The sequence below is a fragment of the Tenacibaculum sp. M1.3A genome (assembly GCF_057732375.1).
In genome coordinates this window covers 173,014-230,684 of sequence record NZ_JBYJEF010000001.1, presented here as the reverse complement: position 1 = coordinate 230,684, position 57,671 = coordinate 173,014, and the positions used below count along the sequence as shown (strand labels likewise).

54 protein-coding genes, 2 tRNA genes, 1 other RNA gene and 1 pseudogene (2 of these 58 only partly in view) are annotated in these 57,671 nt (G+C 29.8%); 33 read left to right on the top strand and 25 right to left on the bottom strand.

Annotated elements, in window-relative coordinates:
- Nucleotides 1-1,266, bottom strand: partial view of a DEAD/DEAH box helicase gene (locus tag AC28QF_RS01080; RefSeq protein ID WP_488200207.1) — the 5' portion only. The gene continues 291 nt to the left of window position 1, outside the view; the window shows 1,266 of its 1,557 coding nt (coding positions 1-1,266); it begins with the start codon at nt 1,264-1,266; the stop codon falls past the left edge of the window.
- A gap of 70 nt (nt 1,267-1,336) precedes the next feature.
- Complete coding sequence (ytxJ, locus tag AC28QF_RS01075; RefSeq protein ID WP_488200208.1) at nt 1,337-1,729, bottom strand: bacillithiol system redox-active protein YtxJ; 393 nt, start codon at nt 1,727-1,729, stop codon at nt 1,337-1,339.
- Between the two features lie 153 nt (nt 1,730-1,882).
- Here ytxJ and clpB point away from each other — a divergent pair, with 153 nt between their 5' ends.
- The 9 genes from clpB to AC28QF_RS01030 all read left to right on the top strand — a co-directional run bounded on the left by clpB (nt 1,883) and on the right by AC28QF_RS01030 (nt 10,150).
- Entirely contained in the window at nt 1,883-4,486 is a 2,604-nt protein-coding gene (gene clpB, locus AC28QF_RS01070) for an ATP-dependent chaperone ClpB (RefSeq protein WP_488200209.1), read from the top strand.
- 89 nt (nt 4,487-4,575) lie between these two features.
- Nucleotides 4,576-5,088: a SixA phosphatase family protein gene (locus AC28QF_RS01065; RefSeq protein ID WP_488200210.1), complete on the top strand. Its 513-nt coding sequence runs from the start codon at nt 4,576-4,578 to the stop codon at nt 5,086-5,088.
- A 58-nt stretch (nt 5,089-5,146) separates the two neighbouring features.
- A complete protein-coding gene (gene smpB, locus AC28QF_RS01060) occupies nt 5,147-5,605 on the top strand; it encodes an SsrA-binding protein SmpB (protein ID WP_488200211.1) in 459 nt (152 codons plus the stop codon).
- A 116-nt stretch (nt 5,606-5,721) separates the two neighbouring features.
- Nucleotides 5,722-6,501 (top strand): UbiA family prenyltransferase, encoded by a 780-nt coding sequence (locus AC28QF_RS01055; protein WP_488200212.1) that lies wholly within the window; start codon nt 5,722-5,724, stop codon nt 6,499-6,501.
- The gene (locus AC28QF_RS01050) at nt 6,491-7,072 is read left to right on the top strand and encodes a Maf-like protein (protein ID WP_488200213.1); all 582 of its coding nucleotides are present in this window, start codon (nt 6,491-6,493) and stop codon (nt 7,070-7,072) included. The genes AC28QF_RS01055 and AC28QF_RS01050 overlap by 11 nt, the downstream gene beginning before the upstream one ends.
- A gap of 54 nt (nt 7,073-7,126) precedes the next feature.
- The gene (locus AC28QF_RS01045) at nt 7,127-8,077 is read left to right on the top strand and encodes a transketolase family protein (RefSeq protein ID WP_488200214.1); all 951 of its coding nucleotides are present in this window, start codon (nt 7,127-7,129) and stop codon (nt 8,075-8,077) included.
- Nucleotides 8,078-8,194: 117 nt separating this feature from the next.
- A complete protein-coding gene (locus AC28QF_RS01040) occupies nt 8,195-8,809 on the top strand; it encodes a porin family protein (RefSeq protein ID WP_488200215.1) in 615 nt (204 codons plus the stop codon).
- A 103-nt stretch (nt 8,810-8,912) separates the two neighbouring features.
- The gene (locus AC28QF_RS01035; protein ID WP_488200216.1) at nt 8,913-9,308 is read left to right on the top strand and encodes a transposase; all 396 of its coding nucleotides are present in this window, start codon (nt 8,913-8,915) and stop codon (nt 9,306-9,308) included.
- Complete coding sequence (locus AC28QF_RS01030) at nt 9,308-10,150, top strand: IS3 family transposase (RefSeq protein ID WP_488202407.1); 843 nt, start codon at nt 9,308-9,310, stop codon at nt 10,148-10,150. The genes AC28QF_RS01035 and AC28QF_RS01030 overlap by 1 nt, the downstream gene beginning before the upstream one ends.
- Nucleotides 10,151-10,259: 109 nt before the next feature.
- Here the strand turns inward: AC28QF_RS01030 and AC28QF_RS01025 are convergent, their stop codons facing one another.
- Entirely contained in the window at nt 10,260-11,135 is an 876-nt protein-coding gene (locus tag AC28QF_RS01025; RefSeq protein WP_488200217.1) for an FKBP-type peptidyl-prolyl cis-trans isomerase, read from the bottom strand.
- A gap of 79 nt (nt 11,136-11,214) precedes the next feature.
- Here AC28QF_RS01025 and AC28QF_RS01020 point away from each other — a divergent pair, with 79 nt between their 5' ends.
- Nucleotides 11,215-11,604 (top strand): RNA-binding S4 domain-containing protein, encoded by a 390-nt coding sequence (locus AC28QF_RS01020; protein ID WP_488200218.1) that lies wholly within the window; start codon nt 11,215-11,217, stop codon nt 11,602-11,604.
- A gap of 26 nt (nt 11,605-11,630) precedes the next feature.
- Nucleotides 11,631-12,134: a phosphoribosyltransferase domain-containing protein gene (locus tag AC28QF_RS01015; RefSeq protein WP_488200219.1), complete on the top strand. Its 504-nt coding sequence runs from the start codon at nt 11,631-11,633 to the stop codon at nt 12,132-12,134.
- Here the strand turns inward: AC28QF_RS01015 and AC28QF_RS01010 are convergent.
- A complete protein-coding gene (locus AC28QF_RS01010) occupies nt 12,126-12,644 on the bottom strand; it encodes a shikimate kinase (RefSeq protein WP_488200220.1) in 519 nt (172 codons plus the stop codon). The genes AC28QF_RS01015 and AC28QF_RS01010 overlap by 9 nt on opposite strands.
- 107 nt (nt 12,645-12,751) lie before the next feature.
- On the opposite strand from AC28QF_RS01010, the gene AC28QF_RS01005 reads away from it, so the two are divergent.
- From AC28QF_RS01005 to purL, 4 genes are all read left to right on the top strand, one after another.
- Nucleotides 12,752-12,824 (top strand) — tRNA-Lys (locus AC28QF_RS01005).
- 38 nt (nt 12,825-12,862) lie between these two features.
- Nucleotides 12,863-12,946 (top strand) — tRNA-Leu (locus tag AC28QF_RS01000).
- Between the two features lie 117 nt (nt 12,947-13,063).
- Complete coding sequence (locus tag AC28QF_RS00995) at nt 13,064-13,855, top strand: carboxypeptidase-like regulatory domain-containing protein (protein ID WP_488200221.1); 792 nt, start codon at nt 13,064-13,066, stop codon at nt 13,853-13,855.
- A 100-nt stretch (nt 13,856-13,955) separates the two neighbouring features.
- Nucleotides 13,956-17,651: a phosphoribosylformylglycinamidine synthase gene (gene purL / locus AC28QF_RS00990; protein ID WP_488200222.1), complete on the top strand. Its 3,696-nt coding sequence runs from the start codon at nt 13,956-13,958 to the stop codon at nt 17,649-17,651.
- Between the two features lie 532 nt (nt 17,652-18,183).
- Here purL and AC28QF_RS00985 read toward each other — a convergent pair.
- The 4 genes from AC28QF_RS00985 to AC28QF_RS00970 all read right to left on the bottom strand — a co-directional run bounded on the left by AC28QF_RS00985 (nt 18,184) and on the right by AC28QF_RS00970 (nt 23,415).
- Entirely contained in the window at nt 18,184-18,942 is a 759-nt protein-coding gene (locus tag AC28QF_RS00985; RefSeq protein WP_488200223.1) for a GIN domain-containing protein, read from the bottom strand.
- A 2-nt stretch (nt 18,943-18,944) separates the two neighbouring features.
- Nucleotides 18,945-21,371, bottom strand: coding sequence for an ABC transporter permease (locus AC28QF_RS00980; RefSeq protein WP_488200224.1), 2,427 nt, complete (start codon nt 21,369-21,371; stop codon nt 18,945-18,947).
- 19 nt (nt 21,372-21,390) lie between these two features.
- On the bottom strand, nt 21,391-22,092 hold the full coding sequence (locus AC28QF_RS00975; protein ID WP_488200225.1) for an ABC transporter ATP-binding protein: 702 nt from the start codon (nt 22,090-22,092) through the stop codon (nt 21,391-21,393).
- A 78-nt stretch (nt 22,093-22,170) separates the two neighbouring features.
- Nucleotides 22,171-23,415, bottom strand: coding sequence for an efflux RND transporter periplasmic adaptor subunit (locus AC28QF_RS00970; RefSeq protein ID WP_488200226.1), 1,245 nt, complete (start codon nt 23,413-23,415; stop codon nt 22,171-22,173).
- A 164-nt stretch (nt 23,416-23,579) separates the two neighbouring features.
- Here AC28QF_RS00970 and AC28QF_RS00965 point away from each other — a divergent pair, with 164 nt between their 5' ends.
- From AC28QF_RS00965 to AC28QF_RS00955, 3 genes are all read left to right on the top strand, one after another.
- Nucleotides 23,580-24,953, top strand: coding sequence for a sigma-54-dependent transcriptional regulator (locus AC28QF_RS00965; protein ID WP_488200227.1), 1,374 nt, complete (start codon nt 23,580-23,582; stop codon nt 24,951-24,953).
- A 1-nt stretch (nt 24,954) separates the two neighbouring features.
- Complete coding sequence (locus tag AC28QF_RS00960) at nt 24,955-26,283, top strand: sensor histidine kinase (protein ID WP_488200228.1); 1,329 nt, start codon at nt 24,955-24,957, stop codon at nt 26,281-26,283.
- 592 nt (nt 26,284-26,875) lie between these two features.
- Complete coding sequence (locus AC28QF_RS00955) at nt 26,876-27,289, top strand: helix-turn-helix transcriptional regulator (RefSeq protein WP_488200229.1); 414 nt, start codon at nt 26,876-26,878, stop codon at nt 27,287-27,289.
- Nucleotides 27,290-27,344: 55 nt separating this feature from the next.
- Here the strand turns inward: AC28QF_RS00955 and fabG are convergent, their stop codons facing one another.
- The 9 genes from fabG to AC28QF_RS00910 all read right to left on the bottom strand — a co-directional run bounded on the left by fabG (nt 27,345) and on the right by AC28QF_RS00910 (nt 38,305).
- Nucleotides 27,345-28,091 (bottom strand): 3-oxoacyl-[acyl-carrier-protein] reductase, encoded by a 747-nt coding sequence (gene fabG, locus AC28QF_RS00950; protein WP_488200230.1) that lies wholly within the window; start codon nt 28,089-28,091, stop codon nt 27,345-27,347.
- A gap of 95 nt (nt 28,092-28,186) precedes the next feature.
- The gene (locus AC28QF_RS00945) at nt 28,187-31,156 is read right to left on the bottom strand and encodes a M16 family metallopeptidase (RefSeq protein WP_488200231.1); all 2,970 of its coding nucleotides are present in this window, start codon (nt 31,154-31,156) and stop codon (nt 28,187-28,189) included.
- Nucleotides 31,157-31,258: 102 nt separating this feature from the next.
- Complete coding sequence (gene sucD / locus AC28QF_RS00940) at nt 31,259-32,134, bottom strand: succinate--CoA ligase subunit alpha (RefSeq protein ID WP_218772562.1); 876 nt, start codon at nt 32,132-32,134, stop codon at nt 31,259-31,261.
- Nucleotides 32,135-32,199: 65 nt separating this feature from the next.
- Entirely contained in the window at nt 32,200-33,126 is a 927-nt protein-coding gene (locus AC28QF_RS00935; RefSeq protein ID WP_488200232.1) for a UDP-3-O-(3-hydroxymyristoyl)glucosamine N-acyltransferase, read from the bottom strand.
- Nucleotides 33,127-33,164: 38 nt separating this feature from the next.
- On the bottom strand, nt 33,165-33,731 hold the full coding sequence (gene efp, locus AC28QF_RS00930) for an elongation factor P (RefSeq protein WP_315944901.1): 567 nt from the start codon (nt 33,729-33,731) through the stop codon (nt 33,165-33,167).
- A gap of 64 nt (nt 33,732-33,795) precedes the next feature.
- On the bottom strand, nt 33,796-34,581 hold the full coding sequence (gene lpxA, locus AC28QF_RS00925; RefSeq protein WP_488200233.1) for an acyl-ACP--UDP-N-acetylglucosamine O-acyltransferase: 786 nt from the start codon (nt 34,579-34,581) through the stop codon (nt 33,796-33,798).
- Nucleotides 34,582-34,585: 4 nt separating this feature from the next.
- Complete coding sequence (locus AC28QF_RS00920) at nt 34,586-35,977, bottom strand: bifunctional UDP-3-O-[3-hydroxymyristoyl] N-acetylglucosamine deacetylase/3-hydroxyacyl-ACP dehydratase (RefSeq protein ID WP_488200234.1); 1,392 nt, start codon at nt 35,975-35,977, stop codon at nt 34,586-34,588.
- Nucleotides 35,970-37,010, bottom strand: coding sequence for a UDP-3-O-(3-hydroxymyristoyl)glucosamine N-acyltransferase (gene lpxD, locus AC28QF_RS00915; RefSeq protein ID WP_488200235.1), 1,041 nt, complete (start codon nt 37,008-37,010; stop codon nt 35,970-35,972). The genes AC28QF_RS00920 and lpxD overlap by 8 nt, the downstream gene beginning before the upstream one ends.
- Before the next feature lie 56 nt (nt 37,011-37,066).
- Nucleotides 37,067-38,305 carry an HD domain-containing protein gene (locus tag AC28QF_RS00910; RefSeq protein WP_488200236.1) on the bottom strand — a complete coding sequence of 413 codons (1,239 nt, stop codon included), beginning with the start codon at nt 38,303-38,305 and terminating at the stop codon, nt 37,067-37,069.
- A gap of 150 nt (nt 38,306-38,455) precedes the next feature.
- On the opposite strand from AC28QF_RS00910, the gene porX reads away from it, so the two are divergent.
- The 4 genes from porX to AC28QF_RS00890 are packed head-to-tail and all read left to right on the top strand — an operon-like array spanning nt 38,456 to nt 42,068.
- The gene (gene porX / locus AC28QF_RS00905) at nt 38,456-40,003 is read left to right on the top strand and encodes a T9SS response regulator signal transducer PorX (protein WP_488200406.1); all 1,548 of its coding nucleotides are present in this window, start codon (nt 38,456-38,458) and stop codon (nt 40,001-40,003) included.
- A 38-nt stretch (nt 40,004-40,041) separates the two neighbouring features.
- Nucleotides 40,042-40,455, top strand: a complete 414-nt coding sequence (gene tsaE, locus AC28QF_RS00900; RefSeq protein WP_488200237.1) for a tRNA (adenosine(37)-N6)-threonylcarbamoyltransferase complex ATPase subunit type 1 TsaE — start codon at nt 40,042-40,044, stop codon at nt 40,453-40,455.
- A gap of 5 nt (nt 40,456-40,460) precedes the next feature.
- The gene (locus AC28QF_RS00895; RefSeq protein ID WP_488200238.1) at nt 40,461-41,657 is read left to right on the top strand and encodes an alanine dehydrogenase; all 1,197 of its coding nucleotides are present in this window, start codon (nt 40,461-40,463) and stop codon (nt 41,655-41,657) included.
- Nucleotides 41,658-41,696: 39 nt separating this feature from the next.
- Nucleotides 41,697-42,068: a DUF4258 domain-containing protein gene (locus tag AC28QF_RS00890; protein ID WP_488200239.1), complete on the top strand. Its 372-nt coding sequence runs from the start codon at nt 41,697-41,699 to the stop codon at nt 42,066-42,068.
- On the opposite strand, the gene AC28QF_RS00885 is transcribed toward AC28QF_RS00890, so the two are convergent.
- A complete protein-coding gene (locus AC28QF_RS00885; protein ID WP_488202406.1) occupies nt 42,065-42,634 on the bottom strand; it encodes a YdeI/OmpD-associated family protein in 570 nt (189 codons plus the stop codon). The genes AC28QF_RS00890 and AC28QF_RS00885 overlap by 4 nt on opposite strands.
- Before the next feature lie 36 nt (nt 42,635-42,670).
- Complete coding sequence (locus tag AC28QF_RS00880; RefSeq protein ID WP_488200240.1) at nt 42,671-44,866, bottom strand: RecQ family ATP-dependent DNA helicase; 2,196 nt, start codon at nt 44,864-44,866, stop codon at nt 42,671-42,673.
- A 142-nt stretch (nt 44,867-45,008) separates the two neighbouring features.
- Between AC28QF_RS00880 and AC28QF_RS00875 the strand changes: the two genes are divergently transcribed.
- The 4 genes from AC28QF_RS00875 to lptB all read left to right on the top strand — a co-directional run bounded on the left by AC28QF_RS00875 (nt 45,009) and on the right by lptB (nt 47,153).
- On the top strand, nt 45,009-45,194 hold the full coding sequence (locus AC28QF_RS00875; RefSeq protein ID WP_488200241.1) for a hypothetical protein: 186 nt from the start codon (nt 45,009-45,011) through the stop codon (nt 45,192-45,194).
- Between the two features lies 1 nt (nt 45,195).
- The gene (gene tatC / locus AC28QF_RS00870; protein WP_488200242.1) at nt 45,196-46,020 is read left to right on the top strand and encodes a twin-arginine translocase subunit TatC; all 825 of its coding nucleotides are present in this window, start codon (nt 45,196-45,198) and stop codon (nt 46,018-46,020) included.
- Nucleotides 45,995-46,342, top strand: coding sequence for a carboxymuconolactone decarboxylase family protein (locus AC28QF_RS00865; protein WP_488200243.1), 348 nt, complete (start codon nt 45,995-45,997; stop codon nt 46,340-46,342). The genes tatC and AC28QF_RS00865 overlap by 26 nt, the downstream gene beginning before the upstream one ends.
- Before the next feature lie 76 nt (nt 46,343-46,418).
- A complete protein-coding gene (gene lptB / locus AC28QF_RS00860) occupies nt 46,419-47,153 on the top strand; it encodes an LPS export ABC transporter ATP-binding protein (RefSeq protein ID WP_483706189.1) in 735 nt (244 codons plus the stop codon).
- Between the two features lie 66 nt (nt 47,154-47,219).
- Here lptB and AC28QF_RS00855 read toward each other — a convergent pair whose 3' ends face one another.
- Nucleotides 47,220-47,945, bottom strand: coding sequence for a CDP-alcohol phosphatidyltransferase family protein (locus tag AC28QF_RS00855; RefSeq protein WP_488200244.1), 726 nt, complete (start codon nt 47,943-47,945; stop codon nt 47,220-47,222).
- Nucleotides 47,946-48,047: 102 nt separating this feature from the next.
- On the opposite strand from AC28QF_RS00855, the gene AC28QF_RS00850 reads away from it, so the two are divergent.
- Together AC28QF_RS00850 and AC28QF_RS00845 are read left to right on the top strand one after the other, a co-directional pair.
- On the top strand, nt 48,048-49,025 hold the full coding sequence (locus AC28QF_RS00850; protein ID WP_488200245.1) for a YheT family hydrolase: 978 nt from the start codon (nt 48,048-48,050) through the stop codon (nt 49,023-49,025).
- A gap of 83 nt (nt 49,026-49,108) precedes the next feature.
- A complete protein-coding gene (locus tag AC28QF_RS00845) occupies nt 49,109-50,293 on the top strand; it encodes a lipoprotein N-acyltransferase Lnb domain-containing protein (protein WP_488200246.1) in 1,185 nt (394 codons plus the stop codon).
- Here AC28QF_RS00845 and aroQ read toward each other — a convergent pair.
- The 4 genes and pseudogenes from aroQ to AC28QF_RS00825 all read right to left on the bottom strand — a co-directional run bounded on the left by aroQ (nt 50,270) and on the right by AC28QF_RS00825 (nt 52,537).
- Entirely contained in the window at nt 50,270-50,686 is a 417-nt protein-coding gene (aroQ, locus tag AC28QF_RS00840) for a type II 3-dehydroquinate dehydratase (protein ID WP_488200247.1), read from the bottom strand. The genes AC28QF_RS00845 and aroQ overlap by 24 nt on opposite strands.
- Before the next feature lie 99 nt (nt 50,687-50,785).
- Entirely contained in the window at nt 50,786-51,316 is a 531-nt protein-coding gene (locus AC28QF_RS00835) for a DUF3575 domain-containing protein (protein WP_488200248.1), read from the bottom strand.
- Nucleotides 51,317-51,621: 305 nt separating this feature from the next.
- Nucleotides 51,622-51,865: pseudogene (locus AC28QF_RS00830) on the bottom strand (type II 3-dehydroquinate dehydratase); the annotation flags it as partial.
- Between the two features lie 102 nt (nt 51,866-51,967).
- Complete coding sequence (locus tag AC28QF_RS00825; RefSeq protein ID WP_488200249.1) at nt 51,968-52,537, bottom strand: outer membrane beta-barrel protein; 570 nt, start codon at nt 52,535-52,537, stop codon at nt 51,968-51,970.
- Between the two features lie 195 nt (nt 52,538-52,732).
- On the opposite strand from AC28QF_RS00825, the gene AC28QF_RS00820 reads away from it, so the two are divergent.
- A complete protein-coding gene (locus AC28QF_RS00820) occupies nt 52,733-53,650 on the top strand; it encodes a tyrosine recombinase (protein WP_488200250.1) in 918 nt (305 codons plus the stop codon).
- 100 nt (nt 53,651-53,750) lie between these two features.
- On the opposite strand, the gene ffs is transcribed toward AC28QF_RS00820, so the two are convergent.
- Nucleotides 53,751-53,849: signal recognition particle sRNA small type (gene ffs / locus AC28QF_RS00815), an RNA gene on the bottom strand.
- A 172-nt stretch (nt 53,850-54,021) separates the two neighbouring features.
- Between ffs and AC28QF_RS00810 the strand changes: the two genes are divergently transcribed.
- The 4 genes from AC28QF_RS00810 to AC28QF_RS00795 all read left to right on the top strand — a co-directional run.
- A complete protein-coding gene (locus tag AC28QF_RS00810) occupies nt 54,022-54,543 on the top strand; it encodes a DUF4199 domain-containing protein (protein ID WP_275315528.1) in 522 nt (173 codons plus the stop codon).
- Nucleotides 54,544-54,623: 80 nt separating this feature from the next.
- Complete coding sequence (locus tag AC28QF_RS00805) at nt 54,624-55,580, top strand: glycosyltransferase family 2 protein (RefSeq protein ID WP_488200251.1); 957 nt, start codon at nt 54,624-54,626, stop codon at nt 55,578-55,580.
- Between the two features lie 32 nt (nt 55,581-55,612).
- Nucleotides 55,613-57,322 carry a phospho-sugar mutase gene (locus AC28QF_RS00800; RefSeq protein ID WP_488200252.1) on the top strand — a complete coding sequence of 570 codons (1,710 nt, stop codon included), beginning with the start codon at nt 55,613-55,615 and terminating at the stop codon, nt 57,320-57,322.
- Nucleotides 57,323-57,671, top strand: the 5' portion of a protein-coding gene (locus tag AC28QF_RS00795; RefSeq protein ID WP_488200253.1) for an ABC transporter ATP-binding protein. It continues 1,484 nt past the right edge of the window; the window shows 349 of its 1,833 coding nt (coding positions 1-349); its start codon is at nt 57,323-57,325; the stop codon falls past the right edge of the window.

Genomic DNA, 57,671 nt, shown 5'->3' with positions numbered 1-57,671 from the left:
AATCGTATCAATATATACTTTTTTTACATCAAAATATATGTCTTCTGATTTAGAAAACTCCTCTCTAACATCTGCTGGTAATTCATATCTAAACTCATTTTCTATATCTTCATCAGATAATAAATTATCTAAATAAAAATTAGGCGCTCTAAACATTTTGTGCCAATCTAAATCGGCTCCCCAAGGTCCAAAACGATGAAAGTTGTTACCTAAATCAATAACATTAAAATCATTTTTACCTTTTAATATACGAGATCCCCTACCAATCATCTGGTAATAAAGCGTTAATGATTTAGTAGCTCTGTTTAAAATAATAGATTTTACTGTAGGCTCATCAAAACCTGTAGTTAAAATACTTACAGACGTTATAATTGCATTTGGAGTTTTATGAAACCATTTTAATATAAAATCACGCTCTTTTTTAGTGTTCGTGTTATCTAAATGCGCAATAGGGTATCCTGCTTTTTTAAAAGTATCATATACGTGCAGCGATGTGTTAATTCCGTTATTAAAAATTAAGGTTTTCGTTCCTTTTGCACGCTCCTCATAAGCTTGTAAAAGCTTCGACAACATGTCTGTATTTGTATATAAATCTTCAGAAGATTTTACAGTATAATCTCCGTTTGCTCCTATCTCTAACGATGTTAAACCTACGTTGTAAGAAAACACATTAGCTCTTGCTAAATATTCTTGTTCTATTAAAGTACCAATACTTTCACCAGCAATTAAATCATCATAATTGTCTTTCATTGGTAGTTTAATATTCGAACTTAAAGGCGTTGCTGTAACACCTAATACGAATGACTTGTCGAAAAACTTAAATAATTTAGTAAATGAATTGTAGTGAGCTTCATCAATAATTACCAAACCAACATCCGAAATATCTAACATATCGTCATTCAAACGATTGTTTAATGTTTCAACCATTGCCACAAAGCAATCATACTTATCTTGATCTTCTAAATCTGCCTTACTATCAATAATTTTATTACCAACACCAAACTCTCCAAGCATTTTTGCAGTTTGCTTGCATAATTCAATACGGTGCGTCATTATTAACACCTTTTTATTGTAATGCTTTATAAACTGACGGGTAATTTCTGAAAAAATTACAGTCTTACCTCCTCCTGTTGGTAATTGATATAATAAATGATAATTTTCAGGGGCATTTTCAAAACTTTTAAAAATTTTGAACAATGCTTCTTTTTGATAATCGTATAAACTTTTTCCTTTAGTTTCTTGTATAGTTGTAACGTCGTTGCTCAATTTTGTGCTTTTTTGTAGAAAGCAAAAATACGACGTATTTAAAGAAGATTTGTTAAAAACAAGAACTATTTTAGAACTTTCTTAAATCGATTTGGGCAATTTCGTAGTGAGAAGCATGTGCAACTACCTCTTCGTTTTTAATAACTAACAGCTGAGGAGATTCATGTAAAACTTGAAACTCATACCCTATTTCGCTAGATATTTCTCGGTACGATAACAAATCTAAATAATAAATTTTAAAATCTTTCAAGCTCTCGTCAAAACTAGCTACAAACCTTTTAATTACCATACTACTTATACCACATCTTGTTGAATGTTTAAAAATAGCAACCGCTTCTTTTTTAGATTGAGCCTTAATTTCTTTAAGTTGTTCTGTTGATGTTAAAGGAATCCATTTTATAAAAGATTCCTGCTTTTGTTCTTTTTCTTCTTTATTTCCAAAAATTGAATTTAATATTCCCATAATTATTTTTTTACCGTAGTCGATATCTTATATTAAAACTTTCAAATTGTCAAAAAGTCAGCTAAAACAAAGCTTAAAGTGACTTTTTGTCTTTCTTTTCTCACTGAAATCAAATGGTATTACTTTTGATTTTACTAATGAAAAATAAATGATATGAATATAAACAATTATACAATAAAATCACAAGAAACCATACAACAAGCGCAACAATTAGCGCAAAGTAATGGTAATCAACAAATAGAAAATGAGCATATTTTTAAAGCCTTATTTACAGTTGATGAAAACGTGCTACCATTTATACTAAAGAAACTCAATATTAACATTAATGTTGTGTTACAAATTTTAGAGAAACAGTTAGAGAGTTTTTCTAAAGTTTCGGGAGGTGACTTAATGCTTTCTCGTGAAGCAAATAAAACACTAAATGAAGCAGCTATCATTGCACAAACAATGGATGATGAGTATGTTTCTATAGAACATTTAATCTTAGCTATTTTTAAATCTAAAAGTCAAATCTCTCAAGTTTTAAAAGATCAGGGAGTTACCGAAAAAAGTTTAAAAGCAGCTATTGAGGAATTAAGAAACGGAGAAAGAGTTACTTCTCAAAGCGCAGAAGAAACCTATAATTCCTTAAATAAATTTGCTAACAACTTAAATAAATTAGCACAAGACGGTAAACTAGATCCTGTAATTGGTCGTGACGAAGAGATTCGCCGTTTATTACAAATATTATCGCGTAGAACAAAAAACAATCCCATTTTAGTAGGTGAACCAGGTACTGGTAAAACAGCAATTGCCGAAGGTCTGGCACATAGAATTATTCGTGGTGATGTTCCTGAAAATTTAAAAAATAAAATTATTTACTCTTTAGATATGGGGGCTTTAATTGCCGGAGCAAAATTTAAAGGAGAGTTTGAAGAACGCTTAAAATCTGTCGTAAAGGAAGTAACAACATCCGAAGGAGATATTGTTTTATTTATTGATGAAATTCACACCTTAGTTGGTGCTGGTGGTGGACAAGGCGCTATGGATGCTGCTAATATTTTAAAACCTGCTTTGGCTCGTGGTGAATTACGAGCAATAGGTGCCACTACCCTAGATGAATATCAAAAATATTTTGAAAAAGACAAAGCATTAGAGCGTCGTTTTCAGAAAGTTATGGTTGATGAACCAGATACAGAAAGTGCTATTTCTATTTTACGAGGAATTAAAGACAAATACGAAACACACCATAAAGTACGTATTAAAGATGAAGCTATTATTGGTGCTGTAGAATTATCGCAACGTTATATTACTAATCGATTCTTGCCAGATAAAGCGATTGATTTAATGGATGAAGCTGCGGCGAAATTACGAATGGAAATAAACTCTAAACCAGAGAATTTAGATGTTTTAGATCGTAAAATAATGCAGTTAGAAATTGAAATAGAAGCTATTAAACGCGAAAATGATGAAGTTAAATTAAAATCATTAAATGCTGATGTTGCTAATTTTAAAGAAGAACGTAACGAAATTAATGCCAAATGGCAATCAGAAAAAGCAGTTGTAGATGCTGTTCAGCAATTAAAAACTGATATTGAGAATTACAAACTAGAAGCTGATAAAGCGGAACGTAATGGCGATTATGGTAAGGTTGCTGAATTGCGTTATGGTAAAATTAAAGAAGCACAAGTATTGCTTGAAACACAACAAGAAATATTAGAAAATCAAAGTGAAAATGCTTTAATAAAAGAAGAAGTTACTTATGATGATATTGCAGAAGTTGTAGCAAAGTGGACTGGTGTTCCAGTTACCAAGATGTTACAATCAGAGCGTGAAAAATTATTAAATTTAGAAGATGAGTTACACAAGCGTGTTGTTGGGCAAGAAGAAGCTATTGAAGCTGTTGCAGATGCCGTTCGTCGTTCTAGAGCAGGATTGCAAAACCCGAATAAGCCAATAGGAAGTTTCTTGTTTTTAGGAACTACAGGTGTTGGTAAAACTGAACTTGCAAAAGCATTGGCTACTTATTTGTTTGATGATGAAAACGCTATGACAAGGATAGACATGAGCGAATATCAAGAGCGTCATTCTGTTAGTCGATTAGTTGGTGCACCTCCTGGTTATGTTGGTTATGATGAAGGCGGACAATTAACAGAGGCTGTTCGTAGAAAGCCGTATTCTGTTGTTTTATTAGATGAAATTGAAAAAGCGCACCCTGATACGTTTAATACTTTGTTACAAGTTTTAGATGAAGGTAGATTAACTGATAATAAAGGTCGAGTTGCTGATTTTAAAAACACCATTATTATCATGACCTCTAATATGGGAAGTGAAATTATTCAAGAAAAATTCGATAATTTTAAAGGCGATATCCACACCACAATGGAATTGGCGAAAGCAGAAGTTTTAGGTTTATTAAAACAAACTGTGCGTCCTGAATTTATCAACAGAATTGATGATATAACCTTGTTTACACCATTATCTAAAGAAGATATTATACAAATTGTAGGGATACAATTAAACAATGTTAAAAAAATGATAGCGCAACAAAATATCACTTTTGATGCAACAGATGAAGCTATTGCTTATTTAGCTATTAAAGGATATCAACCCGAATTCGGTGCAAGACCTGTAAAGCGTGTAATTCAAAAAGAAGTATTAAATCAATTATCTAAAGAAATTTTAGCAGGAAATGTAACTACAGACAGCATTATTTTATTAGATGCTTTTGATAATAAACTAGTTTTCAGAAATCAATCTGATTTAATAGAAAATTAGAAGTTTATTTTTTATAGTTGATTGAAAGCGGTGTTTGAAAAAACACCGCTTTTTATTTTTAATTATATTCGCATCATAAATAACTTATCATGAAAAAATATCTTTTTATTTTTACTGCTGCTTTTGGTTTACTAATATCTTGTGCACTAGAGAAAACCAATACAACTTATTACTTAATTCGTCACGCAGAAAAAGACAGAACAGATAAGTCGAACAAGAATCCTAATTTAAATGAAAAAGGAAAAGAACGTGCTAAAAAATGGGCTGAATACTTTAAAGATATCAATTTAAATGCAGTGTATTCGACAAACTATAATAGAACCACGCAAACTGCAAAACCTACAGCAGATAGCAAGAAACTAGATATTATAAATTACGATCCTAGCAATATGTTTTCTGAAGATTTTGAAAAAGAAACGACAGGAAAAACAGTTTTAATTGTTGGTCATAGTAATACTACTCCGCAGTTTGCAAATAAGATTATAAAATCAGAAATTTACAAATCTATGGATGATAATGATAACGCAAGCTTGTTTATAATTTCATTTAAAAAATCATTTAAAAACAAAACAACATCAATCAATAAGATAACGGTTGATTAGTCTGTAAAAAACAAACTAATGCTTTATATTTGTTATTAAAATACATGAATAACAGCTGATGCAGAAAAAGATTAACATACAAAATAAAAAAGCTCGTTTTGAATACGAGATCATAGATAAATATACTGCCGGAATTCAACTTACAGGTACAGAGATAAAATCGATTCGACTTAGTAAAGCTCGAATAACTGAAAGTTTTTGTGAATTTAATGAGCAAGGTGAACTTTTTATTATCAACATGTATATTGAAGAATATTCTTTTGGTAATCACTTCAATCATAAAACAACGAGTGAGCGTCGTTTGTTATTAAACAAAAACGAGTTAAAAAAGTTAGAAAGAGAAGTTGAAGCTAAAGGAAACACAATTGTACCTTTAAAACTTTTTATAAATAATAATGGGTGGGCTAAATTAGATATTGCTTTGGCTAGAGGTAAAAAGACGCATGATAAACGTCAAACAATGAAAGATAAAGATAATAAAAGAGATTTAGCTAGAATTAAAAAAGATTTTAATTAATGACTATTTTTAGTACTCTATTAAATATTATACAATGGAAAAGATTATTATACTTTTCTTTTATTATTTTTTTAGCTAAATTTTGTTTTTTATTCGGTTTCGGGTTTGAAACTATTTTGTCATTTTTTGATTTATTCCTCTTTACAGCTTCTTGTACCCTTTTGTACGCCTCAACCTATTTATTATCTTTTTATTATAATAATACTAAAGCTAAAAGAAAAGATTTAAATAAAATAAAATTAACCTCATTATTGTTTGTTTCTACAGCTATAATATTAGGTATTTATTTTTCATTTAAAATCGATAACTTATATTTTTCTATTGTTTTTTTTATAATTTCTTTCTTGGTATTTATGTATTCTAAATACTCAAAAGAAAACTCCTTTACTCGTTATTTAGTAAAGTCTTTTGCCATTCCTATAACCATTATTTTTGTTTTATGGCTAGATGAACCTGTTAATCTTAATAACACACAATGGAGTTTATTTTTTAAACTTCAACTGATAATTGTTGTTTATATATTATTATCTTTTTTAAACACTTTAACAGAAGAAATTATAAAAGGTATAAAGAATATAAATAAGGATAACTTAAAAAAACTTAAAACATTACCTATCCTTTTAGGCAGAAAAAGAGCTAAACGAATTGCATTATCCATGATGTTTACTTCTGCTCTTTTAATAACTTATTTAGCTTTATATTTTATAAAAACAAAATTTTTATTCGTTGCTGTGCTTTTATTTAATTGGTTCCCTCGAGTATACTTAATTTATTCTTTAATAAAGACATCAACAAATAAAGACTATAAACTTTTATTAAAAAAAATGAGGTATTTGCACTTTTTTGGTTTACTAGGTATAGTTTCAATTGCTTATTATTTTAAATATGTTATCTAAAAAATTATTAAATTACAATATAATTTTAGCATCAAACTCACCTAGAAGGCAAGAGTTAATAAAAGACTTAAATGTTCCTTTTACAATAAAAATAAAGGAAGTTGAAGAAGTTTATCCTACTCATTTAAAAGAACATGAGATTACAGATTTTCTTTCTGATTTAAAATCTACACCTTTTAAAAGTGAGTTATCTGAAAAAGATCTTTTAATAACTTCTGATACTATTGTTTGGTCTAACGACAAAGCACTTGGTAAACCTAAAGATTACGCAGATGCTTTTAAAATGCTAAAAGAATTATCTAATAACACACATAAAGTTATTACTTCTATATGCATAACAAATAAAAAAATTAAAAAAGTAATAAACGATACTACAACTGTAACATTTAAACAATTAACAGATGAGGAAATCGCCTACTATATTAATACCTATAAACCTTTTGATAAGGCAGGAGCATACGGAATTCAAGAATGGATAGGTAAAATAGCAATTACTAAAATTGAAGGAAGTTATTTTAATGTTATGGGGTTTCCTGTTCATAAACTTTATAAAGAATTATCAAATTTGTAAGATTCCTTTTTTAAAAAGATTATTTTTGACACATACAACACACAATATATAGTAATGAAAAAATATACATATACCGAGAAAAAAGATACCCGATCTGGATTTGGTGATGGTTTAACTGAATTAGGAAAAACAAACCCTAATGTAGTTGCACTATGTGCAGATTTAACAGGATCTTTAAAAATGGGAGATTTTAAAGACAATCACCCAGAACGTTTCTTTCAAATAGGAATTGCTGAAGCTAATATGATTGGTATTGCTGCAGGTTTAACTATTGGAGGTAAAATTCCATTTACAGGAACTTTTGCAAACTTCTCTACAGGTCGTGTATACGATCAAATTCGTCAATCTGTAGCTTATTCAGATAAAAATGTAAAAATTTGTGCATCACATGCAGGATTAACATTGGGTGAAGACGGCGCTACACATCAAATATTAGAAGATATTGGTTTGATGAAAATGTTGCCAGGCATGACTGTAATAAACACTTGTGATTATAGCCAAACTAAAGCTGCAACACTTGCTATTGCTGATTACGAAGGGCCTGTATATTTACGTTTCGGAAGACCAAAAGTACCCGTTTTTATGACTGACGAGCCTTTTGAAATAGGAAAAGGTATAAAATTGACTGAAGGAAATGATGTAACAATCGTTGCTACAGGTCATTTAGTTTGGGAAGCTTTACAAGCAGCTGAGCAATTAGAAGAAAAAGGTATTTCTGCTGAAGTAATAAATATTCATACAATTAAACCTTTAGATGAAGATATTATATTAAAATCTATCGCAAAAACAGGTTGTATTGTAACTGCAGAAGAGCATAATAAATATGGAGGTTTAGGTGAAAGCGTAGCACGATGTTTAGCTACCAACACTCCTACTCCACAAGAATTTGTAGCTGTAAACGATAGTTTTGGTGAATCTGCAACACCAGAGCAATTAATGGAGAAGTATGGTTTAAATGATAAAGCCATAATTGAAGCTGTAAAAAAGGTTATTTCTAGAAAATAATTTTTTTTTACTTAATGATAAAAAAGCATCATTTTTATAAATGATGCTTTTTCTTTTGCCAAACTCAATAATTTTAAAATTAACAAGTTTTATATACTATACTAAAAATCAATAAACATGAAAAAAGTAATTCTAGTAGTATTCCTATTAATAGGAACACAATTAATTCAAGCTCAAATACAAGGAGGTATTAAAGGAGGTATAAACTATAATTCTGATTCTTTCTCAGATGTAAAAGATGATGTTTTTGAAGGAGCAGAAAGTAAAACAGGTTTTCACGCAGGTGTATGGTTACGTTTTAATCTTCCTCTAACCGGTTTGTACTTAAGACCCGAGTTAGTGTATACCCAATTAAGCAATAAGGTAATGTATAAACAAAACACAGGAAGTATTCAAAGTAGAGCTACTACTTATGAATTTCAAAAAATTGATTTACCTGTTTTAATTGGAATGAAGTTTTTAAAAGTAGCACATGTTTTTGCAGGACCTTCTTTTCAATATATTTTAGATTCTGATTTTGATATTGATGATTTAAAGCAAGTAGATTCTGATGGATTTTCAGTAGGTGTTCAGTTTGGTGCAGGTATTGAATTAGGTAAATTAGGTTTAGACGTTCGTTGGGAACGATCTCTATCTGATACTGAAGCTAATTTTGTTGACTCTAGTGTTGGAGATGTAAATTTTGATACTCGTGTGAATCAAATAATTATAGGTCTTTCTTACAGGTTTTAAGATCTGACATAATATATAAAAAACCCGAAGCTTTTAAGCTTCGGGTTTTTTATATATCTATGTCTCGTCCTGAAATAGTGTTACATCAAAAGACTATTAATTTATGGAAATACAAAATTCAGGTTACAAAAAGCGAACACAAAAAGATTACAGTTTAAGTTTAAAACTACAGATTGTTAAGGATATAGAATTAGGACGTTTATCTACTGCACAAGCGACAAAACACTATGGTATTCAATGTCGGAAAACGGTTGTTAATTGGATTGAAAAATATGGTAACTTTGACACTCAATATACAATTCATCAAGGCATGTCTAAAACTCCAGCACAACGTATTTTAGAATTAGAGCAACAGGTTAAATTACTTGAAAAGCAAAAGAATAGGGCTGAATATTTAGCTGATAGAGCAGATAAAAAAGCTGTTTTATTTGATATGATGATTGATTATGCAGAAAAAGAATTTAAGATTCCGATTAGAAAAAAGCAAGAACCCAAGTAATAAAAAACTTCTCCATAGATCACAAACAGAGCATAAAGGCTACTTGTGATATACTTGGGGTTCATAGACAGATTTATTACAGGGATATTAAATCAACAAAAGAGAGGTTAAAATTAAGCTTTAAGGTGATCAGTTTAGTCAAGTCAAAACGACTTCTAATGCCTAAACTTGGTACAAGAAAATTATATTATTTGTTAGAACAAGAGTTAAAAGAATTAAATGTTGGCAGAGATAAGTTATTTAAAATACTTAAAGCGAACCAATTATTAATTAAACCCAAAGAGAAATATCATATTACCACAAACTCTCATCACAGGTTTAGAAAACATAAAAATCAGATTAAAAAGTTAGCCTTTATAAGACCCGAACAGGTCTGGGTAAGTGATATTACTTATATTGGAAATAGAAAAAACCCAAGTTATTTAGCTTTAATAACAGATGCTTATTCCAAAAAAGTCGTAGGTTATAATGTAAGTGATAGTTTAAATGTAAGAGGTTCATTGGCTGCTTTGGAAATGTCACTAAAAAAGAGAAAATATAAGAATCAACCAATTATTCATCATTCAGATAGAGGCTTACAATATTATTCTAATGAATATCAAAAATTATTAGAAAAAAATCATATTCTACCCAGTATGACTGAACAATATGACCCTTATGAGAATGCAATTGCTGAAAGAATAAATGGAATCTTAAAACAGGAATTTGATATTGACAAGTATAACACAACTATTGAAATTAAAATAAAATTAGTTCAAAACGCTATAGAAATTTACAATAAGATAAGACCTCATTTATCTAATTATATGTTGACTCCGAATCAAATACACAAACAAAAATAAAATCAAAAGAAAACAATATAAAACTAAAAAAGGCAGTGATATAAAATCACTACCTTTAGATTATTAATTATGTAACGCTATTTCAGAACGTCACATATAATTAAAACTATTATCTAATATCTCTGTTTAAATAATCTGGAACAGTTGGTTTATTAGGATCGCTAAAATCATTTCTAGGATCACCATCACCGTTAGCATCTTCATCTTTTGTTAATTTACCATCACCATCATCATCTACATCTAAGTAATTTGGTCTTCCGTTACCATCCGTATCATCATTTCTAGGATCACCATCACCATCAACATCTTCATTTATCGAAGAAACATTATCTTGATCATCATCTGTACCTTCTACAAAATCCCACAATTCAATAGTAAACATTAAATTAGAGTTACCAGGTATACCTTGTGTTCCTCCATTTCTGTATCCTAAACCTGACGGTATAAATAAAATCCCCTTACCTCCGTTATCAAAATTTATTTCTTCACCTTCTAAAGTAACATTATTACCACCTTTAAAATGAACAAAACTATATGTCCACCCTCTTATCACTTGATTTAATGACAACCATGTGGTATTTGCATCAAAATTAGAACTTATACTGTTTGTGTTTAAAATTCTTTGACCACTATATTTTGCATATACTGAATCCATTACTGTTGGAAAACCTTTTTCTATATTTGGTTCTCCTACATTTTTTACATAATAATAAAGTGTATAATCAACATCGCTTTCTGTAACCTCTTTAGTTTCTAGTTTAGCATCATCAAATAAAGAAACTTGATTGTCATCTATAACCTTAACTAAATCTAAATCACTATCATAATAATTATTTTTTAAAAACTTAATCAATGAATCATTATCAATAACAGCTTGTGCTTCGTGGTTAAAATTATCTACAAAAGAGTTGTTATTATCGCTTCCACAAGAATATAAAACTGCAGCAACAGCTACAGTGTAAAATAAGTGCTTAAATTTTATCATTTAATTCTGAAATTTTAACCTGCAATTTACCATTTTTATACCTTTGTAAAAAACAAAAAGATAAAATTTAACTTTTTATATGAGAATAGATAAATATTTATGGTGCATCCGCTTTTTTAAAACACGTAGTATCGCTACAGATACTTGTAAAAAAGGACATATTAAAATTAATGGAACGAACTTAAAACCGTCTAAAGAGATATTCGGAAATGAAGAAATAACCATTCGTAAAAATCAAATTAATTACAAAATAAAGGTTTTAGATATACCGTCAAGTCGAGTTGGCGCAAAATTGGTTGATTTATATAGAAAAGATTTAACTCCAAAGGAAGAATTTGAAAAAACAGCCTTGTTAAAATATTCTAAAGATTATTATCGTAAAAAAGGAGCTGGAAGACCTACTAAAAAAGATCGTAGAGATATAGATGATTATAGTACAGATTCTGAAGAAAATGATATTAATTTGTAATATATTTAACCTTTAAAATAAATAGCATGACAGTATCTGATAATATTATACTAGATAATTTAGAAGTTGAACAAAAAATTCGTCGTATTGCTTTTCAAATTTATGAAAGCAATAGCAACGAAAAAGAAATTATAATTGCTGGAATCGTTGATAACGGCTATTTATTTGCTGAAAAAATATATAAAATTTTATCAGAAATTTCACCTTTAAAAATTCAGTTGTGTAAGGTTTTTATTGATAAGAAAAACCCTATTAAGACAATAACAACTTCTTTATCTAAAGACGTGTATAAAAACAAGTCTTTGGTTTTGGTTGACGATGTTTTAAACTCAGGTACCACATTAATATATGCGGTAAAACATTTTTTAGAGGTTCCTTTAAAGCGCTTTAAAACAGCTGTGCTGGTAAATAGAAATCATAAAAAATACCCTGTAAAAGCAGATTTCAAAGGCATTTCACTCTCTACCTCTATTAAAGAGCATGTTGTGGTTGAATTTAATAAAAACAAAACGCTTATTTATTTAACGTAATAAAGCATTTAATTCTGTAACAATCATATCCGTATTTTTATTATCTACAGTTACTTTGTAATTTGACTGATTATAAAAATAACTTCTTTCAAATAAGTGTTTCGCTACAAATTCTGCTAACTCATCGTTTTTTAGTCTAGTTACTAAAGGTCTTTTACTTTTCTCAGTTGTTAACCTTGTTGCAATTGTTGTGATACTTGCTTTTAAATAAACGGCAACAGTATTTATAGAGCCCTTTATAACATCCATATTACCTGCATAACAAGGTGTGCCACCACCTAATGCTAAAATAATATCATTTTTTAAGGATAAAATCTCTTTTAAATATAGGTGTTCTTGTTTTCTGAAATAGATTTCACCTTTTGTATCAAAAATTTCTGAAACAGACATTTTCTCCTTTTCTTCTATATAATTATCTAAATCAATAAAAGAAAAGTTCTTTTTTTCTGCCAATAATCTACCAATTGTAGATTTACCACTCGTCATATACCCTACTAATACTATTTTCATAAACTAATAATTAAGCTGTTACAAATATCCGTAAAAAATATCATAAAAAAATTTTTTAGATTTAAAGAACAGTTGTATATTTGCAACCGCTTTCGCAAGGAAGCAATGACCTGGTAGCTCAGTTGGTAGAGCATCTCCCTTTTAAGGAGAGGGTCCTGGGTTCGAGCCCCAGCCCGGTCACAAAAAAGTTAAGCATTTGCTTAACTTTTTTAGTTTACGCACGTATGGCGGAATTGGTAGACGCGCAGGCTTGAGGGGCTTGTGTTCGTAAGGACGTGCGGGTTCGACTCCCGCTATGTGCACACATAAAACTATAAATATTTTAAAATATTTATAGTTTTTCTTTTTAGCGAATGTTTGTGGTGCTCATTTCACAATTTATTAACTAGTTTAAGTTCAATTATTCTTATTTTTACCACATGCAAAAAAAATACTTATCTCTTATCGTACTTATACTTATAGCAAGTATTGGTTACTCACAAAGTCAAAAACTAAAAGGTCAGGTCATTGACGCCGAAACTCAAAAACCATTAAGTGCAGCACATATTTTAAATTTAAACGCTGTTTCTGGTACAATTACAAACGAAAAAGGAATTTTCGAATTAACATCAAAAGCAAACGATACAGTTTTAGTTTCTTTTATTGGATTTTCTTCTATAAAATTAAAAGTAACAAATGACCTTTTAAAAGGAAATGAAGTTGTTATTTCATTAAGAGAGAAACCTGAAGAAGTTAAAGAAGTTGTAATTAAATCGACAGAACTTATTGGTGTTTTAGAAGTGGATGTTAAACAAGTTCCTAAAGATCGTTTTACCAGAATTCATATAAATGGATTGCCGCAAACTTACGAAATAGGAAAGCCACAAAAAATATCATCTCCGATAGCTAAATTGTTAAATCCTGTTGATTTGGTTTATAATCTCTTCGGAAAAAAACCAACGCAGCTTAAAAAGCTTAAAAAGTTAAAAAAAGAAGACGATTTACGTAAAATGCTTGCCGGTAAGTTTGATAGAGAAGTAATGATGGAGTATCTAGAAATGGATAGACAGGAATTAAACAAATTACTTACAGATTGTGATTATTCAGAATACTTTATAAAAAAAGCGAGTGATCTTCAAATGATTGAAGCTGTGTTAAACTGCTACGAAAACTACAAAACACAAAAGAAAGGTAAAATAGAAATAAACAGAATACCTGAAAACAGAAATTAAATAAAAAAAGCAGCAAGAAATTGCTGCTTTTTTTATGCTTTTATTTCAATCAAAATAAGTAAATTTACAGCTTAACAACACACACAAATACGACAACACAATGATTCATTTCTTTGGAAACGTTAGCAGTAAAATATTTGCTGTTCAAACAACAAAAGAATTATCTACAGAAACTATTTCAAAACTTACCTGGTTATTTGGCAACCAATCTAAAATAAATACGACGTCTCTCGACGTCTTTTTTGTTGGTCCACGTGCCGCTATGATTACACCTTGGAGTACCAATGCTGTAGAAATAACACAAAACATGGGTATTTCTGATATCATCAGAATAGAAGAATTTGAAGTGGTTTTAGAAGGTTTTTCTGATTTCGACCCAATGATTTCTCAAAAATATAACGGTTTAAATCAAGATATTTTTATGATTGATATTCAACCAGAACCTATTTTAAATATTGAAGACATTGCGGCTTATAATCAACAAGAAGGTTTAGCTTTAAGTTCTGAAGAGGTTGAATATTTAGAAAGTGTAGCCTCTAAAATAGGTAGAAAATTAACAGATTCTGAAGTTTTTGGGTTTTCTCAAGTAAATTCAGAACACTGTCGTCATAAAATATTTAACGGAACTTTTGTTATTGATGGCGAAGAGATGCCTACTTCTCTATTCAAATTAATAAAAGAAACATCAAAACAATTTCCTAACGATATTGTTTCTGCATATAAAGATAATGTTGCCTTTGTAAAAGGACCAAAAGTAGAACAATTTGCACCTAAAAGTGCTGATAAGCCAGACTTTTATACAACATCTGAATACGAATCTGTTATTTCATTAAAAGCAGAAACACACAATTTCCCTACAACAGTTGAACCTTTTAATGGCGCTGCAACAGGTTCTGGAGGAGAAATTAGAGATAGATTGGCAGGAGGAAAAGGTTCTTTACCTTTAGCTGGTACTGCAGTTTATATGACTTCTTACTCTAGATTAGAAGAAAACAGGTATTGGGAAAATAAATTTGAAGCTAGAGATTGGTTGTACCAAACTCCGATGGATATTTTAATAAAAGCTTCTAATGGAGCATCTGATTTTGGAAACAAGTTCGGACAACCATTAATTACGGGTTCTGTTTTAACTTTCGAGCATGAAGAAAATGCAGCTTCTAGCGATGCAAAACCTAGAAAATTAGGTTTTGATAAAGTGATTATGCAAGCTGGTGGAATTGGATACGGAAAAGCAGCGCAAGCTTTAAAAGACACACCAAAAGAAGGCGATAAAATAGTTATTCTTGGTGGTGAAAATTATCGAATTGGTATGGGAGGCGCTGCAGTTTCATCTGCAGATACAGGAGAATTTGCTAGTGGAATCGAATTAAACGCAGTACAGCGCTCTAATCCAGAAATGCAAAAACGTGCAGCAAATGCTGTTCGTGGAATGGTAGAAAGTGAAGAGAATTTTATTGTTTCTATTCATGATCATGGTGCAGGTGGACATTTAAATTGTTTATCAGAATTAGTAGAAGATACTGGTGGTAAAATCAATCTAGATAAATTACCTGTTGGAGATCCTACTTTATCAGCAAAAGAAATTATCGGAAACGAATCTCAAGAGCGAATGGGATTAGTAATTGCCGAAAAACATATAGATACTTTACAGAAAATTGCAGAGCGTGAGCGTTCTCCAATATATACTGTTGGAGAAGTTACAGGTGATGACCGTTTTACTTTTGAGTCTGAAACTACTGGCGAAAAACCAATGGATTTAGCTTTAGAAGATATGTTTGGTTCTTCTCCTAAAACTGTTTTAACCGATAAAACAATTGTAAGAAATTACAAGAACTCAAGATATAAAACTAAAAATTTACAAATCTATTTAGAACAAGTTTTACAGCTTGAGGCTGTAGCTTGTAAAGATTGGTTAACCAACAAAGTAGATCGTTGTGTTGGTGGTAAAGTTGCCAAACAACAATGTGTTGGTCCGTTGCAAATTCCGTTAAATAATGTAGGTGTTATGGCACTAGATTATAAGGGGAAAGAAGGCGTTGCAACTTCTATTGGCCACTCTCCGATTTCGGGATTAATTCACCCAGAAGCAGGAAGTAGAAACTCTATTACCGAATCTTTAACCAACCTTATTTGGGCACCTTTAAAAGACAATTTAGCTTCGGTTTCTTTATCTGCAAATTGGATGTGGCCTTGTAAAAATGAAGGTGAAGATGCACGTTTATATAAAGCCGTAAAAGCAATTTCTGAGTTTTCTATTGATTTAGGAATCAATGTTCCGACAGGAAAAGATTCTTTATCAATGAAACAAAAATATAAAGACGGAGAAGTAATTTCTCCTGGAACAGTTATTATTTCTGCTGCCGGTAACTGTAGTGAAATAACTAAAGTTGTTGAGCCTCTTTTAAAAGTTGATGGTGGAAATATTTATTATATCAATATTTCTCAAGATAAGTTTAAATTAGGAGGAAGTTCTTTCAACCAAGTTTTAAATACGATTGGTAATGAAGCTCCGGATGTTAAAAATTCAGCTTTTGTAAAAAATACGTTTAATACGATTCAAAATTTAATTAAAACTGATAAAATTTCTGCTGGGCATGATGTTGCTTCTGGTGGATTGATTACTACTTTATTAGAAATGTGTTTTGCTGATGTTAATTTAGGAGCCGATTTTAATATTTCTGCTTTAAATGAAGAAGATTCTATTAAAGTATTATTCTCTGAAAATAGCGGAATTGTTTTTCAAGCTGATGCTTCAGTAGAATCTATTTTATCAGAAAATAATATTGAGTTCTTTACTATTGGAACAGCTAATGACTCAGGAAAAGTAACTATTAAAAACAACGAAGACAACTTCTCTTTTGATGTTACTCAAATGAGAGATGTCTGGTATAAAACATCTTATTTATTAGATAAAAGGCAAACTGCAAATGGTTTAGCTAAAAACCGTTTTGACAACTACAAAAAGCAACCTTTACAATACACATTCCCTGCTCATTTTACAGGTAAATTAGCAGACGTCATTGCTAGTAAAACGAAGCAATCTTCCCGTCCAAAAGCAGCTATCATCCGTGAAAAAGGATCTAATTCTGAACGCGAAATGGCAAATGCAATGTATTTAGCTGGTTTTGATGTAAAAGATGTACATATGACCGATTTAATTTCAGGCCGTGAAACTTTAGAAGATATTCAGTTTATTGGAGCCGTTGGTGGTTTTTCTAATTCAGATGTTTTAGGTTCTGCTAAAGGTTGGGCTGGTGCTTTTAAGTACAACGAAAAAGCAAATACTGCTTTAAAGAATTTCTTTAAACGTGAAGATACTTTATCTGTAGGAATTTGTAATGGAGCACAATTATGGATGGAGTTAGATTTAATAAACCCAGATCATAAAATACACGGTAAACTAGTACATAACGATTCTAAAAAACACGAAAGTTCTTTTACATCTGTTAAAATTCAAGAAAATAATTCAGTTATGCTAGCTTCTTTAGCAGGCACAGAATTAGGTGTTTGGATTTCTCATGGAGAAGGTAAATTCAATTTACCAGAATCTGAAGAAAATTACAATATTGTTGCAAAATACGGTTATGAAGCATATCCTAATAACCCTAATGGATCTGACTTTAACACAGCAATGTTATCTGATAAATCAGGAAGACATTTAGTAACAATGCCTCATATTGAACGCTCTACTTTTCAGTGGAACTGGGCTAATTATCCAGAAAACAGAAAAGATGAAGTTTCACCTTGGCTAGAAGCTTTTGTTAATGCTAAAAATTGGATAGAAGGCTCTAATTAATATATAAAAAGCACTTGATTTTTATAAAAAAAACTCTTTACCTCTTATGGTAAAGAGTTTTTTTTGCAATCAATATAAATTAATTGTTCATCTACACATAGTTTTGGTGAGTTATACAATTTAACATTGTTTTTTTTGAGAAAATATTATATTTAAAAAAAAATGGTGAATGGAATTTAAATATATGGATGAAAAAGATTCTAGAGGATTACTTAACAACATGTCTAGTATTAAATAAATAAAAACATTACAATTATTTACAGTTTAAAAACTGTAAATTCTATTTAAACTCGTGACATATACATACAAGATTAGTATATTTTGGTGGAAAATATATAAAGAAATTTGATATAAAAGGCGAAATTTAATTTCGCCTTTTATATCTTTTATTAAACAAATCTTTTGTAACATTTGTTACAAAAGATTTGTTTAATAGATTGTATATTGAACTTGATATTAGTCAAATTTTGAAGGGTTAGATTAATAGTTTTATGTAAAGGTAGAAGACACATTAAAAATGTGTCTTCTTTATTTAGTCTAAAGTTATTACTTGTGTGTTTCCTATAATAATTCCTTTTTTTAAGTGAGCTTTTCCTTTATATGTTATAATCGATTCACCATAAGAACTTACTTTAATTCTATCAGATGCATTAAGTTGATAACTCCCCTCACCATAAGCTGTTAATTTAATTTCTTTAGATTTTATATTACTTGCTATAATTTTACTAGATCCATAAGCTGTTATTTTCTGTTTTTCAACAATACCTTTTTTAATGGTAAGATAGCTTTCACCATATATAGTAATTTTTAAATCATCTACTTTAATATTATCAACTGTAACTTCTGATTTACCATATATTCTTAAATTACATTTTGATTGGCTTAAAGAGTTTTTAAAATTTATTTTTTCTTCTCCTCTTAATGAAAACGTTTCAACATCTGTATAGGTTATAACTATTTTTGCTACTGTATTTTTATAAATAGGTTTCTTTATCTTATAATTTTTATACTTAACTTTTTTATTTTTAGTAACAGTTTTAGCTCCTTTTAAATATACTTGAAGTGCTTTTGAAGTAATTTCATATTGTAATTTTTCTATAGGCACATTAATGCTTTTAATAGCAATACTAGGAGTATCACCTTTTATAAAAACAGTTTCTAAATGAGGGCTAACAATTATTTTATTAAAGTTTTCATTTAACGGTATAACTTTTTCTTGTCCAAAAGTGATATTTACTATTAATGAAGTGATTAATAGAAGTAATGTTTTAAGTTTATAATTTACAAACATAATTATTCGAATTTTAAATATTTAATTAAATCAATTTTCGTTGCTTTGTAAGCTTTAAAACCAACAACAGAGAATACCAAAACAATTAAAATAATTGGTGTTAAAACATATGGTAGTATTGGCATATCTATTCTATAAACAAAATTCTGCAACCAGGTTTGCATAAAATAATATGCGATAGGAAGTAGTATTACTGAAGAGATTATTACAATCTTTAAAAAATTTTGTAATAACTGAATCATAATTTCATTTACTGATGCACCCAATGTTTTACGAATGGCAACTTCTTTTAATCGTTGCTGAATTGTTAAGGTTGCCAATGCAAATAGCCCTAATAAAGAAATTAAAATAACTAATAAAGAAAGTACTAAAAACAGTGTTTGTTGTTTCTGATATTTTTTATACGTTTTCGCGAACTTTTTATCTAAAAACTCATATGAAAAAGGATACTTTGCATCTATATTTTGCCTCCAATACGCTTCTATTTCGGCTATAGATTTATCAATATTATTCGGTTTTATTTTAAATTGAATTGCAGGAATCCAGCTATGTGTAAATTCTAAGCCTTCCCATGGAACCAAGAACATAGGTGCTATTTTAGAATCAAAACCATCAAAATGATAATCTTTAATCATACCTATTACCTCAAAGGAATTTGATTCATCTTCATCTTCAAGCCAACCTAAAGCTAATTTTTCACCTAAAGGATTGTTGTAAATACCTAATGCTTTAGCTGCTGTTTCATTTATTATAATTTTATTGGTTTTATCTGTTACTTTTTCATCAGAAAAGTTTCTACCTTTTACTATTACAATTTTAGCAAAATCTATGTAATTATAATCTACAACGTTTGATGCTGTGTTTAAGCTTTTGTCGTTTATTTTATGACTTAAATTTGTACCGTTTACATAGCCTTCTCCTGGTACGAACATACTTGTTGTTACAGCAAGTATGTTTTCTTTTTTAGATAAAACTTCTTTTGCTAATTTATATTTTTGATATTTATCAGGCATACTATACACATCTACAGATAGTACTTGTTCTTTATCAAAACCTAACTCTTTTTCCATCATATAGTTAATTTGATTTCCTACAATTAACATACTAATAATAAAAAAACCAGAAATTAAAAACTGTAAACCTAACATGATGTTTCTTGCTAAATTTCCTTTTTTACTTTTAGAAACACTTCCTTTTAAAACTTCAATAGCTTTAAAATTAGAAAGATATATTGCAGGAATACTACCTACAAAAAGAGATACAAATATTGCCGTAAAAAATAAAGTTATCAATGAATTTGAATGTAAAATTGAAATTTCAGTTTCAACGAACTCATTAAAAAACGGTAACGATAACTCTACAATTACCAATGCAAAAAGGAATGATATAAATCCTTGTAAAACAATTTCTAATATATATTGAAAAAGCAAATGCTTTTTAGGTAAACCAAGTGTTTTCTTAACTCCAACTTCTTTAGCTCTTTGACTAGCTGTAGCTACAGATAAATTAATGAAGTTTACACAAGAAATAACAATTAAAAGAATAGATAAACCTAATAAAACCATTAATAATTGATAATTTCCTGTTCCGCTTGGCCCTGCTCTTTTTGCGGTATTATGCAAATACAACGTATCTAGTTTATCTAAAAGCACTGTTGGAATTCCGTATTTCTTATCAAACTCTGGTATTGTCATTCCATTACTCTCAACCTCAGGTCTATATGCTTTTTCAACAATAACTTGGTTCATTTTTTGTTGTAGATCTTCTAAATCTGTTCCTTTAGTAATTCTACAAAAAACTTCATTATTATGATTTCCCCAATTAACCTCAAATGCCTCATCAAACTGAATTAAAACTTCAGGTTCGTGATGTGAATTCTTCGGAATCTCATATACACAACTTACAATATAATTTTCTCCATCAATTTTTACGGTATTACCTACCGCTTTATCTCCTTTAAAAATTCTTTCAGCATATGCTTTTGATAATGCAATATTCTTTCTTGTTTCAGTAAATTTCTGAGAAGATCCTGCTATAATTTTAAAAGGGAAAAAGTCAAAAAACTGAGGTTCTGTAAATATTGTTTTATCATTAAATTCAAACCCATCTTTGTACTGAATAACCTTACTTCTATAAAAAGGTTTTACCATTACAGATGCTGTTACTTCTGGTAATTCTTTTGGAAACGTTAAATACATTCCTGCATTTACAGTATACCAAACTTCATCATTTTTAGCTTGTTTTAAATTTACTCGATAAACATCATCTTTATTAGGATTCCACTGATTATAACTTTTCTCTTCGTTTAAGTATAATAAAACAATTAATAAACCAGCCAAACCTAATGTTAAACCACTAATATTAATAATTGTGTTTAACCAATTTTTTTTACTATTCCTAAAGAATATTTTTAACCATATTTGATACATAAATTTTCTTTTTTTTAAATTAGTTAATTAAAACATCTACTTTATGCTCATTCTTTTTCACAGAAACTACTTCTCCATCTTTTAGAGTAATTATTCGTGATGAAAATTGTGCGTCGTAAGATGAGTGCGTAACCATAACAATTGTAGCTCCTGAAACATGTAATTCAGTTAATAACTCCATTACATCATTACCACTTTTACTATCTAAATTACCTGTTGGTTCATCGGCTAAAATTAATTTAGGGTTCGTAACTAAAGCTCTAGATACTGCTACTCTTTGTTGCTGACCACCAGACAATTGTAACGGAAAATGTTTTGCTCTATGTGCAATACCTATACGTTCTAAAATTTCAGTAACTCTAACTTTTCTTTCTGATGCTTTTACCTTATTATAAATTAAAGGAAGTTCTACATTTTCGTATACCGTTAACTCATCAATTAGATTAAAATTCTGAAAAACAAAACCAATATTTGCTTTACGCAGGCTAGATCTTTCTTTTTCATTAAAGTTAGCCACTTCTGTTTCATCAAATAAATAACTTCCTTCGTTTGGCGCATCTAACAAACCAATAATGTTTAATAATGTTGATTTACCACAACCCGATGCTCCCATGATTGACACAAACTCTCCTTTTTTAACTTCTAAACTCAACTTGTTTAAAGCTGTTGTTTCTACTTCTTCTGTGCTATAAACCTTTACTAAATTTGTTATTTTTATCATTTTAATATGTTTTTTATTTAATAGTACTCGAATGCACTCGAACTAACATTAACTTTAATACTTTGCAACTTTTAAACTCTAATTTATGTTTACTACTTCCATGTTCTGAAAATCATCATAGCTAGAAGTAATTATTTTATCTCCTTCTTTTAAACCTTCTATAACCTCGTAATAAAAAGGGTTTTCTCTACCAATCTTAATGTTTCTTTTTACTGCTTTATTATCAGAATCTAAAACAAAAACCCATTTACCATTTGTACTTTGATAAAACAATCCTTTAGGTATTAATAAAGCTTTTGTTTTACTCGATAAAAACACTTTACTTTTTAAAGACATACCTCTTTTTATGTTGTTTGATAAAGTATCTTTCTCAAACAATAATTCTACTTTAAATTGTCCGCCTTTAACTTCAGGGTAAATTTTTGATAAGGCTATTTTATAATTTTCAGCATTTACAGAAACACTTCCTTTAATTCCTTTTATAAGTTTAGAAATATAGTATTCATCAACATTTGCTACTAATTTATAACCATTTAAAACATCCAATTTTCCGATTGGTTGTCCTTGATTGTAGTTTTCTCCTAATATTGGATTAAAAGAAGATAACAAACCATCTACCGGCGCTTTTACAGTAAAATTCTCCTTGTTTTTACGTAACAACTCTAAGCTTTTCTCCATGTTATTTAACGATGAATTTATACTTATTAATTGTAAATCTCTACTTCTTTTTTCTTCTGAAACACTTTTTTTAATCACACCATTTCTTTCTTTTTGATATGAGTGTTCTTGAGCAGATTTTTCATAATCATTTTTTGCTACAACTCCTTTCTCAAATAACTTCTTGTCTAAATCGTATTGACGTTTTGCATTTCTAAAATCATTATTAATACTCAATAATTGTTGATCTAAACTTAATTGCTGATTTTTAATACTTACTCGCAAATTTCTTAAATTATTAATCTGTTCGATCATTGCTGTTTCTTGCGTTAAATAATTTAATTCAGCATTCGGATTGTAGACTTTTAATAATGGTGTTCCTTTTTTAATCATTTGTCCGCTTTCTACAAAAATTTCAGAAACAGAACCACCCTGAATAACATTTACTAAAACAGATGTTTTTGGTTCAACCGTGCTATTAAATAAAATAACATCTTCAAAGTCTCCTCGAATAACTTCTCTAATACTTAAACTATCTTTTTTAATGTTAACTTGTTTTTTACGTGTTAAATTCATTAAAATAACACTCATTAATAAGACGATTGGAATTCCCCATAATAGCATCTTCTTAGTTGTTTTGTTTTTAGTTTTTATCTGCTTATCCATTATAATTTGTCTTCGTTTGGCATAGTTAAGTCCATAAATGTGCCACTAGAAAACACGTATGTAAAACACTAACAAACAAACACTTATAGTTTTACTTGATTTTACTTGTGTTCAAAAACGAACATTTTTTTGTTCATATTCAAACAATTGACTAACTATGTAGTATGAGAAAAAAAGAAGCAACCATATTAATAGTAGATGATGATGATGACATCTTGTTTTCTGCCAGAATAAGTTTAAAAAAATATTTTACTGAGATTATTACAGCTAATAATCCGAAGAAAATAAGTAATCATTTAACTTCTTCAACCAATATAGATGTTGTTTTGTTAGACATGAATTACCGCATTGGTTATGAAGATGGTAAAGAAGGTTTGTATTGGTTAAAGCATATTAAAGAAGTTAGCCCAGAAACTACCGTGCTTTTAATGACAGCTTTTGGTAGTGTAAATTTAGCTGTTGATGCTATTAAAAAAGGTGCTACTGATTTTATATTAAAACCTTGGAACACCGAGAAATTATACGGAATTGTAAATTCGGGAATAGAATTATCGCGTTCTAAACGAAAAACAACACAATTAGAAACTGTACAAAAATTAAACGATAAAGATTTTCATCAACAAACTGAACACATTATTGGTACTTCGCCAGCAATGAAATCGGCTGTTGGCTTGGCGCAAAAAGTTGCACCTACAGATGCTACTATTTTAATTTTAGGTGAAAACGGAACAGGTAAATACGTATTTGCAAAAGAAATACATTTAAAATCCGAAAGAAAAAATCATCCTTTTATTCATGTTGATTTAGGTTCTTTAAATGAAAACTTATTTGAAAGTGAGTTATTTGGTTATGCTAAAGGAGCTTTTACTGATGCTCATAAAGATACTATTGGTAGGTTTGAATTAGCAAAAGGCGGTACTATTTTTTTAGATGAAATAGGTAACCTCCCACTTCATTTACAATCTAAATTATTAACTGTTGTTCAGAACAGAAAAATAACACGTTTAGGAGAAGGCCAAGAACGAGCTATTGATGTACGTATTATTTGTGCTACAAATGCAAATGTTCATAAAATGGTAGAAGAGCAAATGTTTCGTCAGGATTTGTTGTTTAGAATAAATACCATCGAATTAAACTTACCGCCGCTTCGAGATCGTGTTGGTGATGTTGAATTACTAGCAAATCATTTTTTAAAGAAACTAAACCAAAAATACAGAAAGAAAATAAACGGATTTAGTACACAAGCTATCGGTGGATTAAAAAAATACCATTGGCCTGGAAATATTAGAGAAATAGAACACATTGTAGAACGTGCAGTAATTATAACAGATAACCCTGTAATTCAATTAGAAGATTTACATTTTTCAACTAAAAAACTAGAAGCTAAATTGACTAATAGTTTAAACTTAGAAGAAACTGAAAAGTTGTTAATAGAACAAGCTTTACAAAAGCATCAAGGCAATATTTCTCGTGCTGCGAAAGATTTAGGTTTAACCCGTGCTGCATTATATAGACGCTTAGAAAAACATCAATTATAAAATGGGAAAACCTCAATTTATTCAGATTCTTATTAGAGTTTTACTATTGATAGTAAACGGAATTCTAGTTTTTATCATCTATTTAAACGAATACTCTATTAATGCTATTGGGTTTTCTTTTTTGTTTATTTTTCAGCTATTCTTATTTTTTGATTATTTAAAAAAACTGTTTTCTGATATCGAAAAATCGATAGATTGTTTGTTGCATGATGATTATTCGAATACTTTTTCATCTAAAAAAAGAGAAAATCCGTTACATAACAAAACTGCTTTATTATTAGAAAAAAACCGAAAGAAAAGTCTTTTAAAAACTTCTGAAGCTTTAATTCTTACCAATATTATAGAAAGTTTAAGTACAGGTGTTCTTATTTTAAGAAAAGACACGAATCTACAAATTGAAGTATTTCAAATTAATAAAGCGTTTACCGAATTTTTAAAAATACCTAAGTTTTATAATTGGAATTTATTAAAAAATAAAATAGGAAACCTTATTAACTTTATATCTAAATGGGAAGAAGTTAAACATACTATTAGTATTGATGTAAACGATATAAAAGAAAGTTTTTTCTTAAAAACCTCGGTTACACAAACCAATCAATATGAGTATTTAATTATTTCATTAGAGACTATTCAGCAATTAATTGATAAAAAAGAAAAAGAAGCTTGGTATAAATTAATGAATGTAATGTCTCACGAAATAATTAATACGATTACTCCTATTAGTAGTTTAGCTGAAAATTTAGATTCTCTTTTACAAGAAGATCAAACTGATGAAGAAACAATACAAGAGTTATCGCAAGGATTACAAATAATTAAACGTCGCTCATACCATTTAACATCTTTTGTAGATACTTATAGAAAGTTAGCTGAATTACCTTTGCCGCAAAAAGCAGAAGCAGATCTTACTAAAATTATTAAAAATACTTTAGCACTTTTTCAACAAGAATTTTTATCTAAAAAAATACATATAGAATTCGATGTTTCTAAAAAGATAATTATTAATGTTGATAAACAACAAATAGAACAAGTACTTATAAATTTACTATCTAATTGTTTGTACGCTTTAGTGACTATTGAAAATCCAAAAATCACAATTAAATTACATCAAGAGAATAACCGAATAAACTTATCTGTCATAGATAACGGTATTGGTATTTCTAATGATATTAAAGACAACATCTTTATTCCATATTTTACAACCCGAAAAGACGGTTCTGGAATAGGCTTAACTTTAAGTAAAAGTATTATGGAAGCTCACAATGGAACGATTCGGCTTGTATCACACACAAATGAGACTTGTTTTAAATTAACTTTTATAAATACTAAGTAATTTACAATTGTAAACTAGCTATTTATTAACACTTAGATATAAAAATCGATTAAGCAGTTAATGGTAGATTTATACTTCTATTACTGTTGGTTACAATTGTAAATAACAGAGAAAAGCCTTATTATCACGCTATTTTAGGTATTTATAGCTTCATATATCGTAAACGCGTTGGTTTATCTCTTAGTATATATATAATACTAGTATATAATCATAATTCGACTCTAAACCTCTTAATACCTAAATACCTACAGCGCTTTAAGAGCTATAATTCTACTTATTAGTTGTTAAATATCCATTTTTTATATACAATTAAACACTTGTTTTACATATGTAAATAAGTATTCAATTGTATATATATATTTACAAATGTATTTAACATATAACTTATTTGATAACGGGCTAAATCATTAAACTATTGAAAAATTCTATAAACAAACCTTAAAACTATGTAATTCAGTATTTTAACGTTACCTACATGAAGTTTTAATGAAGTATAAATAAGATTATTAAGTTGTTTTATTAAATTTTCACCTTAATTTACAATTGTGTATCTTTACGATTCATATATGTAATTTACAATTGTAACCTGTTTATGGATTTACTTACTCGATTAAAAGAAATAATTGCTCATTACGATTTAACATCGTCAACTTTTGCAGATACTATAGAAGTACCACGCTCTAGTATATCTCATTTATTGTCGGGCAGAAACAAACCTAGTTTAGATTTTGTTATGAAAGTGGTTGATAAATTCCCAGAAGTAGATTTGTACTGGTTATTATATAATGAAGGATCTTTTCCTAAAAAAGAAAAAGAGATCGCTATTGAAAAATCAAAAGTAAATATTAAAGACGAAAAAGAAGCGCCTTCTCTATTTTCTAAAAATACGGTATCCGAAGAAGAATCCCTAAATAATTCAAATACGCGATTCTCAGCAAGCACAAAAAAACTACGAAAAGTTGTTCTTTTATATACTGATGGAAGTTTTGAAGAATTTAACCAATAAAAAAAAGCAGCAATTTAAAATTGCTGCTTTTTTTATATTTTTATAATCTATGTTACTATGTTAACATTCCTCCATCTACAGATAAAGTTTGTCCTGTAATATAAGAACTCATATCAGAAGCTAAAAATACGCAAGCGTTTGCAATATCTTTTGGCGATCCACCTCTTTTTAAAGGAATTTCATTACGCCATCCTTCAACTACTTTATCATCTAATTTTGCAGTCATTTCAGTTTCAATAAATCCAGGAGCAACTACGTTACTTCTAATATTTCTTGAACCTAACTCTAATGCTACAGATTTAGAAAATCCTAAAATACCAGCTTTTGATGCTGCATAATTTGCCTGACCTGCATTACCTTTTAATCCAACTACAGAACTCATGTTTATAATAGAACCTGAACGTTGTTTCATCATCGGACGAATAACTGCTTTCGTTAAATTAAAAACCGATTTTAAATTTACTTCAATTACTTTATCAAAATCTGTTTCAGAAATACGCATCAACAAATTATCTTTAGTAATACCTGCGTTATTTACTAATACATCAATCGTTTTAAATTCTTCTAAAACATTTTTTGCTAATTCTTGCGCCGCATCAAAATCTGCAGCATTCGATTGGTATCCTTTTGCTTTTACACCTAAATCTGTTAATTCATTTTCTAAAGCAGTTGCTGCTTCAACAGATGAACTATAAGTAAATGCAATGTTACACCCTTGATTTGCAAATTCTAAAGCAATTCCTCTTCCGATTCCTCTTGTTGCTCCAGTAATTATTGCTGTTTTATTTTCTAAAAGTTTCATTTATTAGTTGTTTTTAATAAGTCAAATATAAAAAGAAAAATCCTGCTAAAGAATACTCTTTAACAGGATTTTATATTTATTAAGTATTTAAATTATTAAGATTTAATCTTTTTTTCATTTACATAATTAAATAAGTAGTCTACATCTAACTCTTTAATCTTACCTAACTTTTGTAAAGACTCTACATTTAAGTCTTTTTTATTACCAATTACCATAACATTGTAAGATTCACCTTTTACATTTTTATCAAAAAATGCTTTTAAATCTTCCATTTTCATGTTCTTAATGGTATTGTACATTGCTTCTCTATGATCGTTTTCGATACCTCTTTTCTTTAAACCTTCGTAAGTCCAAAAAATGTTAGATTTCGTAATACGTTGTGCTGCTAACTTTTTTAAAGTTGATTCTTTTGCTGCATTAAATTGCTTTTCAGCCTCTGGCATATTATTCATTAAATCCATCATAGCATCTACAGCTTGCTCTAATTTATTAGCTTGCGTACCAACATAAGCCATAACATAATTAGAATCTCCTTTTTTAGAAGCATTACTATATGATGCGAATGCAGAGTATGCTAATGATTTAGATTCTCTAATTTCTTGAAAAACGATTGATGATAATCCGCTTCCAAAATACGTATTAAACAATGTTGAAGCTGCTAAGTTTTCTGCTTTAAAAGGTTCTCCTTTTGCTAAAAACATTAATTCAGTTTGCACCATATCATAATCTGTAAAGAAAACATTTCCACCTGTTTCAGTTTCTTTGTATTCTTTTGCTACTGGATACTCTTTTAATTCACCATATAATTTATGGTTTTCATTTAAAGAAGCTACCGCTGCATTTACATCTTTACCGTAATAAAAAATACGTTGCTTATAGTTTTTCATATCTTTAACTATTGCAACTAACTCTTCAGGATTTACAGCTTTTAACTCATCTACTTGCATGATATCTCTTAATCTTGAGTTTTCACCATACTTACCATAGTTCATTAAACCTGTAAATAAAATATTTCCTTTTTGAGTTTTTCCATCTTCGCGACCTTTCTGAATTTGAGCTACATATTTATCATATGCTTCAGGATCTGCTTTTGCATTGTCCCATAAATGTTCTAATAACTCTAACCCTTTAGATAAGTTTTCTTTTAATCCATTTAAACCTACATATGTTTTGTCGTTACCTGCACTTACATAATAAGAAATACCTAATTTATAAAATTCTTTTTTAATTTCTTCATTTGTATATTTATCAGTACCAACATATTCTAAATATCCTGCAGCTAAAGATAATTTCTTATCATTATCGCTCCCCATATCAAAAATAATATTCATATCAAATAAATCATTATTTTTATTTTCTACATAAGAAACTTTAATTCCGTTTTCAGTTTTAGTTTCTTTAATAGCTGTTTTATAATCTACAAATTTAGGTTGTAATGGCGCAGATTTCGTTTTATTAAATTCGGTAATAAATTCAGAACTTTTACCTCTATTTAAATTTACTGGCGTAATACCAGGATTAGAAACTTTTACTATATTCTTATCTTCACCTTTACGTTTATAAGTTACCACGTAATTATTTTGATAAAATTTATTTGCAAAATCAACTAACTCTTGTTTGGTAATCTTTTTTAAATCATCTAAAAATTTTACTTTATCATCCCAGTTTTCGTGGTGAATAAAAGCATTAAAATAAGCAGAAGCTAAAGCAGTGTTGTTTTCATACTGACGAGTTTGACTTAATTTTAAATCATTTACAACAGCACCAATCATCCATTCATCAAATTCTCCCTTCTTTAATTTTTCAATTTGCGCTAATAATAAGTCTTTAACTTCATCTAAAGTTTGACCCGATTTAGGTGCACCCGAAAAAGAATGATATCCGTAATCATTTAAAAATGTTGGAGAACAACCAGCATATTGTACAGCTTGCTTTTGATTTAAATTTAAATCGATTAAACCAGCATTACCGTTTGCCATAATCATATCACAAAGTGTTACAAACTTCTCATCTTCCGTATTTACACCACCAGAACGGTATGCTATAGAAATACTTTCTGATGTTGGTCCGAAAACTTCGCTCATAATAGGAGTTGTAATCGCTTCTTCTTTTGGTAATGTTGGATGTGTTAATTCTTTCTTTTCGAATTTACCGAAAGTAGCATCAATTTGCTTCATGGTAGTATCAAAATCTAAATCACCTACTAAAACAATTGCCATATTATTTGGCACATAGTATTTGTTAAAGTAGTTATGAATATCAACCATTGATGGATTCTTTAAATGCGAAGCAGTACCAATAGTGGACTGCTGTCCGTAAGGATGATTTGGAAACAAATCTTTTAACATGGCAGCATAACGCTTTCTTCCGTCGTTATCCTGTCCTCTATTAAACTCTTCAAAAACAGCTTCTAATTCTGTATGAAATAAACGTAATACTAACGTGCTAAAACGCTCAGATTCTAAGTTTAACCACTTGTTTAATTCGTTTGCAGGTATTTTGTTTTTGTATACCGTTTCTTCAAACCAAGTGTGTGCATTTGTACCTGTAGCTCCTAAAGATGATACCATTTTATCATATTCGTTAGCAATTGAATAATTAGATGCCTCTAAAGATATTTTATCTATCTCTTTATACAATGCTAATTTTTTATCAGCATCTTTTTCTGCTCTGTGCTTTTCATACAAGTTCGAAATAGTATCTAAATAATCTTTTTCTTTCTCCCATTCTGCAGTACCTATTTTATGAGTTCCTTTAAAAACCATGTGCTCTAAATAGTGTGCTAATCCTGTTGATTCTTTAGGATCGTAATTAGAACCTGCACGAACAGCAATATAAGTTTGAATTTTTGGCTCATCCGTATTTTTACTTAAATATACTTTTAAACCATTGTTTAAAGTATATAAACGCAAGCCTGTTGGATCGTTTGTTACCGTTTCATAATTGTAACCACTTACATCTGACTGTTGCTCGGTTTTAACTTCTTTCTCTGAAGTTTTAGTTTCCTTACACGCTATTGCAGTAGTAAGTAACATGCTAATAAATAGCAATTTAATTGTTTTCATATTTTTTTAAGTTTGATTAAATGTAAAAATCCGTTGAATTTACAAATTCAACGGATTTTTAAGAAATATATTTTAAAACTTTTATAGTTTTTTACTGGTAAATTATTTTGACAATACTTTTGCTACCATCTCACCAATTTTAGCTGGAGATTCAACAACATGAACTCCGTTTTCTGCTAAAATTTTCATTTTTGCTTGAGCAGTATCATCATCACCACCTACAATTGCACCTGCATGCCCCATTGTTCTACCAGCTGGTGCAGTTTGCCCTGCTATAAAACCAATAACTGGCTTACGGTTACCGTCAGCTTTAATCCAACGAGCAGCTTCTGCTTCTAAGTTTCCACCGATTTCACCAATCATAACGATTGCTTCAGTTTCATCATCGTTCATTAATAACTCAACAGCTTCTTTTGTTGTAGTTCCAATAATAGGATCTCCACCAATACCAATTGCTGTAGTAATACCAAACCCTTGTTTTACAACCTGATCAGCAGCTTCATATGTTAAAGTTCCTGATTTAGAAACGATACCTACTTTACCTTTTTTGAAGATAAAACCTGGCATAATACCAACTTTAGCTTCATCTGGAGTAATAACTCCTGGACAGTTAGGACCTACTAAAGTACAATCTAACTGATCGATATAAGCTTTAACTTTTACCATATCAGCAGTAGGAATTCCTTCAGTAATACAAATAATTACTTTAATTCCTGCTTCAGCAGACTCCATAATAGCATCAGCAGCAAATGCTGGTGGTACAAAAATAATAGAAGTATCTGCTCCTACTTTTTGTACAGCTTCATCAACTGTATTAAAAACTGGTTTACCGATATGCTCTTGACCTCCTTTACCTGGTGTTACACCTCCTACGACATTTGTACCGTAATCGATCATTTGACCAGCGTGAAAAGTACCTTCACTACCTGTAAATCCTTGAACTATAATTTTTGAATCTTTATTTACTAAAACACTCATTGGTATATTTTTATTTAATTTTAAGCTTCACAAAAATAGTTTTTTGTAATCGATTTGTAAAGCTTTTATTTCTTTTTTTGTTCTCTAAGCAGATGTTTAATTCCTGCTAACTCTTTTAACTTTTCTCTTGATTCTGAAATTGGTGTACCAAAATACGATTTTCCTCCTGCTACAGATTTCGTTACACCTGTTTGTCCTAGAATAACAGCTCCTTTACCAATGGTAATTCCGCTATTGGTTCCTACTTGCCCCCAAATTGTAACTTCATCTTCAATAATAACACAACCTGCAATACCCGTTTGAGATGCTATTAAACATTTTTCACCAATAACCGTATCATGACCAACATGTACTTGATTATCAATTTTTGTACCTGCGCCAATTGTGGTATCTCCTGTTACTCCTTTATCTATAGTACAAGAAGCTCCTAAATCTACATTATCCTCTAAAACAACCCTTCCTCCTGAAATTAATTTATCAAACCCTTCGGGTCTGTTTTTATAATAAAAAGCATCAGCTCCTAAAACAGTATTTGCATGAATTGTTACATTATTACCTATAATTGTATTGCTATAAATAGTAACATTAGGATGAATTACACAATTTTTACCTATAGAAACATCATCACCAATAAAAACATTTGGCTGTATAATTGTTCCTGCTCCTATAATTGCAGTGTTAGAAATACTTTCTTTTGATGCTATAAACGGATTAAAATGTTTGGTTATTTTATTAAAATCACGAAAAGGATCATCAGAAATTAATAAAGATTTTCCTTCAGGACAAACGACTTCTTTGTTGATTAAAATAGTGGTTGCCGCCGAATTTAAGGCTTTATCATAATATTTAGGATGATCTACAAAAACAATATCACCATGTTCTACAACATGAATTTCATTAATTCCTTTAACAGGAAAATTTTTATCACCTACAAACTCAACCTTTAATAAGGTTGCTATTTGTTCTAAGGTTTGTGTTTGTTTAAATTTCATTGTAAAAAAGAAATTCCCGCAAAAAGCGGGAATTGTTATTATTCTTTAACTCTTTCTTGGTATGTTCCTTTGGTAGTTTCTACCTTTATTTTATCTCCTTCATTAATAAATAGTGGCACATTTACAATTGCTCCAGATTCCATCGTAGCTGGTTTTGTCGCGTTTGTTGCTGTATTTCCTTTAACTCCTGGCTCTGTATGCGTAACTTCTAAAATTACACTCGCAGGCATATCTACAGATAAAGGCATGTCGTCTTCAGAATTAATGATAATAGTTACCACTTCTCCTTCTTTCATTAAATCAGGTGAATCTAAAGCACTTTTCTCTAAGGTAATTTGAGTATAGTCTTCTTGATTCATAAAATGAAACGTTTCTCCTTCTTTATATAAATATTGAAATTTATGTGTTTCTACTCTAACATCATCAATTTTTCTTCCTGAAGGAAAGGTATTATCAACAACTTTACCGTTGGTTACACTTTTTAATTTTGTTCTTACAAAAGCAGGTCCTTTTCCTGGTTTAACATGTAAAAATTCAACAACTTTATAAATATCGTTGTTGTATCTCATGCATAATCCGTTTTTAATATCTGATGTTGTAGCCATTTTTTATTTATTTTTATGTTGAAATAATTATTTACTAATTTTTCAACTATTTAATTTTTTATGCTTAATTTGATTTAAAGTATCCTTTCATAATTCCACGATGCGAATCTTTTATAAACTGAATAATTTCATCACGTTCAGAAGTTGCCTCCATTTCTGCTTCAATTATATCAATCGCTTGCGAGTAATTATAATTTTGCTGGAATAATATTCTATAAATATCTTGAATTTCCCTGATTTTCTCTATCGCATATCCTCTTCTTCGTAAACCTACAGAATTAATACCTACGTATGATAATGGTTCACGAGCTGCTTTTACATATGGCGGAACATCTTTACGAACCAAAGATCCTCCGGTTACAAAAGCATGATTACCTACTGATGCAAATTGATGTACTGCAACCATACCTGCTAATACTACATTATCGCCAATAGTAACATGACCTGCTAAAGTGGTGTTATTTGAAAAAATACAATTTTCACCAACATAACAATCATGTGCAATATGGCAATATGCCATTATTAAACAATTGTCTCCAATAACAGTTTTCATTCTATCAGATGTACCTCTATTTATGGTAACACATTCTCTTATCGTTACATTGTCGCCAATTACTACGGTTGTTTCTTCTTCTGCAAATTTTAAATCTTGGGGAATAGCAGAAATTACTGCTCCCGGAAAAATTCTGCAATTTTTACCAATACGAGCTCCCTCCATAATGGTAACATTAGATCCTATCCATGTTCCTGAACCAATTTCTACATTAGAATGTATGGTTGTAAAAGGTTCTATCACTACATTTCGAGCAATTTTAGCTTGTGGATGTACGTATGCAAGTGGTTGGTTCATAAAACTATTGTTTTTTTGCTATTTGTGCCATTAATTCTGCTTCTGCTACTACTTTTCCGTTTGCATAAGCATAAGCTTGCATATGACAAATACCTCTTCTAATAGGTGTTATCAACTCACATTTAAAAGTTAAGGTATCTCCTGGTAATACTTTTTGTTTAAACTTAACATTATTCATTTTCATGAAATAAGTTAAATAATTTTCTGGATCTGGTACTGTATTTAATACTAATACACCACCACATTGAGCCATTGCTTCTACTTGTAAAACTCCTGGCATTACTGGTGCTCCTGGAAAATGACCAACAAAGAAATTTTCATTCATTGTTACATTTTTCATACCAACCACATGTTTATCTGATAACTCTAAAATTCTATCAATTAATAAAAATGGTGGTCTGTGAGGTAAAACTTCCATTATTTGATGGATATCCATTAATGGAGGAAGGTTTAAATCATATTTAGGAACGTTATTACGTTTTTCTTGCTTTATAATTTTTGCCAACTTCTTAGCAAATACTGTATTCACTAAATGACCTGGCTTGTTAGCTATAACTTTACCTCTAATACGGGTACCAACTAATGCTAAATCACCAATTACGTCTAATAATTTATGACGTGCAGCTTCGTTTGCCCAATGTAATTCTAGATTATCTAAAATTCCGTTAGACTGTATTTTAATATCTTCTTTATTAAAAGCTTTCTTTAATTTTTCAGTAGTACTTGCAGATAATTCTTTATCAACATATACAATGGCATTATTTAAATCACCTCCTTTAATAAGGTTATGCTCTAATAACATTTCTATTTCATGTAAAAAACTAAAAGTTCTTGCTGCTGAAATATGTTCTTTAAAATCTGATATTTTATCTAAAGTTGCATTTTGAGTTCCTAAAATTTTAGTTCCAAAATCAACCATTGTAGTTACTTGATACTCATCAGAAGGCATTAAGATAATTTCACTACCTGTAGCTTCATCCTTGTATGAAATAATTTCTTTTACAACATATTCTTCAATCGGTGCATCTTGTTCTACAATTACTGCTTCTTCTAATGCTTTAATAAAAAACTTTGAAGAACCATCCATAATAGGAGGCTCTGAAGCATCAATCTCAATAATTAAATTATCGATATCTAAACCTACAGCTGCTGCTAAAACATGCTCTGATGTTTGAATTTGCACACCTTTATTCTCAATATTTGTTCCTCTTTGGGTATTGGTTACAAATTCTGCTTTTGCCTGTATTATAGGTGCACCTTCTAAATCAACTCTTACAAATGCAAATCCGTGATTTATTGGAGCTGGTTTAAATACCATTGTTACTTCATTACCTGTGTGCAATCCTACACCTGATAATGTTATTTCGTTTTGTATTGTTTTTTGTTGCTTACTCATTTTTTATTTTTTGAGCATTTAACTCTTTTTCAATTTTATGTACTGTTGATGCTAGCTTTGGTAAATTTTTAAAGTAAACGTATGATTTACTATAATCTGAATATCCAAATGCTGGTGTTCCCTGAACTACATCATTATCTTTTATACTTTTTCCTATTCCTGATTGTGCTTGTATTCGTACATTGTTACCTATTGTAATATGTCCAACAATACCAACCTGACCTCCAATCATACAACTCTCACCTACTTTTGCAGATCCTGCAATACCAGTTTGCGATGCTATTACGGTATTTTTACCTATTTCTACATTATGAGCAACCTGTATTTGGTTGTCTAACTTCACTCCTTTTCTAATAATTGTAGATCCTAATGTAGCTCTATCTATTGTAGAATTTGCCCCTATATCAACATTATCTTCAATAATAACATTTCCTATTTGAGGTATCGTTGTATATTCACCGCTTTCCGTAGGTGCAAACCCAAATCCGTCAGAACCAATAACACTTCCTGAATGAATTTTACAATTAAAACCTATTTCCGTTTCTGAATAAATCTTTACTCCAGCATAAATAGTTGTATTATCTCCTATTTTTGAATTGTCTCCAATATAAGAATTCGGATAAATTTTTACATTTTTTCCTAAAACAACATTTTCTCCAATATAAGCAAAAGCACCGATGTATTCATTTTCTCCTACAGATGCAGAATCAGCTATGAAATGCGGATTTTCTCTACCTTGTTTATTGTTTTTAACTTCATTATAAAACTCTAATAATTTAGAAAATGAAGCATAAGCATCATCAACCTTAATTAAGGTTGTAGTTATTTCACTTTCTAATTCAAAGTTTTTGTTTACTATTGCGATACTTGCATTAGTAGTATATATGTATGAATTATATTTAGGATTAGATAAAAAAGTAAGAGACCCTTCTGTACCTTCTTCTATCTTTGAAAGTTTAGATACTTCTGCGTTAGAATCACCTATAATTTCTCCTTCTAATATACCCGCTATTTGTTCTGCTGTAAATTTCATTGAATGCAAAAGTAATTATTTTTGTTTAATTACTTCCAATTAGAGTTATTTAACAATTAAATTAAACTTGTTTTTTTAGGATAACACAAATAGTATTTAATAACTGGCTTAGATAAAGCCTTTAAATTTAATTGATCAGAGGCTTTTGCAATATCTTTTAACTTACCTTTTTTTGTATAAATTTTAATTGGTTTATTAGTGTTATATGCCTGATGCTTAATTTTATTTGATAAAACAAAATAATTTAAATCCTCTTTTTCTATGCTATTGTTTTCTGAAATTTTTTTATGAATTTCATTTTTATACTTTTCTGTAAATGGTTCGTCTTGAATTTCAATCTTTAAAAGATTTCTATGAATAATCATTTTTGCTAAAGAAGAAAGTACAAAATCTTCATGATGCACCCATTCTTTTATTGCCGACATAACATCATAATCATCTAACTCTGAAAATATTTTTAATGTTTTGTTTGTAAAATTATTTTCGGTAATGGGATTATATAAAAAATACTTTAAAGCACTACTTGCTGGTAATTCAACTCCTTTTGTAGCTAATTCTTTGGCTCTTTTTAATACATTTACCAATGTGTTTTCTGCAACCAAGCCTGTTTTATGTAAATAAACTTGCCAATACATTAAACGTCGAGCAATAATAAATTTCTCTACAGAATAAATTCCTTTTTGTTCTATAACTAATTCATCATTTACAACATTCATCATTGCAATTAAACGATCTGAAGAAATATTACCTTCGGTAACCCCTGTATAAAAACTATCTCTTTTTAAATAATCTAATCGATCAATATCTAATTGACTTGATATTAACTGATATAAAAATTCTCTGTGATATTTTCCTTCAAAAATTTGAATAGCCAAACTTAATTGCCCGTCAAACTCATCATTTAAAACTCTCATAAATTTTAATGAAATCTCCTCGTGTGAAACACCATTAACAATACTATGCTCTAAAGCATGAGAAAAAGCACCATGACCAATATCATGCAATAAAATAGCTACATACAAAGCGTTTGCTTCTTCATCAGAAATGGCTACATTTTTATTCCTTAATATATATACTGCTTTTTGCATTAAATGCATACAACCAATTGCATGGTGAAATCGCGTATGATTAGCTCCAGGATACACCATACTAGATAATCCCATTTGTTTCACTCTTCTTAAGCGTTGAAAATAAGGATGCTCTATAATATCAAATATTAAAGAATTTGGGATGGTAATAAACCCGTAAATAGGATCGTTAATAATCTTTAATTTGTTCGTTTTCTGACTGTTCAAAATATCTTAATATTTCAATTTTAAACAAAAGAATCATAATTTATCTACAAAACCAAATTAACAAAAGCTTTATTAACGTATTTTTAGCTTTTAGATGTACAACAAATACATTTAAGAGCGTTAATTTAGTATAAAGACATGAAAATTATGATGAGAAATATAGATATACTTTGGGTTGATGATGAAATAGATTTATTAAAACCACACATTTTGTTTTTAGAAAAGAAAAATTACGTTGTAACCACATCTACAAATGGTGCTGATGCTATAGATTTAGTTGATGAACAAAATTTTGATATTGTTTTTTTAGATGAAAACATGCCAGGAATCACTGGTTTAGAAACGCTGGCTGCCATCAAACAAAAAAACGCAAATCTTCCTGTGGTAATGATTACCAAAAGTGAAGAAGAATATATAATGGAAGAAGCTATTGGATCTAAAATAGCCGATTATTTAATAAAACCTGTAAATCCGAATCAGATATTATTAAGTTTAAAGAAAAACTTAGATCATTCTCGTTTAATCTCCGAAAAAACCACTTCTAATTATCAACAAGAATTCAGAAAAATATCGATGGATTTAGCCATGGTAAATTCTTATGAAGAATGGGCAGAGTTATATAAAAAATTAGTCCATTGGGAGTTAGAGTTAGAAAACATTAATGATACTGGAATGCTAGAGATTTTAGAATCTCAGAAGTCCGAAGCAAATTCACAGTTTTTTAAATTCATCAAAAAGAATTATCAAAATTGGCTTACTAGTGATGATAAACCTACTTTTTCGCACACATTATTTAAAGACTATGTAGTTCCTACGCTATCAAAAGAGCAAGGAGTTTTATTGGTTGTAATAGATAATCTTCGTTACGATCAATACCGTGTTTTAGAGCCTTTTATCAATAATTATTATAAAAAAGAAGCAGAACATTCTTATTATAGTATTTTACCTACTGCAACACAATATGCTCGTAATGCTATTTTTTCTGGACTGATGCCTTCGGAAATGGAAAAAAAACACCCTGATTTTTGGAGAAATGACACAGAAGAAGGTGGGAAAAATTTATTTGAACTCGATTTTTTAGATGCTCAAATAAAAAGATTAAAATTAAGCATTAAACACGAATATTATAAAATTGTATCACTTAAAAGTGGTAAAGAATTAGCCGATAACTATAACGGTACAAAGCAAAACGATTTAACAGTGGTTGTTTATAATTTTGTAGATATGTTATCGCATGCTAAAACCGAAATGGAAGTTATTAAAGAGCTTGCAGGTGATGATAAAGCATATAGATCACTTTCTGTTAGTTGGTTTAAAAACTCACCTTTATATGATATTATTCAGAAAGCACAAAAACTAGGGCAAAAACTGATTATTACTACCGATCATGGTACTATTAACGCTAAAAACCCAACAAAAGTAGTTGGGGATAAAAACATCAGTTCTAATTTGCGTTACAAAACTGGTAGAAGTTTAAGTTATGAAGATAAAGATGTGTTTGCTGTTAAGAATCCGAAAGACATATTTTTACCCAGTATTGCTATAAACAGTCCATTTATTTTTGCCAAAGAAGATTTGTTTTTTGCATACCCAAACAACTACAATCATTTTGTAAAGTACTTTAAAAACACGTATCAGCATGGTGGTATATCATTAGAAGAAGTAATTATTCCATGTGCTATTTATAGTCCTAAATAATTTTATAAACATATTATAGTTTTCTATTTTTGCTTACTATGAACAAAAATTATTCTTTAAACGAATTAACCCTAATAGCTGAAGACATTGTAAAAAATGCTCAGAACAAAGTATTGCTTTTTTATGGTGATATGGGTGTTGGTAAAACAACTTTAATAAAAGAGATTTGCAAAGTTTTGGGTGTTGAAGATGTTGCGCACTCTCCCACTTTCTCTCTGGTAAACGAGTATCAAACAAGCAATAGTGATATTGTTTATCATTTTGATTTTTATCGCATCGAACACGAAGAAGAAGCTTACGATATGGGCGTTGAAGATTATTTATATAGCAATAATTGGTGCCTAATTGAATGGCCCGAAAATGTTAAAAATTTACTACCTTTAGATGCTGTTACTGTAAAAATTAATCTTTTAGAGAACGGTCAACGTAATATTCAACTAACAAACAACTAGTTATAATGAGTTCTATTTCGCCTTTTACCAAAGAGCAATTAATGCCGCAACCCGAAATGCTTGAAATAAAAAGACAAAAAGGCGAATTATTTATCGGTTTACCTAAAGAAACACATTTTGAAGAAAAACGCATTAGTTTATCTCCCGATGCTGTTTCTGCCTTGGTTGAAAACGGCCATAGAGTTGTTGTTGAGGCTGGCGCTGGTGATGGCGCTAATTATAGCGATAAAGAATATTCTGATGCAGGTGCTAAAATAGCCTACAATACCAAAGAAGCTTTTGGGTGTACTATCGTTTTAAAAGTAGCACCACCTTCTTTAGATGAAGTTAAAATGTTAAACCCGCAAACCGTTTTAATATCAGCTTTACAACTCAAAACTCAAGATAAAAAATACTTTGAAGCTTTGGCTAGTAAACGAATTACGGCTGTTGCTTTTGATTATATAAAAGACGAACACGGAGTATATCCAATCGTAAAATCATTAAGTGAAATTGCTGGGATTGCTTCTATGCATATCGCAGCCGAATTAATGACAACATCTAACGGTGGTAACGGTTTATTATTAGGAAATATTGGTGGTGTACCACCAAGTGATGTAGTAATATTAGGTGCTGGTACTGTTGGTGAATTCGCGGCACGTTTTGCTATCGGATTAGGAGCTCGTGTAAAGGTTTTTGATAATTCTATTACCAAATTAAGAAAACTACAACACTGCGTGCAATCGCCTATATACACCTCTACCGTTCAGCCTAAAACATTAACAAAAGCTTTAATGCGGTGTGACGTTGTTATTGGGGCTATTAGAGGTAAAGATCGTTCTCCTGTAATTGTTACAGAAGGTATGATTGAACAAATGAAAGATGGTGCTGTTATTGTTGATGTTAGTATTGATCGTGGTGGATGTTTCGAAACTTCTAAAGTTACTACACATAGTAAACCTACTTTTACACAACATGGTGTGATTCATTATTGTGTACCAAACATTCCTTCGCGATATGCACGTACTGCATCAGTTTCTATTAGTAATATATTTACTCCATATTTATTAAATATTGCAGAAGAAGGCGGATTTGAAAATGCTGCTCGTTTTGATAGAAGCTTGCGTAACGGAATGTATTTTTATCACGGAATTCTAACAAATAAAACGGTAGCTGATTGGTTTGACTTGCCTTACAGAGATATTAATTTATTGATTTTATAAGCTGTTTTTTACTTACTTTTGCGATCACAAAATTTTACTATGCAATTTTTAAAACGTTTTGGTTATTATGCAATCGGATTAGGTTTCGGTTCTTTAATTGTATTATTTATTTGGAAGGGTAAAGATGTTTCTTTTGATTACGGAATGGACGCTCGTACCTTAAAAACAATTCGAATTAGAAAAAGATTATTTTCTGATACAGCAAAACAGGTTTTAAAAAATTCGGCTATTGATACTGCAACTGTATCTGCTATTTTAAAAAATGGAGATGTTGATTTCGGAAAAAGTAAATCTCGTATAAAACCTTGTCCTGAATACTTTATTACAGGAAAAGACAGTTTAAAACATATCGATTTATATATTGTTAGATGTGATTCTACCACAACTATTGATATGATAACAATAAACTAGCAGTTTTTATATTTATCATGAAGTCCCATTCCTTTTAGAATCATAGGTGTAATTTTATTTAACCTTTTATACTTCGTTGTTTCTCGTTTTGCTTCAGAAATATAATTTGCATACTCTCTTTTTTTGCTAAGTGAAAAATTAGTAAAATACTCTCTTAAAGCATCATTATCATCTAATTTCACTTGCAATTCGGTTGGAATTATTAACGGTTTAGTGTTTTTAATTGGTTTAAATTCTTTTCCGTTTTCAGAATTCTGAATAGCTTCTAATACATATCCCTTCACTAAAACTACATCAATTTGATTTAATGCATAAAACTGCCATTGACGCATCGCATGTATTTTTTCTTCTTGAGCATTTTTCAATACTTTTTTATCATCATTTAAAAACATTTCTTGAAAAAACCAAAGTCCGCAATAATTTTTAAAAGCAGATAAACCCACAATGTTTTTATTTTTGCAAACATAAACTGGTGCTCCCCATTTAATCGTTTCTTCTAATGATAATTCTAATAAAACAGAACGCAAGAGCTTTAACTCTTGCGTCCATTTATTTTTAGCGGTAATATAATCTAGTACTTTGGTATTTATTAATAGATTATTTTAATTTGCTATTTCACTTGTAAATTTAATACGCATTAAACGCAATTCATCTTCATCATAATCACCATCAAACTCATCTAATGCCTCTTGAATTTTATCTGTTTCAGATTCCATAAAATAGTCATGTATTTCTTCTTGTTGATCTTCATCTAACAAGTCTTCAACCGCATAATCTATATTTAACTTAGTTCCTGAAAACACAATTGCTTCCATTTCTTTTAATAACTCTGCCATACTTAGCCCTTTTGATTTAGAAATATCCTCTAAAGGTAATTTTCTATCTGTATTCTGAATAATAAAAAGCTTTAATCCAGAATTTACACCTATACTCTTAACGATTAAATCATCAGGACGCATAATATCATTTTCGGCTACATAAGTTGTAATAAGTGTTACAAAATCTTTACCGAATTTCTTTGATTTTCCTTCACCTACACCATGAACTTTAGATAGTTCTTCTAATGTTATTGGGTATTTTAAAGCCATATCATTTAAAGACGGATCTTGAAAAACTGCAAAAGGAGGCACTCCTAAACGCTTACCTACACTTTTACGTAAATCTTTTAACATAGCTACCAATTTAGCATCTACACCACCGACCGACTTTTGGTTTGCAATGATTATTCCTTCATCATCCGTAGCATACACATGATTTTCTGTCATCATAAAAGAGGTTGGATTTTTTATAAACTCCTTTCCTTTTTTGGTTAACTTTAAAACACCGTACTGTTCAATTTCTTTCTTAATTAAATCTACCACCAATACCTGGCGAATTAACGCCATCCAATAATGATTGTTTTTATCTTTTCCTATTCCGAAAAAAGGTTGAGCCGTAGTTTTATGTGATTTTAACAATGCATTTTGTGAACCTATTATTGTGTTTACAACTTCTTTAGGCTTGTACATCTCATTAGTGTCTCTAATTACAGACAATAATGTTTTTACTTCATCTTTTGCTTCGTGTTGTTTTTTTGGATTTTGCATATTGTCATCCAATTCAGCTCCTTCTCCAGTTACAGCATCAAACTCTTCCCCAAAATAATGTAATATATATTTACGCCTGTTCATAGACGTTTCTGCATAACCAACAACTTCTTGCAGTAATGCATGACCAACTTCCTGCTCTGCAACAGGTTTGTTTGCCATAAACTTCTCGAGTTTTTCTATGTCTTTATATGAGTAAAAAGTTAAACAATACCCTTCTCCTCCATCACGACCTGCACGACCGGTTTCTTGGTAATAACTTTCTAAACTTTTAGGAATATCATGGTGAATAACATAACGAACATCTGGTTTATCTATTCCCATTCCAAAAGCAATGGTAGCTACAATAACATCACAATCTTCCATCAAAAACATATCTTGATGTTTTGCTCGTTTTTTTGCATCTAATCCTGCATGATAAGGAAGTGCATTAATACCGTTTACTTGTAAAACTTGTGCTATTTCTTCTACTTTTTTGCGACTTAAACAGTATATAATTCCTGTTTTACCAATTCGTTGTTTTATAAAACGAATAATATCTTTTTCAATATCTTTTGTCTTTGGTCGTACTTCATAAAATAAATTAGGCCTATTAAATGATGCTTTAAACACATTTGCATCACTCATTCCTAAAGTTTTAAGAATATCTTCTTGTACTTTTTCGGTAGCTGTAGCTGTTAAACCAATAATAGGCACATTATCAATCTGTTTGATAATTGTACGTAAGTTTCGGTATTCTGGTCTAAAATCATGACCCCATTCAGAAATACAATGAGCTTCATCAATTGCAACAAAAGAGATTGTTTGGTTTCTTAAAAACTCAGCATACTCTTCTTTTACCAAAGATTCAGGCGCAACATATAAAAGTTTTGTTATTCCGTTTTCGATATCCGCCTTTACTTGTGCTACTTCCGATTTGTTTAATGAAGAGTTTAGTACATGGGCAATTCCATGTTCTTCAGAAATACCTCTAATAGCATCTACTTGATTTTTCATCAAAGCTATTAAAGGAGAAACAACTATTGCGGTTCCTTCTTTCATTAATGCTGGTAACTGGTAGCAAAGAGATTTCCCTCCACCAGTAGGCATTATTACGAATGTGTTTTCGTTGTTTAAAATACTCTTTACAACTTTTTCCTGTAGACCTTTAAATTGGTTAAAACCAAATATTTTTTTTAATGATCCATATAACTCCGACTGCTCTATATTCATCTCCTAATATCAAAAATTAAAAATGCAAACTAATTTACAAAAAAACTTTACATTAACTAAGTAAATTTTATTTTTATTAAAAAGTTTTCTTCTTAAATATTCTTATTTTTACACTCTATAAATTACTAAAAACTTTTTTAACTTGAAAGACGCAAACGCAATTCTCTCAACAGCAAAAGAAACCATACTTTTAGAAAGTAATGCTATTGCTAATTTAGCAAAATTATTAGATAGTTTGTTTGTTGATGGTGTAAATTTTATTTTCAATTTAAACAGTAATGAAGAGTATTGCTATTTGCTTGATTTAATTAAAAAAGATATAATTTAATATGGCTGTAAAAGAAATGTCTTTTTTAGACCATCTTGAAGAATTAAGATGGCATTTGGTTAGAAGTTTTGCGGCTATTTTTGTGGTAGCAATAATCGTTTTTGCTAATATAAATTTTATTTTTGATGAGTTTTTATTAGCGCATTTAAAACCAGATTTCACTACTTATCAGTTTTTTTGTAACGTATTTACAGCAATCGGTATAGATAGTAGTTTTTGCAATATTGAGTTTGCGCGCGAGTTACAAGTACTAAATCCTACAGAAGAATTAATGACAGGAATTTGGTCTTCATTAATTTTAGGTTTTATTGTTTCCTTTCCTTATATATTATGGGAATTCTGGAGGTTTATAGCACCAGGATTACATAGTAGCGAAAGAAAAAAATCAAGAGGATTTATTTTCACTTCTTCTTTCCTATTCTTTTTAGGAATACTTTTTAGTTATTACGTTATTTTACCAATGTCAATATTTTTCTTTTATAACTTTTCTATTGGAGGTTCTATTGTTAAAAATTTTAAACTAGGTGCATATATCAGTTTAATAACAAATACATTGTTAGGTGTAGCCATCTTTTTCGAACTACCTGTTGTTATCTTTTTTCTTACTAAGATAGGTTTGATAACACCCCAATTTTTGCGTAAATATCGTAAACACGCATTAGTTGTTGTTTTAGTATTATCAGCAATTATAACACCACCAGACGTTGCTAGTCAAATAATCGTTTCGGTACCAATAATGATACTGTATGAAATAAGTATTCATGTATCACAATATGTCTTAAAAAAACAAAATAAAAAGAATGTCTCAAAAAGTCCAAGAGTTTAACGACTACCGAGCTAAAATGAATGATAAAATTTTAGCTGGTGATAATAAAATTATCAAACGTATTTATAATTTAGATACGAACGCATTTAAAAAAGGTCATTTACCAACAAAAACTAAAGAATTACTTGGTTTAGTAGCATCTGCAGTTTTACGTTGCGATGATTGTATTGCATACCATTTAGAAACTGCTCATAAAAACGGAGTAACCAAAGAAGAAATGATGGAAACTATGGGTATTGCTACATTAGTTGGTGGAACCATTTTAATTCCGCATTTACGACGTGCCGTTGAATTCTGGGAATCATTAGAAGAAAATAGTTAACAAATTATTAAGCTATCAATTTATAGTTTTTCTGTATTTTAGTACAATCATTTATAAAAAAAGCAATTAATAATCAATGAAGTTAAGAGCAGATAATATACAAAAACTTTACGGCAGTAGAAAGGTTGTAAAAGGTATTTCGCTAGAAGTAGAACAAGGAGAAATCATTGGTTTATTAGGCCCAAATGGAGCTGGAAAAACAACTTCTTTTTATATGATTGTAGGAATGGTAAAACCTAATTTTGGTAATATTTATTTAGATGATCAAGAAATTACTGACGATGCAATGTACAAACGTGCTCAGAAAGGAATTGGGTATTTAGCGCAAGAAGCTTCTGTTTTTAGAAAATTATCTGTAGAAGATAACATCATGTCGGTTTTAGAATTTACAGACAGATCTAAATCAGAAAGAAAAAAACGGTTAGAAGAATTAATTGATGAATTTAGTTTAGATCATGTTCGTAAAAACCGCGGAGATTTACTTTCTGGTGGTGAACGTCGTAGAACAGAAATTGCACGTTGTTTAGCGTCTGATCCGAAGTTTATTTTATTAGATGAACCTTTTGCGGGTGTAGACCCTATTGCGGTAGAAGATATTCAGGGAATTGTAGCTAAGCTTAAAACAAAAAACATTGGTATTTTAATTACTGATCATGATGTGCAAGCTACACTAGCAATTACTGATAGAACTTACTTGATGTATAATGGAAGTATTTTAAAAGAAGGAACTCCCGAAGAACTAGCAGAAGATGAAACTGTACGTCGCGTATATCTTGGTAAAGATTTCGAACTAAAAAAGAAAAAGTTTTAATCTTAAAACTTACAAAAAAAAAGGAGCTTAAAAGCTCCTTTTTTTTGTTCTATATTTAATTATAAATTACGCTTTCTTTAAATTATTAAACATTGATAATCCTACATATACTAATATTATTAAAGGTACTGCTACAAACTTAATAACTATTAAAAATATGATAGACAGTGCTATAAAGATATATTTTAATGCATTTTCTTTAAATCCGAAAGTTTTAAATTTTAAGGCAAACAACGGAATTTCAGCATTCATTAAAAAAGTTAATAATACTGTTACTGCTATCAGGAAGTATTGATTCGTTATTAAATCAATAAAAAAAGATTGATTAGAGAACTCAACTATTAACGGCAAAGAAATCACTAATAATGTCATTGCAGGTGTTGGTAAACCTATAAAGGAATCTGACTGTCTTGTATCAATATTAAAGTTAGCCAATCTATAACATGCTCCTAAAGTTAATAACAAACCTATATATGGCAAATTACTACCATTGCCATCTGTTGCAAAGTAACTTACTTCATTAACTCCTAAGCTATTAATTAAAAGTTGCAACATTACAATACCTGGCACTACTCCACTTGTTACCATATCAGCCAAACTATCTAATTGCTTACCTAATTCTCCTTGTACATTTAACATTCTGGCTACAAAACCATCAAAAAAATCAAATACAATTCCTGCTGTTACCAAAACAGCGGTTCCTACAAAATCGCCTTTAAGAGCAAAGATAATGGCAATCGTACCGCATAATAAATTCCCTAATGTTAATAAGTTCGGAATATGTTTTTTCATCGATTTTTAATATTTAAAGCGAAAATAAGAAATCATTTTATCAGTTTTACATTTTACTATTTTTTTATCATATTTGTAAACACTTGCTATAAAACGAAAACCATGCCTATTCTTACTACTGATTTTAATCCGACTTTTCCTTTTAAAAGTGCACATTTTAACACAATGTATCGTCCTTTGTTTATGAAGGATACAATTAAGTACCAACGAAAAAGACTTACCACTTGGGATGCCGATTTTATAGATTTAGATTTTTCTTGTATCGGTTCTAAAACATTGGTACTATTAATTCATGGTTTAGAAGGAAGTGCGCAATCTAATTATATGATTACAACTGCCAATCAATTAAACAAAACTGGTTTTGATACTGTTTGCATGAACCTACGCAGTTGTAGCGGAGAGGATAATCTTATACTACAAACCTATCATAGCGGAAAAACAGATGATGTAGATTTTATTATTAAACACCTTACTGCCAATTATAATTATGAAAATATAATTATTGTAGGTTTTAGTCTTGGTGGAAATTTAACTTTAAAATATTTAGGAGAATATGATGATATTCCTACGGAAGTTAAAGGCGGAATTGCGGTTTCTGTTCCTATTGATTTAACAAGTTCACAAGCAGAATTATTAAAGTTAAAAAACAAAATTTATTTAAACGAATTTATAAAATCTATAAAACTTAAAATGCTTGAAAAAGCAGAAAAGTTTCCCGAATTTAATTTAAATAAAGATTTATTATTTAAAGCAACAAAGTTTCGTCATTTAGAAAAACAATACACAGTGCCTGTTTTCGGGTTTAAAAGCTCTGAAGATTACTGGATAAAAGCAAGTGCCAAACCATATATAACCAAGATAAAAGTACCTTCTTTATTAATAAACTCATTAGATGACAGTTTTTTATCTAAAGAATGTTATCCTTTTGATGAAGCTAAAAACTCTACTATTTTTCATTTATTAACTCCAAATTACGGTGGCCACGTAGGTTTTATAAGTTCGTTTAATGATACGGATAGTAGATGGATAGAAAACAATATTGTTAAATTTATACAAGAAAACTTAGGCATTACTTCTTAAAGATAATAGCTTTAATTAATAGTGTTTCTTTAATCTTTATTAAGATATTTGTATTATTAATAATTACTTTTCAGCTTTAAGTTATGATAAAAAAAATCACTTCAATTCTTCTATTATTATTTTGTACGAATGCTATTTTCTCGCAAATAGTTGCCACAAAGAGCTTGTCTGAATTTTCGCACATTAGTATCATCACATCTGGCCCTGGAGATGTTTTATATGAAAAGTTTGGTCATACCGCAATACGAGTTAAAGATCCTGCTACACAACTAGATTTAATATATAATTACGGAATTTTTGACTTTGATAATCCTACTTTTTATGTTGATTTCACAAAAGGATATATGAAGTACAAATTGGTTAAATATCCGTTTTATGTAGCTTTAAAAAGTAGTCAACAAGATAAACGTTGGGTTAAAGAACAAGTTTTAAACTTAACTCAAAATCAGAAGAATGATTTTTTTAGCATTCTAGAAACAAATGCACTTCCTAAAAATGCAGGTTATTTATACGATCCTTATTTTGATAATTGCGCTACCAAACCTCGTGATATTATAAAAGAAGTTTTGGGTGATAATTTAATTTTTAAGGATGATTTTGTTGCTGAAATTTTATCTTTAAGACAATTAATGAATAAAGAAATTCATCAAAACACTTGGGGAAGCTTAGGTATTAATGTTGCTTTAGGAAGCAGATTAGATAAGATTGCTACTGCAAGCGAATATTTGTATTTACCTGATTATGTTTTTGAAGCTTTAAATTATGCTAAGGTTTTAAAAGAAGGTAAAGAAGATAATTTAGTCTTAAAAACAACCATTTTATTAGATTTTGAAGAAAAAGAATCAAAAAGTGATGTTGTTAGTCCGTTTTTAATAATTTTATTACTTTCTTTAATTGGCTTATTTATCACCTATAAAGATTATAAAAATAATAAAAGAACTAAGTGGCTAGATTTTTCTTTGTTTTTTACAACAGGAATCATAGGATTATTAATTGTGTATTTATGGTTTTTCACCAACCACACTACCGCTCCCAATAACTTTAATTTTTTATGGGCTTTTTTTCCAAACTTACTTATTGCTTTCTTTTTGTTAAAGAAAAACACTCCAAAATGGATTGCCAAGTATTGTTTAGCACTACTCGCTTTTTTAGGAATAGCAACTATTATTTGGATTACTAAAACTCAGTTGTTCTCTATTACTATAATTCCGTTATTAATTTTATTAGTAGTGAGGTATTGGTTTTTACAAAAAACTCTGAATCGCTAATTCATAACTCTGTAAACCAAAACCTGTAATAACTCCTTTTGCATTGGGAGCAATATAACTTACATGGCGAAAATCTTCGCGCGCATGTACGTTGGAGATATGTACTTCTATAACCGGAGTTTCAATACCTTTTATAGCATCAGCAATACCAACAGATGTATGTGTATAAGCGGCTGCATTTAAAATAACACCATCATAACTAAAACCTACCTCATGTAGTTTATTAATAATTTCACCTTCTATGTTAGATTGAAAATAAGCTAATTCAACTGATTTATAGTTTTTTTGCAACTCTTTAAAAAAATCTTCAAAAGAATTTGAACCATAAATTTCAGGTTCACGTTTACCTAATAAGTTTAAGTTTGGTCCGTTTATAATAATTACTTTTTTCATGTTTCAAATTTATGAAATAAAAAATAGGCTACTTAAATTTTAAGCATAAAAAAAAGGAAGCTTTTGCTTCCCTTTTCTCATTTCTTATATTTTTAAAATCTACCAAGCGTACCCTAATGATAAACCTAATTTTGGTAAAAATCCTTCAATACTTGTTGAAGAAATATTTCCACTTGTAGAAACAGATACATATTGAGCACCTAAATTTAAATCTAACGCAAAACCTGAATCAGACCCACCAAATATCCATTGATATCCAGCTACAGCTCCACCACCAAAGAAAGAAAAGTCTCCTTTTTCTCCTTCTGAATCTAAAGACGTATTAGAATAACTTACTACAGGTGCAGCATACCATCCTCTTGGAGCTTCATCTCCAAAAAAGAATTTATACTTTCCTTCTACACCAAAACCAGTTGCCTTAGCATCTGATTGACCTCCTGATGTATTTACTTTTAAACTTGAGTACCCTACAGCTAATTCAACAGAACTAGATTCCGATACAACTCTTTCATAACCAACCTCAAAAGAACCAAGAACCAAAGCTAAAGGATTTACTTTAATAACATTTTCCTGTGCGTTTGCAGTAAAACTCGCAGCAATGATAGTAATTACTAGTAATAATTTTTTCATAATTTATATATTAATTTTTCAGGGACAAAAATAAACTTATTTCTTTTTTAAACAACTATTTTAAAAAAAAGTACTATTATATTTCTATAATAGTACTTTATATATTTACTTTAGATCGTAATTTCTTATAAAGAAAAAGAATAAGTTCCTCCTTAACCGATAGCCGCAGGAGTAGTGTTCTCAAGAGAAACAGCTGAATAATCAACATGAATTGTGATTTTCTCTGTTGCCTTATATCCTACTAAGGCTCTATAATAAAAACCATCTTGAGTAAAATCAGAAGGTCTAACTCCAATTCCATAACCTAAACCAAAACCAGTAATAACTCCTTTTGCAGTGGGAGCAATATAACTTACATGACGAAAATCTTCGCGAGAATACACGTTATAAATATGTAATTATAGTTGCAATACTTTTTACAGCATCAGCAACACCAACAGATGTATACTTTTTTTGCAACTCTTAAAAAAAGTATTCAAAAGAATTTGAACCATAAATTTCAGGTTCACATTTATCTAACAAATTTAATTTTGTTCCGTTTATAATAATTAGTTTTTATGTTTTAAATTTATAAAAAAAATAGGATACTTAAAATTTAAGCATAAAAAAAGGAAGCATTTTGCTTCCCTTTTTTTATGCTTATTCTACTAATTAAAACTTGTAAGTTAATCCAAATTGGATAGCAGATAAATTTAAGTTTAAACCAAAAGAGTTAACAGATTCAGCTCCATCAACATCTACTTTAGAACTAGCATAAGATAAAGCTCCAACTGAAGCTCTTAATGCGATAGATTCAGAAACGAAATAGTTAATTCCTGGTGCAATAGCAATACCAAAAGTATTACGATCTGCTTGTTCAACACCTGCAACTTCGCTTCCTTCAGAAACATAAGATAATCCAGCTCCTAAAATGAAAGAAAAATCATTTTCAGGTGTGAAAAAATAATTAGCTCCTAAGTTTACTCCAAAAGCATTTGTTTCTGTTGCACCAGTATCAGAACCACCAATAGTTAACCCTAATTCTAAAGCAATGTTATCACTTACAAAGTAACCAACAGAAGGAGAAAAAGTATATGCATCAGCTTCATCAACTGTGTTATACCCAACTGTACCAGAGATATATAAATCTTGTTTAGCAAAACCTCCTTTTGCTTTTTCTTCTTGTGCGTTAGCTGTAAATCCTGCAGCTACCATTGCAATAACTAGTAATACTTTTTTCATAATTAAAATTTTTAGTGTTTATTAATTTGTCCGGCAAAAATATCTCTTTTTTTGACACAGGCAAACATTTTTTTTTAAAAAAAACTCAATTTATCTAGTTTAGCATACTAACTATATAGTTTTTAAATGCTTATTTTTAATTTTTTGTTTACTAATTTTACAGTAAAACACAATAACTCATCAAGAAAAAATTTAATGAACTGGCAGCAAGCAACATCTGATTACACCAACTATTTAAAAATAGAAAGAGGACTTTCTAAAAACTCTATTGATAGTTATAATAGAGATGTAAAAAAACTAGTTTCGTTTCTTGATGTGCATAAAAATAAAAGTTTACCTATATATATAACCTCGGAGATTATTCAGGAGTTTATATACGACACTAGTAAAAGTATCAATCCGAAAAGTCAGGCGCGTTTAATTTCTGGTTTGCGAAGTTTCTTTGATTATTTAATTTTTGAAGAGTATCGCCAAGACAACCCTACCGATTTAATTGAGAGTCCGAATATTACACGTAAACTTCCTGATACTCTAGAAAAAGAAGAAGTTGATAACTTAATTGCTGCGATCGATTTAAGTCATCCGCAGGGCGAAAGAAACAAAACAATTATAGAAACCATTTTTAGTTGTGGTTTACGTGTAAGCGAATTAATCAACTTACAATTATCTGATTTATTTTTTGATGACGGCTATATCCGCATTTTAGGAAAAGGAAATAAATTCCGTTTTGTCCCTATACATCATACTACTATAAAACGTTTAAATTTTTATATACATGATATCCGTTCTAAAATTAATCCGAAAAAAGAAGAAGAGGATATTGTTTTTTTAAATAGACGAGGTAAACGATTAACCCGACAAATGATTTTTATTATTCTAAAAGAATTGGCTGTTAAAACCAATCTTAAAAAAAGTATTGGTCCGCATACTTTACGTCACTCTTTTGCCACCTACTTATTAAAAAACGGTGCCGACTTACGAGTTATACAACAACTATTAGGGCATGAAAGTATTACCACTACCGAAATTTACGTGCATTTAGATACTAGTTATTTAAAAGAAGTAGTAGAATTACATCACCCAAGAAGTGATATTAATATAAATGATAACTAAAACAAAGAGAAACGTTTTTTGCAGTTAGATAATACACTGAAAAAAGCAGGAATGCCTAAAAATAATTATGCCCTTTATTTAAAAAAATAAAGGGCATAAAAAAAGGCAAGCTACCTACATCACACTGCTACAACCTAATACCCTTGCTGCGTTCCCGCCCTGGGGGATTCAAAGGGAGCTAGTTGTGTAGGACTTGCCTCTGCAAATCTACAGCCTTTTTTGATAAAAACAATGAAAAAAAAACGCTTTTTTTTGTAACATTTTTAACTCTTTGAATACTAATACATTGTTGAGAATCTTTTTTTTAAAGAACTCGATTCGAAAACAAAATAATATATTTGTTAAACTAACTAAAAATCAATTACACAAACATGGAAAATCAAGCTAACAGTAAAAACATTATTTTAAATTACGGATTATACTTAGGTGGAGTATGTAGTATTGTGCATCTTGCAATATGGGCCACTGGAAATTTAATTGAACTTAATTGGATAAATAGTTTAGTTTGGTTTATTGCTCTTATAGTCTTTTTAGTTATTGGTATTAAAAAGTTTAAAGAAGGAAATAATAATTTTATGTCATGGGGGCAAGGATTAAAAATAGGTATGGGAATTGCTATGATAAGTGGTGTTATTTCAGTTATCTATACATTACTTTTCATGAATGTTATTGATCCTGGTTTTCAACAAATAGCAATGGAAGCACAACAACAAGCTTGGTTAGATGGAGGCTTAACAGAAGAACAGGTTGAAAACTTTACTGAATCTGCTAAAAACTTTCAAAGCCCTGCTATGATTGGAGCACTTATTTTAGGTATGTCTGCGTTTTTTGGATTTATTATTTCCGCAATTACAGCTGCCATAATGAAAAACAATGAAGAAGAGCAATATTAAGAATACTTTAAAAAGGTAAAGTCATAAAGTTCTTTAAAGACTTTGTAACTTTACCTTTTTTAATTTTCGCACAAAATACTATGGATATATCGGTAGTAATACCACTTCTTAACGAAGAAGAATCTTTACAAGAATTACACAATTGGATTGCAAAAGTTATGCAGTCCAATACTTATTTATATGAAATTATATTTATTGATGATGGTAGCACTGATACTTCTTGGCAAGTAATTGAGCAGTTATCTGCAGAAAACAAGTCGGTAAAAGGAATTCGTTTTCAACGTAACTACGGTAAATCGCAAGCTTTAGATGCTGGTTTTGGTTTAGCAAAAGGGAATGTTGTTATTACTATGGATGCCGATTTACAAGACAGCCCTGATGAAATTCCTGAATTATACAATTTAATTATTGCCGAAAATTTCGATTTAATTTCTGGTTGGAAAAAGAAACGTTACGACAATGTAGTAACCAAAAACATACCATCAAAACTATTTAATTGGGCAGCTCGTAAAACATCTGGTTTAGAATTAAATGATTTTAACTGCGGATTAAAAGCCTATAAAAACGAAGTTATAAAAACAGTAAAAGTAAGTGGCGAAATGCACCGTTACATTCCTGTTTTAGCAAAAAATGAAGGTTTTAATAATATTGGCGAAAAAGTAGTACAACATCAAGCACGAAAATATGGTGATACTAAATTTGGAATGGATCGTTTTGTAAACGGATTTTTAGATTTAATTACCATTTCATTTTTATCAAAGTTCGGAAAACGACCAATGCACTTTTTTGGTCTTTGGGGAAGCTTAATGTTTATCTTCGGTTTCTCTTCTGCTTTTTTTATTGGAGTAATGAAAATATACCGCTTATCTACAGGTACAAAAACCATTTTGGTAACCAATAATCCTTGGTTTTATATTGCTTTAACTTCTATGATTTTAGGAACTTTATTGTTCTTAGCAGGCTTTTTAGGAGAGTTGATTATAAAAAGTAATCCACAACAAAAGCACTACACTATTAAAGAAAAAATAAATTTTTAAAACGCGTATCTTTGTACGTATTATTTTGACAGATGAAAGAGATTTTAAACAAAGCAAATTTATGGTTATCTGATACATTCGATTCAGAAACTAGAAAAGAAATTCAACAACTAATCGATACTAATTCTGATGATTTAGCAGATCGATTTTATAAAAATTTAGAATTCGGCACAGGCGGAATGCGTGGTATTGTTGGCGCAGGAGTAAACCGAATAAACAAATATACGTTAGGAAAAGCAACACAAGGTTTAAGTAATTACTTACATCAAACCTATCCTAATAAAGAGATAAAAGTAGCTATTGGTTACGACTGTCGCCACGATAGTAAATGGTTAGCTAAAGTAGTTGCTGATGTATTTTCGGCAAATAATATTAAGGTATTTCTTTTTGAAGACCTACGCCCTACTCCCGAATTATCTTTTGCAGTAAATCATTTAGGTTGTGATGTTGGTATTGTATTAACGGCTTCTCATAATCCGCCAGAATATAACGGTTATAAAGTATACTGGTCTGACGGAGGACAAATTGTACCGCCTCAAGACACCGGTATTATTGATGAAGTAAATTCACTAGCATATACCGATGTTAATTTTAATGCCAATGAAGATTTAATTTCTACAATAGGTAATGAAGTTGATGAAGCTTTTTGGCAAGCATCGATTAAAAATGGAACCTTTAATGTAAAAGGACGTAAAGATTTAAAAATTGTTTTCACCAATTTACACGGAACGGCTATAAAATTAATTCCTGAAGTTTTAAAACGTGCTGGTTATACACAAGTTCATGTTGTAGCGGAACAAGCTGAACCTAACGGAAGTTTCCCTACTGTAAAATCGCCAAACCCAGAAGAACCAGCAGCCTTAAAAATGGCAGTTGACTTAGCGAATGAAGTTGATGCAGATATCGTTTTAGGAACAGATCCTGATTCTGATAGAATTGGTATTGCTGTGCGTGATTTAGAAGGGAATATGAAATTATTAAACGGAAATCAGACTATGAGTATGATGACCGATTTTTTAATTAATGATTGGAAAAATAAAGGAAAGTTAAACGGAAAACAGTTTGTAGGCTCTACCATCGTTTCTACGAATTTAGTAAATGAAATTGCAGAATCTTACAGCGTAGAAACCAAAGTTGGTTTAACCGGTTTTAAGTGGATTGCTAAAATGATTAAAGACTTCCCTGAGTTAGATTTTATTGGTGGTGGTGAAGAAAGTTTTGGATATATGGTTGGTGATTTTGTTCGCGATAAAGATGCCGTTACCTCTGCCCTATTAGCTTGTGAAATAGCATCAAACGCAAAAGCAAATAATAGTTCTTTTTATGAAGAATTGTTGGCATTATATACACGTAATCATTTTTATAAAGAACACTTAATTTCTATTGTTAAAAAAGGAATGGACGGTGCGCAACAAATCAAACAAATGATGGTTGATTTACGTAAGAATCCGTTTACTGAAATAGACAATGCTAAAGTGGAGTTTTTATATGACTATCAATCGTCTATAAAAAAGAATTTAATTACAGGCGAAGAAACGGTTATGGATATTCCGAAATCTAACGTATTGATTTATCAAACTATAGACGGAACTAAAATGGCAGCTCGCCCAAGTGGAACAGAACCTAAAATTAAGTTTTATTTTAGTGTAAAATCAAAATTAGATACTGTAGAGAATGCCGTAACTATTGAAAAAGCATTAGATGTAAAAATTCAACGAATTATAAAAGAATTAAATTTGTAAATGAATTATTTAAAACGTTTTTTTAAATACGCAAAACCTTATAAATCATTAGGAATATTTAGTATTATTCTTAATGTTTTATATGCTTTATTTACCACATTATCGTACGTTATATTAATGCCTACTTTAAATATATTATTTGGTGAAACGCCTAAAGTATATTTAAAGCCCATTTATAAAGGTTTTAGCAATTCATTAAATAAAGATTATTTAAGCGATTTACTAAATTACCATGTTACTTATACTAATGAGAATTATGGACAAGAAAAAACATTGCTATATGTAGTAATAGCAGTAGTTACAGTTTTCTTGTTAAAGAATTTATTTGGCTACTTAGGGCAATTAACCA

Excerpts from the sequence above, each read along its gene's own strand:
- ytxJ (WP_488200208.1), bottom strand. The coding sequence starts at position 1,729 with ATGGGAATATTAAATTCAATTTTTGGAAATAAAGAAGAAAAAGAACAA.
- clpB (WP_488200209.1), top strand. The coding sequence starts at position 1,883 with ATGAATATAAACAATTATACAATAAAATCACAAGAAACCATACAACAA.
- AC28QF_RS01065 (WP_488200210.1), top strand. The coding sequence starts at position 4,576 with ATGAAAAAATATCTTTTTATTTTTACTGCTGCTTTTGGTTTACTAATA.
- smpB (WP_488200211.1), top strand. The coding sequence starts at position 5,147 with ATGCAGAAAAAGATTAACATACAAAATAAAAAAGCTCGTTTTGAATAC.
- AC28QF_RS01050 (WP_488200213.1), top strand. The coding sequence starts at position 6,491 with ATGTTATCTAAAAAATTATTAAATTACAATATAATTTTAGCATCAAAC.
- AC28QF_RS01045 (WP_488200214.1), top strand. The coding sequence starts at position 7,127 with ATGAAAAAATATACATATACCGAGAAAAAAGATACCCGATCTGGATTT.
- AC28QF_RS01040 (WP_488200215.1), top strand. The coding sequence starts at position 8,195 with ATGAAAAAAGTAATTCTAGTAGTATTCCTATTAATAGGAACACAATTA.
- AC28QF_RS01035 (WP_488200216.1), top strand. The coding sequence starts at position 8,913 with ATGGAAATACAAAATTCAGGTTACAAAAAGCGAACACAAAAAGATTAC.
- AC28QF_RS01025 (WP_488200217.1), bottom strand. The coding sequence starts at position 11,135 with ATGATAAAATTTAAGCACTTATTTTACACTGTAGCTGTTGCTGCAGTT.
- AC28QF_RS01020 (WP_488200218.1), top strand. The coding sequence starts at position 11,215 with ATGAGAATAGATAAATATTTATGGTGCATCCGCTTTTTTAAAACACGT.
- AC28QF_RS01015 (WP_488200219.1), top strand. The coding sequence starts at position 11,631 with ATGACAGTATCTGATAATATTATACTAGATAATTTAGAAGTTGAACAA.
- AC28QF_RS01010 (WP_488200220.1), bottom strand. The coding sequence starts at position 12,644 with ATGAAAATAGTATTAGTAGGGTATATGACGAGTGGTAAATCTACAATT.
- AC28QF_RS00995 (WP_488200221.1), top strand. The coding sequence starts at position 13,064 with ATGCAAAAAAAATACTTATCTCTTATCGTACTTATACTTATAGCAAGT.
- purL (WP_488200222.1), top strand. The coding sequence starts at position 13,956 with ATGATTCATTTCTTTGGAAACGTTAGCAGTAAAATATTTGCTGTTCAA.
- AC28QF_RS00985 (WP_488200223.1), bottom strand. The coding sequence starts at position 18,942 with ATGTTTGTAAATTATAAACTTAAAACATTACTTCTATTAATCACTTCA.
- AC28QF_RS00980 (WP_488200224.1), bottom strand. The coding sequence starts at position 21,371 with ATGTATCAAATATGGTTAAAAATATTCTTTAGGAATAGTAAAAAAAAT.
- AC28QF_RS00975 (WP_488200225.1), bottom strand. The coding sequence starts at position 22,092 with ATGATAAAAATAACAAATTTAGTAAAGGTTTATAGCACAGAAGAAGTA.
- AC28QF_RS00970 (WP_488200226.1), bottom strand. The coding sequence starts at position 23,415 with ATGGATAAGCAGATAAAAACTAAAAACAAAACAACTAAGAAGATGCTA.
- AC28QF_RS00965 (WP_488200227.1), top strand. The coding sequence starts at position 23,580 with ATGAGAAAAAAAGAAGCAACCATATTAATAGTAGATGATGATGATGAC.
- AC28QF_RS00960 (WP_488200228.1), top strand. The coding sequence starts at position 24,955 with ATGGGAAAACCTCAATTTATTCAGATTCTTATTAGAGTTTTACTATTG.
- AC28QF_RS00955 (WP_488200229.1), top strand. The coding sequence starts at position 26,876 with ATGGATTTACTTACTCGATTAAAAGAAATAATTGCTCATTACGATTTA.
- fabG (WP_488200230.1), bottom strand. The coding sequence starts at position 28,091 with ATGAAACTTTTAGAAAATAAAACAGCAATAATTACTGGAGCAACAAGA.
- AC28QF_RS00945 (WP_488200231.1), bottom strand. The coding sequence starts at position 31,156 with ATGAAAACAATTAAATTGCTATTTATTAGCATGTTACTTACTACTGCA.
- sucD (WP_218772562.1), bottom strand. The coding sequence starts at position 32,134 with ATGAGTGTTTTAGTAAATAAAGATTCAAAAATTATAGTTCAAGGATTT.
- AC28QF_RS00935 (WP_488200232.1), bottom strand. The coding sequence starts at position 33,126 with ATGAAATTTAAACAAACACAAACCTTAGAACAAATAGCAACCTTATTA.
- efp (WP_315944901.1), bottom strand. The coding sequence starts at position 33,731 with ATGGCTACAACATCAGATATTAAAAACGGATTATGCATGAGATACAAC.
- lpxA (WP_488200233.1), bottom strand. The coding sequence starts at position 34,581 with ATGAACCAACCACTTGCATACGTACATCCACAAGCTAAAATTGCTCGA.
- AC28QF_RS00920 (WP_488200234.1), bottom strand. The coding sequence starts at position 35,977 with ATGAGTAAGCAACAAAAAACAATACAAAACGAAATAACATTATCAGGT.
- lpxD (WP_488200235.1), bottom strand. The coding sequence starts at position 37,010 with ATGAAATTTACAGCAGAACAAATAGCGGGTATATTAGAAGGAGAAATT.
- porX (WP_488200406.1), top strand. The coding sequence starts at position 38,456 with ATGAGAAATATAGATATACTTTGGGTTGATGATGAAATAGATTTATTA.
- tsaE (WP_488200237.1), top strand. The coding sequence starts at position 40,042 with ATGAACAAAAATTATTCTTTAAACGAATTAACCCTAATAGCTGAAGAC.
- AC28QF_RS00895 (WP_488200238.1), top strand. The coding sequence starts at position 40,461 with ATGAGTTCTATTTCGCCTTTTACCAAAGAGCAATTAATGCCGCAACCC.
- AC28QF_RS00890 (WP_488200239.1), top strand. The coding sequence starts at position 41,697 with ATGCAATTTTTAAAACGTTTTGGTTATTATGCAATCGGATTAGGTTTC.
- AC28QF_RS00880 (WP_488200240.1), bottom strand. The coding sequence starts at position 44,866 with ATGAATATAGAGCAGTCGGAGTTATATGGATCATTAAAAAAAATATTT.
- tatC (WP_488200242.1), top strand. The coding sequence starts at position 45,196 with ATGGCTGTAAAAGAAATGTCTTTTTTAGACCATCTTGAAGAATTAAGA.
- AC28QF_RS00865 (WP_488200243.1), top strand. The coding sequence starts at position 45,995 with ATGTCTCAAAAAGTCCAAGAGTTTAACGACTACCGAGCTAAAATGAAT.
- lptB (WP_483706189.1), top strand. The coding sequence starts at position 46,419 with ATGAAGTTAAGAGCAGATAATATACAAAAACTTTACGGCAGTAGAAAG.
- AC28QF_RS00855 (WP_488200244.1), bottom strand. The coding sequence starts at position 47,945 with ATGAAAAAACATATTCCGAACTTATTAACATTAGGGAATTTATTATGC.
- AC28QF_RS00850 (WP_488200245.1), top strand. The coding sequence starts at position 48,048 with ATGCCTATTCTTACTACTGATTTTAATCCGACTTTTCCTTTTAAAAGT.
- AC28QF_RS00845 (WP_488200246.1), top strand. The coding sequence starts at position 49,109 with ATGATAAAAAAAATCACTTCAATTCTTCTATTATTATTTTGTACGAAT.
- aroQ (WP_488200247.1), bottom strand. The coding sequence starts at position 50,686 with ATGAAAAAAGTAATTATTATAAACGGACCAAACTTAAACTTATTAGGT.
- AC28QF_RS00835 (WP_488200248.1), bottom strand. The coding sequence starts at position 51,316 with ATGAAAAAATTATTACTAGTAATTACTATCATTGCTGCGAGTTTTACT.
- AC28QF_RS00825 (WP_488200249.1), bottom strand. The coding sequence starts at position 52,537 with ATGAAAAAAGTATTACTAGTTATTGCAATGGTAGCTGCAGGATTTACA.
- AC28QF_RS00820 (WP_488200250.1), top strand. The coding sequence starts at position 52,733 with ATGAACTGGCAGCAAGCAACATCTGATTACACCAACTATTTAAAAATA.
- AC28QF_RS00810 (WP_275315528.1), top strand. The coding sequence starts at position 54,022 with ATGGAAAATCAAGCTAACAGTAAAAACATTATTTTAAATTACGGATTA.
- AC28QF_RS00805 (WP_488200251.1), top strand. The coding sequence starts at position 54,624 with ATGGATATATCGGTAGTAATACCACTTCTTAACGAAGAAGAATCTTTA.
- AC28QF_RS00800 (WP_488200252.1), top strand. The coding sequence starts at position 55,613 with ATGAAAGAGATTTTAAACAAAGCAAATTTATGGTTATCTGATACATTC.